This window comes from Caulobacter sp. GW822-FHT07D08 (genome assembly GCF_058798735.1).
Genome location: NZ_JBXAKU010000012.1, coordinates 55169 through 111162, shown reverse-complemented (window position 1 = coordinate 111162; position 55994 = coordinate 55169). Strand labels below are relative to the sequence as shown.

Here is a 55994-nt window from a genome sequence, read left to right as displayed (position 1 = left end):
CCCACAGCCAGGCGGCGGCGTCGGCGCGGATCAGCGCCGAGGCTCCGCCTTGCTCCATCCACACCCCGGCCCCGGCGATCAGCAGGAACAGCCACAGCGGCGAGGTGGCGTAGGACAGGACGCCGCGCAGCAGGTGCAGGCGGCTGATCCAGTGCAGGCCCCTGGCCCCGATCACGCCCAGATGCTGCAGGTTGCCCTGGCACCAGCGGCGGTCGCGAATGGCCATGTCGAGGATGGTCGGCGGGGTCTCCTCGTAGCTGCCGGTCAGGTCGGTCGCCAGGCCGATCTTCCAGCCGCCCCGGCGCATCAGGGCCGCCTCGACGAAGTCGTGGCTCATGATGTGGCCGCCGAATGGGCGCGGCCCCGGCAGGTGCGGCAGACCGGCCTGCTCGGCGAAGGCCCGCGTGCGGATCATGGCGTTGTGGCCCCAGTAGTTCCCCTCCGCCCCCGACCACCAGTCCTGGCCGGCCGACAGCATCGCCCCGTAGGCGCGCGAGGCGAACTGCTGCAGCCGCGCGAACGGCGTCTCGCCATTGATGATCGAGGGCGAGGTCTGGAGCAGGCCCAGCTTCGGGTCGCGCTCCATGCGGTGGGTCAGGCGGATGAGGGTGTCGCCGGTCATCAGGCTGTCGGCGTCCAGGATCAGGAACTGCGCATAGGCCCCGCCGAAGCGCTCGACCCACTCGGCGATGTTGCCGGCCTTGCGGTCGGTGTTCTTGACCCGGCGGCGATAGAAGATCCGCGCCTTGGGACCGAGCCGCGCGCGCAGCCGCAGCACGCCGACGGCCTCCTCGCGGGCCACGCTCTCGACCCGCGTGTCGCTGAGCACGAAGATGTCGTAGAGCTCGGCCACCTCACGCTGGTTCAGGTCTTCGTACATCGCCTGGATCGCGGCCAGGACGCGGCCGGGATCCTCGTTATAGGTCGGGGCCAGCAGGGCGGTGCGGGTCAGGATCACCGGCTGCGGCTGCTCGCGGCCGTCGCGCGCGCGCCAGCAGGTCCAGAAGCCGCCCACCGCGCTCATGAAGGCGAAGGCCACCCAGGCGAACAGCAGCACGAACAGGCCGAAGGCGACGCCGTCCACCAGGCTGAAACCGCCGGGCGAGAACAGCAGCGCGGTGATCACCGCCGTGACGGCGGTCAGCACGCCCGAGCCCGCCAGCAGCACCCAGCGGCGTCCGGAGACGTCCGGGCCGGCCAGCGGCGTCAGCCGGCCCGCGCGCAGGCTCTGGGCGGGCATGGCCAGCGGCTTCTCCGCCGGCAGCCACGCGGCGAACGAGGCGGGCGCGGGCCTGGCCGGCGGCGGGGCCAGCTTCAGGGCGGGGAGGGGACGGGCGCTCGCGCGTCGTTCGGAGGACAACAAAGCCACTACACTCTGGGTTCGGGGAGGCGGGAGCCGTCGGCAAGCCAAGTTCGCGACGGCGCGGTTGGTTTCACGGCGCGGGCGGAAAAATCAGCGCCGTCCAGGTTTCGCTCAACGCGCGCCCCTTCTGCCTGAGGACGACGCGCACATCGGCTGGTTCCGCGCCATCGCAGACCACGTCGAATGTGACCCGCCAGAGGGCGTCGGTCTCGGCCTCGTGGCGGGCGCCGGGATAGTGCGACAACAGGCGGATCTGGCCGTTGCGGGCGGTGACGTCGGCCTCGATGTCGATCGCCGTGCGCAGCGCCAGCAGGTTGGCCCCCCGGAACTCGACGGCGACCTTGCGGCCTTGCGCGGCGGTGTCGCGCCCCGGCTCGCCTGGCCGGCCCGAGCGGCTGGCCACGACCTTGGCGAGGTCGGTCTCCGGCGCGTCGGCCGTCCAGTGCAGGCGATAGGTCAGCTCGACCTTGCTCCCGGCCTTGACCGGCGCGTCCGGCGTCCAGAAGGCGACGATATTGTCGTTGGTCTCGCTGTCGGTGGGGATCTCGACCAGACGCACCGAGCCCTTGCCCCAGTCGCCGATCGGCTCGACCCAGACGCTGGGCCGGCGCTCGGCCCTGGCCTGGTCGTCGTGATAGTGCTCGAAGTCGCGGTCGCGCTGGATCAGGCCGAAACCCTTGGGGGTCTCGTCGCTGAACACGCTGGTCACCACGCGCCGGGGGTTTGAGAGCGGCCGCCACAGGCGCTCGCCCGCGCCGGTCCAGATCGCCAGGCCGTCGGAATCGTGGATCTCGGGTCGCCAGTCGACCGCCGGGACCGCGCGGTCCTCGCCGTACCAGAACATGCTGGTCAGGGGCGCGAAGCCCATCTGGTCGAACGCCCGCCGGAAGAACACGCTGGCCTGCACGGTCTGGGTCAGGGCCAGGCCGTCGCGGTCGTTGACGAACCTGTAGGCCCCGACGATCCCCGGACTCTCCATCAGGGCGTGGATGACGAGACGCCCCTGCGCGTCGCGCTCCAGCCAGACCTCGCGCCAGTCGGGAAACTCCTCGGGCTGGACGGCGTAGGTGTCGGCGGCGATCGCGCGGGCCGACAGGCCGTACTGGCCGAACGGCGCGGGCGAGCGGAAGTAGGACGCGCCGTGGAACACCAGCCACTCGCCGCGATCGTCGCGGCTGATGGCGCGGAAGCCCGAGAAGCCGGCCTTGGCGGGCAGGGCGCGGACCGGGCTGTCGGCGGGCGACGAGAACAGGGTCGGGTCGTAGGCCAGCGGCCGGGCGCGGCCGTCCTCGACCAGGTGGATGGTCATGGCCTTGGACACGCCCTGGCTCAGCGGGAACAGCTCGATCCCCCAGTCGCCGCCCCACAGCGGGATCTTCTCGCGATAGAACCCGACCGCCTGGGCGGCGTCATAGTCCATGGCCGCGACCTCGGCGGGCGGCGGGGGCGGGGCGACGTAGGGACGACCGGCCAGGGCGCGGGCGCGCGCCTGCACGACGTCGAACGAGAAAGGCGCCGGGCGCGCATCGGCCTGTCCGGGCGACAGGCTGGCGGCGACGGCGCCGCCGGCCAGGAGCGTCAGGGCGGCGCGGCGATCAAGCAAAGACAATAGGAAACCTCGGGCGATTACCGACTGGGTGCGCGGATTACTGGGCGCGCGGATAAAGGAGACTTGCGGCCGAAATGGTTCAATCGTGTCGGGCCGGAAACCAGGCTTCCGGTCAGAAATGTCATCCGGCGGTCAGGCTGCCGACCGTGCGGGGACGGCAGTATGCCTTGTCCTCGCCTCGCCGCCGGACCCGGTCCCCCACCCCCAGCGATGGCGGCGGACGCGAGGGCGCCTTATCTTGTCGGCCCGGAACGCCCCCCGGCGTTCCGGGCCGCTGGTCGTGAGACGCCTCACTCTGATGAAGATCCTGATCGTCGAGGACGAGCCCAAGACCGTCGCCTACCTGCGCAAGGGGCTGACCGAGCAGGGCTATGCCGTCGACTTCGCCGCCAATGGCGAGGACGGCCTGCACCTGGCCCAGACCCTGGACTATGACGCGGTGGTGCTGGACGGCATGTTGCCGGGGCTGGACGGGGTCGAGGTGCTGGAGCGCCTGCGCCAGACCCGTCAGACGCCGGTGATCATGCTGACCGCCCGCGACAGCGTCGAGGACCGTCTCAAGGGCCTGGGCGCCGGGGCCGACGACTATCTGGTCAAGCCGTTCTCGTTCCTGGAGCTCTTGGCCCGGCTGCAGGCCATCACCCGTCGCGGGCGCAGCGAGTCCACGACCATCACGGTCGGCGACCTGCACCTGGACCTGATGGCCCGCCGCGCCACGCGGGCGGGCAGGCGGCTGAACCTGACGGCCAAGGAGTTCGCCCTGCTGGTCGTGCTGGGCCGCCGCCAGTCGCAGATCGTCTCCAAGACCATCATCACCGAGCTGGTCTGGGACATCAATTTCGACACCAACACCAACGTCGTCGAGGTCGCCATCAAGCGGCTGCGGGCCAAGATCGACGGGATGTTCGAGACCAAGCTGCTGCATACGGTGCGGGGCATGGGCTACGTCCTGGAGCATCGCCCCGAGGGGACCGCGCCGTGACGCCCCGTTCGCTTGCCCCCCGTTCGCTTGCCCCCCGTTCCCTGGCCCCCCGTTCCCTGGCCCCCAAATCCATCGCCGGCCGCCTGGCCCTGATGTTCGCCATCGCCACCAGCCTGGTCTCGATGCTGGCCGGCGTCGCCCTGTTCAGCTTCCAGAGCCTGGAACTGAAGCGCCACCAGGCCGAGGAGCTCAGCGCCCGCTCGCAGATCATCGAGGCGATGATCCGCAAGCTGGAGGATCCCGGCCGCTGGCCGCTGATAACCGACAAGCTGAAGTCGTTCACGCCGGCCGACGGCGGCATCCGCTACCGGATCGAGTCCGCCGATCCGCGTTTCCGGTTCACGCCGGGCGCGGCGCTGGAGCCGGCCCGCGATGGCCTCGGCGTCATCCATGCCGACGGCAAGCGGTTCATGACCCTGGCCCGGCGCGTGCCGGCCTATGGCCGCCGCCCCGACGTGCGGCTGGTCATCGCCGCCGACACCGCGCCGTTCGACGCCTCGCGCTACGTGCTGGGCGTCGCGGCCCTGGCCATGTCGGTGCTGACGACGGGGCTGGTCAGCCTGCTGGGCTGGTGGATCGCCCGGCGCGGCCTGGCCCCGGTCGACCGCCTGTCGCACCGCGCCGGCGCCCTGAACCCGGCCGACCTCAGCCTGCGGATGCCGACCCGCGACCTGCCGGCCGAACTGGTCGGGCTGATGAGCGCCTTCAACGGCGCGCTGGACCGGCTGCAGGCGGCCTATGAGCGGCTGGCCGCCTTCAACGCCGACGTCGCCCACGAGCTGCGCACGCCGCTGGGCAACCTGATCGGCCAGACCCAGGTCGCCCTCTCGCGCCCCCGCGACGCCGACGAGCTGGAGGAGACGCTGCACTCCAACCTCGAGGAGCTGGAGCGCCTGCGCACGATCATCAACGACATGCTGTTCATGGCCCGGGCCGACCAGGGGGCGCTGGCGGCCAACCTGGCCCCGCTGTCGCTGGCGGCCCTGACCCACAAGACCGCCGACTTCCTGGACGTGCTGTTCGAGGACGCCGAGGTGAAGCTGGAGGTGCGGGGCGACGCGACGGTCAACGCCGACGCCGCGCTGCTGGGACGGGCGGTGACCAACCTTTTGGACAACGCCATCCGCCACGGCGTCGACTGCAAGACCGTGCGGGTGATGATCGAGCCGCAGGGCAAGGCCGTCTGCCTGTCGGTCCGCAACCGCGGCGGCCCGATCCCCGAGGCGCACCTGTCCCGCCTGTTCGACCGCTTCTACCGCCTCGACCGCGCCCGCGAGCACAGCGGCGAGATCCACGGCCTGGGCCTGGCGGTGGTCAAGGCGATCGTGTTGATGCACGGCGGCTCGGTGTTCGCGCGCTGCGAAGGCGGCGAGGTGCTGATCGGGTTTTTGCTGCCGGGGAGCGAGGTGGTGGTGTCGCCTGAGCGGGAGGCGGCGGGGGTTTAGAATCCCTCTCTCTAAGAGAGAGGGAATTAGAGCGCCCCCCAGCCCCCGCCCAGCGCCCGGATCAGATCCACGCTGGCCGACAGCCGCCTTGTCCGCAGGTCCTGCGCCTCGCGCCGCGCCTGCAGCTCCGCCGTCTGGGCCGTGACCACGTCGAGATAGCTCGCCGCCCCTTCGCGGTAGCGGGTGGTGGCCAGCGCGGTGGTGCGGACGGCGGCGGCGACGGCTTCGTCCTGGCGGCCCTGGGCGGCGGCCAGGCGGTTGGCCAGGACCATCTGGTCCTCGACCTCGCGGAAGGCGTCCAGCACCGTCTGGCGGTAGCCGGCGGCGGTCTCGTCGAACACCGCCCGGCTGCGGGCGACCTCGGCCTTGCGGGCGCCGCCGTCGAACAGCGGCAGGGCGGCGGCCAGCGGGCCCAGGGCCCAGACGTGGTTGGCGGCGGTCAGCAGCTCGCCGCCACTGGACTGGTAGCCGCCGGCCGCGGCCAGGGTCACGCTCGGGAACCAGGCGGCGCGGGCCACGCCGACGCGGGCGTTGGCGGCGGCCATCCGGCGCTCGGCCGCGGCGATGTCGGGCCGGCGCTGCAACAGGGTCGAGGGCGCGCCGACCGGGGTGACCGGGGCCTCGGTCAGTTCCGGCGCGGCGGCCAGGGTGAAGCTGGAGGCCGGCTCGCCGACCAGCACGGCGATGGCGTGTTCCAGCAGGGCGCGGTCGGCGACCGCCTGCTCGTACTGGGCCTGCGTCGCCGCCAGCTGGGTCTGGGCCCGGCCGGTGTCGAGCCCGCTGGCCGCGCCGCCACGCTGGCGGCGGTTGGTCAGGTCGAGCGCCTGACGATAGGCCTCGACCGTCGAGCCCAGCACCGCGATCTGGGCGTCGGCCCCGCGCAGGCCGAAATAGGTATCGGCCAACTGGGCCTGCAGGCTGAGGCGCACCCCGGCCAGGTCGGCGGCGCTGGCTTCCGCGTCCGCTTGGCCGGCGGCGACCAGGTTGCGCACCCGGCCCCACAGGTCCAGCTCATAGGCGGCGCTGGCCGCCAGGGTGGTGGTGTCGTAGCGGCCGTTGGCCGGGGTGCGCTGGCGCTCGACGCTGGCCGAGGCCCCGACGCTGGGGAGGAGAGCGCTGGAGGCCTGGCGCGACAGGGCGCGGGCCTGGTCGTAGCGGGCCAGGGCGGCGGCGAGGTCGGCGCTGCCGGACTCCAGTCGGCGCTCCAGGCCATCCAGGGTTGGGTCCTTGAACACCGCCCACCAGGCGGCGTCGCGAACCGTTTCCATCGGCGCGGCGGGAGTCCACGGACCGGTGTCGCGGAAGGCGGCGGGCGCGGCGGGCGTCGGCGGCGCATAGGCCGGGGCCATCGAGCAGCCGGCGAGGCTCAGGCCAGAAAGCCCGAGACCCGCCAGGATCAGGAGACTAGCCCTTCGCACCGGCGGCTCCCTTCTTGGCCTTCACCACGTTGACGTGGTCGCCGGTGGCGATGGCGTCCGGCGGGCTGGTCACGACCCAGTCGTTGGCCGCGACGCCGCTGGCCAGTTCCAGCTCGGCGCCGTCGTCGCGGGCGATGCGGACCGGACGGATCGAGACGGTGTTGTCGCCGCCGACCACGGCCACGGCCGTGCCTTCCTTGCGGAACAGCAGGGCGTTGGAGGGGATCCGCACCGATGCGGTCGAGGTCGTGCTAGCGGCCTTCAGGTCCAGGCTGACCTGGGCGTAGGCGCCGGGCTTGAGGGCGCCGGCGGCGTTGTCGACCTCCAGCTGGATCAGCATCGACCCCGACTGGGCGTCGACCGCGTCGGCCGTGCGCACCAGGCGGGCGTTGAAGGTCTGGCCGGGCAGGTCGGGCGAGGCGAAGGTGGCGCTCATGCCCGGACGGATCTGGCCGGCCAGGCTTTGCGGCACGCTGACATAGAGGCGCAGGCGGCGGGTGTCGGAGACCGTGAACAGCGGCGAGGGACGGGCGCCGCCGGCGCTGATCAGGGCGCCCTGGTCGGTGTCGCGGCTGGTCACCACCCCGTCGAACGGGGCGACGATGCGCTTGAAGGCGGTCAGGCTCTCCAGCCGGCGGACATTGGCCAGCGCTTCGTTGCGCATGGCCTCGCGGGCGGCCAGGTCGCCGGCGCGCTCGTCGGCCTCCTGCTGCGAGACGGCGTTCTCGCCGACCAGGCGCTTCCAGCGGGCGGCGGTGGTGGCGGCCAGATCGCGCTGGGCCTGGGCCGTGGCGAGGGCGGCGCGGGCGGCGACCAGCTGCTGGTCGACTTCCGGGGCGTCGATCTCGGCCAGCACCTGCCCCGCCTTCACCGGCTGGCCGATGTCGACATACCAGCGGCGCAGATAGCCGTCGGTGCGGGCGTAGACCGGGGCCTCGGCCCAGGCCTGCAGGCGGCCCGGCAAGACGAGGTCGGCGCTTTCGCCTCCGCCCGGCTGGATGACGTGGACCGTGGTCAGGGCGCTGGCCTGGCTGGTCTTCTTCAGGTCCTGGCTGGCCATCAGCCGCGAGGCCGTCCCGGCGGCCAGGATCAGGACGAAGCCGGCCGCGCCGATCAGGGCCAGGCGGCGCAGGCTTCGGGGGCTGGTCTTGGGCAGGGCGTCAGAGGGGGGCAGGGGGGACTCAGACATGGGCGACGCCTTCGGGGGAGGCGGCTTCCGCGCGGGGGCGGCGGCCGTGAACGATGGAGAAGATGGTGGGGACGAACAGCAGGGAGGCGCAGGTGGCGAAGATCAGGCCGCCGATCACCGCCCGGCCCAGGGGGGCGTTCTGCTCGGCGCCTTCGCCCAGGGCCAGGGCCATCGGCGCCATGCCGATGATCATGGCCAGGGCCGTCATCACCACCGGGCGGAAGCGGGTGAACCCGGCCTCGAACGCGGCCTGGACCGCGTCGCCGGTGGCCGCCAGCCGCTCGCGGGCGAAGCTGACCACCAGGATCGAGTTGGCCGTCGCCACGCCCATGCACATGATCGCCCCGGTCAGGGCCGGCACCGACAGCGGCGTCCCTGTGGCGAACAGCATCCAGGCGATGCCGGCCAGGGCGGCGGGCAGGGCCGAGATGATCACGAACGGGTCCAGCCAGGACTGGAAGTTGATGACGATCAGCAGATAGATCATCACCACCGCGCCCAACAGGCCCCAGCCCATGCCGGAGAAGGCGGTGTTCATGGTCTGGAACTGGCCGCGCAGGTTCACCTTGACCTTGGCGGGCTTGTCCTTCTCCAGTTTCTTGAGGGCCTTCTGAACGTCGGTCGCCACGCCGCCCAGGTCGCGCCCTTGGGTGGCGGCGAAGACGTTGACCATCGGCTGGATGTTGTACTGCGAGACGACGGCGGCGGTGGAGCCCCGGCTGAGCGTCCCCAGTCCGCCCAGCACCTGCGGCGCCGGGTCGGCGGCGCGGGCCCCGGTGACCGGGATCGACCGCAGCTTGTCGAAGCTGTCCAGCATGTATTCCGGCGTCTGGGCCACGACGGGGTAGGAGACGCCGTTCTTCGGGTTCAGCCAGAACACCGGGGCGGTCTGCTGGCTGCCGGCCACGGCCCCGGCCAGGCTGGCGGTGACGTCGCGCTCGTCCAGGCCCAGGGCGTGGATGCGGGTGCGGTCGACGTCGAAGCGCAGCTCCGGCGCGGCGGCCGGCTGCTGGATGCGGACGTCGGCTATGCCCCTGATGCGCCGGATCTCGCGCAGGATCTTCTGGGCGTAGGCCTGGTTGGTCGCCGCGTCGCCGCCGGTGACCTGGATGTCGATCGGGGCCGGGCTGCCGAAGTTGAGGATCTGGCTGGTCACGTCGGCCGGCAGGAACGAGAAGGTCGCGCTGGGGAAGGCCTTGGGCAGTTCCTCGCGCAGCGCCTTGATGTAGCCGTCGGTCGGGCGATGGCCCTTCTTCAGGCTGATCAGGATGTCGCCGTCCTGCGGGCCGATGGTGCCCGAGGCGTTGTAGGCGGTGTTGATGCCGCTGGAGGACAGGCCGATGTTGTCGACGATGGTCTCGACCTCGTCGGCCGGGATCACGGTGCGGACGTGGCGCTGGATGCGGTCGAACAGGGCCGCCGACTCCTCGATCCGCGTGCCGACCGGGGCGCGGACGTGCAGGGCGATCGAGCCGGAGTCCACGGCCGGGAAGAAGTTGCGGCCCAGGAACGGGACCAGGGCCAGGCTCAGCAGGGCGAACGCCAAAAAGCCGATGACGAACACGCCGCGCGCGTCCAGAGCAAAGCCCAGCAGGCCGGCATAGGCGTCGCGCACCGTGGAGAAGCTCCGCTCGAAACCGCGCTGGAAGCGGACCACGCGGCTCTTCGAGGGGGCCTCCTCGTCGTGCGGGACGTGCGGCTTGAGCAGATAGGCCGCCATGGTCGGCACCAGGGTCCGCGACAGCAGGAACGAGGCGATCATCGCGAACACGACGGAGAGGGCCATCGGCACGAACAGGAAGCCCGACACGCCCGGCAGGAAGAACATCGGCACGAAGACGATGCAGATGCACAGCAGGGACACGAAGGCCGGGGTGACGATCTGGGCCGCCCCGTCCAGGATCGCCGTCCTGACGTCCTTGCCGTGCTCCAGGTGCCAGTTGATGTTCTCGATGGTGACGGTGGCGTCGTCGACCAGGATGCCGACGGCCAGGGCCAGGCCGCCCAGGGTCATGACGTTCAGGGTCTGGCCGAACGCCGCCAGGGCCGCGATCGCCGCCAGCACGGCCAGCGGAATCGAGACGGCGATGATCACCGTCGAGCGCCACGAGCCCAGGAACAGCAGGATCATCAGCGAGGTCAGCACGGCGGCCAGGGCGCCTTCGTGGACCACGCCCTCGACGGCGGCCTTCACGAAGGTCGACTGATCGTTCAACGGGGTGATGGTCAGCTCGGGCGGCAGCTGGGCCTTCAGGTCGGGCAGGGCGGCCCGGACCCCGTCGACGATGGCGATGGTCGAGGTGGCGCCCGATTTCAGCACCGTCATCAGCACCGAGCGCTGGCCGTCGACGTGGACGATGTTCTGCTGCGGGGCCGAGCCGTCGCGCACGTGGGCGACGTCGCCGACGCGGATGGTCGCGCCGTTGATGGTCTTGACGGGAAGGGCGTTCAGCTCCTCGACCGTGCCGGGGGCGTTGTTCAGGCGCAGGCTGTACTGGAACTCGCCGATCTTGACGAAGCCGGCCGGGGTGATCTGGGTCTGGGCCGCGATCGCCGCCCCGACGTCGGACGCCGACAGGCCCTTGGACAGCAGGGCCTGCGGGTCGATGTCGACCTGGATCTGACGGGTCCGGCCGCCGAACGGCAGGGGCACGGCCGCGCCGGGCACGGTGACCAGGCGCGTGCGGATGACGTTGACGCCGAAGTCGGACAGCTGCTGCTCGGACAGGCCCTGGCCGGCCAGGGCCAGCTGCAGGATCGGCACGGTCGAGGCGTTGTAGTTGAGGATCAGCGGCGGGGTCACGCCCGGCGGCAGCTGGCGCAGCAGGGTCTGCGAGATGGCGGTGATCTGGGCGTTGGCCAGGCGCACGTCGGCTCCCGGCTGGAAGTAGATCTTCACCACCCCGACGCCCTGCAGCGAGGTCGCCTCGATATGGTCGATGTCGTTGACCGTGGTGGTCAGGGTCCGCTGGTAGGGGGTCAGGATCCGCCCCGACATGTCGGCCGGCGACAGGCCGCCATAGGTCCAGGCCACCGCCACGACGGGCACGCGGATATTGGGGAAGATGTCCGTGGGCGTACGCAGGATCGCCAGGACGCCGACGATCAGGATCATCGCGGCCATCACGACGAAGGTATAGGGACGCGCCAAGGCCGTCCGCACGAGCGATATCATACTGAATTCCGTCGTTGCGGAGGGGAAGCTTGGGCCGGGTCTAGCAAGGCCAAGGGGTCCGCAGCCTGACGGCCAACTGACAAGATGGTCAGGGAGGGTCAAGGGGCCTCTCGCGACCGCCGAGCCGTTTTGCTATGGCTGCCTCAATGAGCACCATCACCACCGTCGGCGTCGACGCCGACGACACCCTCTGGCACTGCGAGAGCAAGTTCCGGCTGTCCCACGCGCGGTTCCTGGACCTGCTGTCCGATCACGGCGATCCCGAGAAGATCGAGCACCAGCTGCTGGCCGTCGAGAAGCGCAACCTGCGGGTCTATGGCTACGGGGCCAAGGGCTTCACCCTGTCGATGATCGAGACGGCGCTGGAGGTCACCGACGGCCGCGTCGACACCCGTGTGATCCGCGAGATCCTGGCCGTCGGCCGCGAGATGCTGACCGAGCCGATCGAGCCGCTGTCGGGCGTCGACAAGGCCCTGGCCGAGCTGTCGGACCGCTACCGCCTGATCCTGATCACCAAGGGCGATTTGCTGCACCAGGAGCAGAAGCTGGCCTCGTCGGGGCTGGGGGACTACTTCGTGGCCGTCGAGATCGTGTCCGAGAAGGACGCCGGCACCTATCGCCGGGTCTTCGACCGCTACGGCACGGGCGCCGAGCAGGCGGTGATGGCCGGCAACTCGATGCGCTCGGACATCCTGCCGGCGCTGGAGGCGGGCTGCTGGGGCGCGCTGATCCCCTATCCGCTGGTCTGGTCGCACGAGGCGGCCGAGGCGCCGGTGGGGCACGAACGCTACGCGGAGCTGGGCAGCATCAGCGAGTTGCCGGGGTGGGTGGATCGGATCGCGCAGGGCTGAGCCAAGCATTTTGAACCCCTCTCTCATGGAGAGAGGGAGGGGCCCGCCGCGCAGCGGTGGGAGGGTGAGTGGGTACGCCGGTCGACGGCGTGCCGGCACTCCGTCAGGCGCCGTAACCACTCACCCCAACCCTCTCTCTAAGAGAGAGGGAGCGCGTTCAGCGTTTCCCGAGTTTGGCCAACGCATCCCGCGCCGGCCGCTCGAACCCGATCAGCGACAGATACGCCGCCGGGATCAACAGCACGACCCACAGCAGGCACCACAGCCGCATGGCGTCGCCGTTCAGCCCCCACATCCCCAGCCCCACCCAGTTCAGCGCGATCTTCAGCGCGATCGGGTGCAGCAGGTAGAGGCTGAAGCTGAGCTGCGCCCACGGGGCCAGCCGCGCGCTCACCCCGCCCTGCACGCCCGCCGCGTCGGCGGCGACGCCGGCCAGGCCGACGGCGTAGATCAGGAACAGCAAGGTGGTCCGCGACGCCCCCGCCCAGGACGCGACGAAGAACGCCGCCAGCAGGGCCCACATCACGAACCGGGCGAACGGCAGTTTCGCCAGCACGTCCTTCAGCTGGAACGCCAGCATGCCCAGCATGAAGCCGGGCACGGCGCGGGCGACGCCGAAATCGTAGGTCCATTGCGAGAAGGTCTCGCCGGTGCGCGAGATCCACAGCAGCAGGGCCAGGCTGCCGAAGGCGACAGCCGCCGTGGCCTGCCAGCCTCGGGCGGTGATCCAGAAGAGCAGCGGCAGGGCGACGTACATCCCCATCTCGGCGCTGATCGCCCAGCTGACGAAGTTCCAGGTCTGGGCGTGGCACGTGCCCCAGGCGTGGATGAAGAGGACGTTCTGGGCGATGCAGGAGACGTCGTAGCGCGACGGATCCCGCTCGTTCAGCACCCCGGCCCAGCCGAGGGCGGCGATGGCCACGAACACCAGCATCGTCGCCCAGTGCAGCGGACCCAGCCGCGCGACGCGCTTCTGCAGGAAGTCGCGGTACCTGGCGACGGTGGTCAGGCGACCGGTATAGATCGCGGCCATCACGTAGCCCGAGATCAGGAAGAACAGGTCGACGATCAGGCTGAAGCTCTTGATCGTGTCGTCGGCCGCCTGCCAGCGACCGTCCAGATTGATGAAGCGGTTGAAGTGGAAGACCACGATCATCAGCGCCCCGACGATGCGCAGGGCGTCCAGGTGCAGCATCTGGTCGGAATCGGGTTTCAGGGCGGGGAGGCGCATGGCCTAGCTGTGCCACGGAGCGGCGAGCGCGTCATGGGGTTCGTCTCTCCTCCCCCTCTTGGGGGAGGGGGACCGCCGAACGGCGGTGGAGGGGGTTAGCCGCGGCGCTATTGGGGCCTGCGCCGTCCCCTCCGTCTCGCCGCGTATCCGCGTCGATCCACCTCCCCCAAAAGGGGGAGGATCGGGAAGGCTCCTAGATCGCCACCCTTTTGGCGATCGCGTTGCGTCGGGCCTTGGTCTCCTGCTGGGCCTTCTGCACGGCTTCGGTCTCGGTCGCGTGCAGCAGGTGGTCGATCACCCGTTCCAGGTGGTCGCGCATCGCCTGGCGGGCGGCGGCCGGATCGCGCGCCTTCAGGGCGTCGACCACCCGGCGGTGCTCGACGATCCGGGGTTCCAGCCCCATGCCGCGCGCGCGCGTCAGGATGTTGCGGGCCAGGGACGAGCGGTTGCGCCAATCCCAGAGGTTCTCGATCGTGGCGATGATCGCGCCGTTGCCGGTGGCGCGGGCGATGGTGAGGTGGAAGTCGCGGTCGGCGTCCTCGCCCCGGATCTCCTCCTCGACGCGCATGCGCTCCAGCAAGCCTTCCAACTCGCCGATCTGTTCGTCGGTGATCGAGGTGGCGGCCAGGGCGGCGGCCTCGCCCTCGAACAGGCGGCGGGCCTCGATCAGCTCGAAGGCGCCGATCTCGAAGTCGATCTCGGCCGAGGGGGCCTGGGGGCGGACATTGCCGGTGACATAGATGCCCAGGCCGTGGCGGGCCTCGATCATGCCCAGCATCTCAAGGGCGATCATCGCCTCGCGCAGGGTCGGGCGCGAGACCCCGAACTGCTCGGCCAGTTCCCGCTCGGTCGGCAGGCGGTCGCCCAGCTTGTACTGTCCGGCCTCGATGGCGTCGGCCACGGAGTCGGCGATCCTGCGGTAGAGCTTGACGTTGTCTGACATGTCGGGGCGGAGGCTCGGAAGGACGCGTTTGCCCAAATGGGGCGTTGTCGGGACCCCAATTCCCTACCACGGGGACCGGCGCGAATTGTTCTGTTTTTTCACCTCTCTCCGCCGGGAGGTCAGGTTTTCCCGCTCCCGAGGCCTGACCAAGGTCTCACCAGTCGTGCATCGAGCCGTCCAGGCGGCGGGCGACCGGCAGATAGGCGCGCTGGTAGGGGTATTTGGCCGCCAGATCCTCGTCGATGTCGACGCCCAGGCCCGGCGCCTCGCCGGGGTGCAACATGCCGTCGCTGAAGCTGTAGGCGTGGGGGAACACCGCGTCCGTCTCGGGCGTGTGGCGCATATATTCCTGGATGCCGAAATTGGGGATCGACAGGTCGAAGTGCAGGGCCGCGCCCATGCAGACCGGCGACAGGTCGGTGGCCCCGTGGCAGCCGGTGCGCACGTGGTGCAGGTCGGCGAAGCTGGCCAGCTTCTTCAGATGCGTGATGCCGCCGGCATGGACCACCGTGGCGCGGATGTAGTCGATCAACTGCTCCTCGATCAGCTGCTTGCAGTCCCAGACCGAGTTGAAGATCTCGCCGACGGCCAGCGGCGTGGTGGTGTGCTGGCGGATGATCCGGAAGCTGCCCTGGTTCTCGGCCGGGACGGCGTCCTCCATCCAGAACAGCCGGTAGGGCTCCAGATCCTTGCCCAGGCGCGCGGCCTCGATCGGGGTCAGGCGGTGGTGGACGTCGTGCAGCAGGTGCAGGTCCCAGCCCAATCGCTCGCGCGCCGCGGCGAACAGGTCCGGCGCGGTGCGCAGATAGCGCTCGGTCGACCAGATGGTCTCCTTGGGCAGGTCGCTGTCGGCCGGCTCGTAGAAGAAGCGGTCCTTGGAGACGCCATAGGCTCCCGGCATGCCCGGCACGCCGGTCTGCAGGCGGATGGCCTTGTAGCCCAGGGCCGCGTAGTGGGCGGCGTTGTCGAGGGTCTCGTCGATCGTCTCGCCATTGGCGTGGCCATAGACCATCACGCCCGTGCGGCAGGCGCCGCCCAGGAGTTGATACACGGGCAGGCCGGCGATCTTGCCCTTGATGTCCCACAGCGCCATGTCGACCGCGGCGATGGCGGCCATGGTCACCGGTCCCCGACGCCAGTAGGCGCCCTTGTAGAGGTACTGCCAGATGTCCTCGATCTGGTGGGCGTCGCGGCCGATCAGGCAGGGGATGACGTGCTGGGAGAGATAGGCCTCGACGGCCAGTTCGCGGCCGTTCAGGGTCGCGTCGCCGATGCCGTACACACCTTCGTCGGTCACGATCTTCAGGGTCACGAAATTGCGCCCCGGGCACGTGACGATGGTCTTGGCGGCGATGATCTTGGGCATGGTGGCCTTGGGGGACGCTTTGTCTGCAATCGTTTGTCGGGACCGAAAGACCGGAGGCCCGCCCGAAACCAGGCGCGCGGCGTCCATCTTCCTCCCCGCCTATCGGTTTACCGGTACCATAAGGGTTGTCAACCCAGTGGTCTGACCACTATGACTTTGGTGACCCGACCTTTTTGGCGTGGTTCAAGTTTCAAATGAGCCGATCTTCCCGGCGAAGGCCGGGACCCAGATCGTAAGGCTGAGCGGCGCCAGGAATGGCTCAGGCTCCAGCCGTATCTGGGCCCCGGCCTTCGCCGGGGAAATCGGGAGAAAGTGGGAGTGAAACGGATGCGGCTTCTGGCCTTGGCGCTGGGTCTCATGCTCGTGGCGACAACCGCCCGGGCGGAGGACGGCTACGACCTCTGGCTCCGCTATCGGCCCGTCGAGGCCAGCGCCCGGCCGGCCTATGCCGCCCGCGCCGCCGCCATCGCGCCCCCAAGTTCCCTGGCCCCCGACACCCCGACCCTGAAGGTCGCCCGGGCCGAGCTGGAGCGCGGTCTGGCCGGCCTGGTCGGCAAGCCCGCCAGCGCCGCCGCGGGCGTCCGCGACGGGGTCATCCAACTGACCGTCGAGCCTGCGAAGGGCCTGGGCGACGAGGGCTACCGGATCCGCACCCAGGCGGTGAACGGCCGGAAGACCACGGTGATCTCGGCCAACAAGGACGTCGGCGTCCTCTACGGCGTCTTCCGCTATCTGGAACTGATCCAGACCCGGCGGCCTGTGGATAACCTCGACATCACCTCGGTTCCCAAGGTCAAGCTGCGCATGCTGAACCACTGGGACAACCTCAATCGCCACGTCGAGCGCGGCTATTCCGGCCAGTCGATCTTCGACTGGTGGCGGCTGCCCGGCCACGTCGACCCGCGCATGGTCGACTACGCCCGCGCCAACGCCTCGATCGGCATCAACGGCACGGTGCTGAACAACGTCAACGCCAAGGCCGACAGCCTGACCCCGGCCTATATCGCCAAGGCCGCCGCCCTGGCCGACACGTTCCGGCCCTATGGCGTCAAGGTCTATCTGTCGGCCCGCTGGTCGGCGCCGGTCGAGCTGGGCGGCCTGAAGACCGCCGACCCGCTGGACCCGGCCGTCGCCGCCTTCTGGAAGGCCAAGGCCGACGAGATCTACAAGGCCATTCCCGACTTCGGCGGTTTCCTGGTCAAGGCCAATTCGGAGGGCCAGCCGGGGCCGCAGGACTATGGCCGCACCCATGTCGACGGGGCCAACATGCTGGCCGACGCGGTGGGACCGCACGGCGGCGTCGTGATCTGGCGCGCCTTCGTCTATTCGCACGAGCAGCCCGACGACCGCGCCAAGCAGGGCTATTCGGAGTTCAAGCCCTTCGACGGCCAGTTCCGCGACAACGTCGTCATCCAGGTCAAGAACGGCGCCATCGACTTCCAGCCGCGCGAGCCGTTCCACCCGCTGTTCGGGGCCATGCCGAAGTCGAACCTCGGCATGGAGTTCCAGATCACCAAGGAATATCTCGGCTTCTCGACCCACCTCGTCTATCTGGGCCCGCTGTTCGAGGAGACCCTGCGCGCCGACACCATGGCCCACGGCAAGGGCTCGACCGTGGCCAAGGTGGTCGACGGGACGCTGGACGACCGCAAGCTGACGGTGATGGCCGGGGTGGCCAATATCGGCAGCGACCGCAACTGGAGCGGCTCGCAGTTCGACCAGGCCAACTGGTACGCCTTCGGGCGTCTGGCCTGGGATCCGGAAGCTTCGGCCAAGGACATCGCCACCGACTGGACGAAGATGACCTTCGGCGATGACCCGCGCCTGGTGAAGCCGGTCGTTGACATGATGATGGGCTCGCGCGAGGCGGCGGTGGACTACATGACCCCGCTGGGTTTGCACCACCAGATGGGCGAGGGGCACCACTATGGCCCCGGTCCCTGGGTCAGCGGCGGTCCGCGCGCCGACTGGACCAGCGTCTACTACGCCAAGGCCGGCCCGGACGGGATCGGCTTCGACCGCACCCCCTCGGGCAGCAACGCCACGGCCCAGTACGCGCCGGCCGTGGGGGCCTGCTTCGCCGACCTCAAATGCGTCGACGAGAAGGACCTGCTGTGGTTCCACCACCTGCCCTGGGACTACCGCCTGAAGTCCGGCGACACCCTGTGGGACGGCATGGTCAAACACTACGGCCGGGGCGTCGCGTATGTCGACGGCATGGAGAAGACCTGGGCGGGCCTGACGCCGTATGTCGACGCCGAGCGCCACAAGGAGGTCGCCGACTACCTGAAGATCCAGCGCGACGAGGCCCAGTGGTGGCGCGATGCCTCGGTGGCGTGGTTCGGAAGCTTCTCGAAGCGTCCGCTGCCGCCGGGGGAAAAGGCTCCGGCCAAGTCGCTGCAGTACTACGAGAGCCTGGAGTTTCCCTGGGCGCCAGGCAACGGGCAGTAGCAACCCCCAGAACTGGGGGTGTCTTCGTAACGCCGTTCCGTGAAGGTTGCGGTCGCGCTGGTCCTGTCCCAAGGTCTGCGTCCCAATCGTTTTCAGCAAGACCGGATGCGCGCCTCGTCCCCCACGACCCTGCTGCTCGGCGTCGTCCTGCTGTGCGTGGCGACGGCGCTGATCGGCGTCTGGATGGCGATGAGCCCGCCGTGGCTGGGCGCGGACTTCACCGTCCGGCCCGACGGGGCCGTGGTGATCACCCGCCTCACGCCCGGCGGGCCGCTGGACCGCGTCGGGGCCAAGATTGGCGATCGCATGGCCGGGGTCGGCGGCGACCGCGCCGCGCCCGCCCTGCGGGCCGCCGAGATCGGCGGCCTCGAGACGCCCGCCACCCAGACCCAGGCGCGCGAACAGGCCCGCCGCGAGGACGCCTTCGCCCAAGCCCTGAGCGCCGAGCCTCGGGTGCTGCGCCTGGCCGGTCAAGACGGCGCCCAGCGGGTCGTCACCCTGGACGGCCGCGCCCGGCCGCTGTCGGCCCTGGGCGCGGAGTTCTGGGCCAATCTGGCGTTTGGCCTGATCGCGGCCCTGATCGTCGGCTGGGTCTGGGCCCTGCGGCCGCGCGAGCTGTCCACCCAGCTGTTCGCCCTGACGGGCCTGTCGATGCTGGCCTTCACCTTCGGCTGGGCGGTCAATTCCAGTGTCGAGCTGGTCATGGACGGGACGCTGGCGACCATCGCCGCGCGCCTGAACATGACCGGCGCCGTGGCCTATGGCGGGGCGATGATCGCCTTCTTCCTGGCCTATCCCAAGCGGGTCACCAAGCTGCCGGTCATGCTGCTGGCGCCGCTGTGGGTGCTGGCCTGGGCGCTGACGCCGCTGCTGCCCGGCAATCCGTCAGTCGAGAGCATGGGCCAGGCGGTCACCTCGATCGAGATGGCCCTGATCATCGTGGCCATCGCCCTCCAGGCTTTCGCCAGCCGCAAGGACCCCGCCGCCATGGCCGCCACCCGCTGGCTGGGCCTGTCGGTGATCGTCGGGGCGGGGGCCTTCATCGGCAATGTCGCCGTGCCGATCGCCCTGGGGATGCGGCCGTTCCTGGACCCGCGCTTCTCGCTGGGCTTCTTCGTGATCATCTATGTCGGCATGGCCGTGGGCCTGCGCCGCCACCGCCTGTTCGAGCTGGACCAGTGGGCGTTCCGGATCCTGTTCTACCTCAGCGCCGGCGCGGCCATGCTGGCCCTGGACGGTCTGCTGATCACCGCCCTTGGCGCGGCTCCCGGCACGGCGCTGGGCGTGTCGCTGCTGGTCGTGGCTTTCGCCTACCTGCCGTTCCGCGACGTGCTGTGGCGGCGGACCATCGGCCGCAAGACCTTGAAGGATCACGAGATGTTCGCCGCCGTGGCCCAGGTCGCCCTGATCCACGGGGCCGAGGCGCGGGCGGACGCCTGGAAGGCGCTGCTGTCCAAGGTCTATGAGCCGCTGGAGATCGCCCCCGCCCTGGCGACCAACACCAAGGCCGAGATCCTCGAGGAGGGCGTGGCCTTGGGCCTGCCCGCCGCCGCCGGGACCACGGCGCTGACCCTGCGCTTCCCGTTCCGGGGGCGGGGCCTGTTCGGCACGGCGCAGGTCCAGCTGGCCGACCAGCTGGTGAGCCTTCTGAGCCAGATCGAGGAAGGCCGCGACGCCTATGCCCGGGGCGTGGTCGAGGAACGCCTGCGCATCGCCCGCGACCTGCACGACGACGTCGGCGCGCGCCTGCTGTCGGGCCTGCACCGCCAGGACCTGTCCCAGACGCGCGAGGCCGTGCGCGGGGCGATCGGCGACCTGCGGGCCATCGTCTCGGGCCTGTCGGGCCAGGACCTGCCGCTGGAGGCGGCGCTGGCCGACCTGCGCCACGAGACCGCCGAGCGGCTGGAGGCGGCCGGCATCGCCCTGGACTGGCCGCCGGTCGAGCTGGCCGATCCCGGCGTGACCGCGCCCTATCGCGTCTACAAGAACCTGACCTCGGCCGTGCGCGAGGTGATCTCCAACGCCATCCGCCACGCCGGCGCGACCACCGTGGCCGTCACGGTTCACGAAGACGCCGGCCGGCTGGAGCTGACCCTCAGCGACGACGGCGTCGGCTTGCCGCGCGAAGCGGGGGGCCGCCGCAGCGGCCTGGCCAACCTGGAGCGGCGGCTGGGCGAGATCGGCGGGACGGTGGCGTTTCCCGAAACCACGAAGGGGACGGTGGTCCGGCTGTCTACGCCCGTCGATGCGAGCGCCCCGGCATGACCCTTGCTCCCAACGCCCCCGGCACGGCCCTCGTCCTGGAAGACCAGTCCGAGACCCGCGAGCACCTGCTGGCGGCCCTGTCCGAGGCGTTTCCCGGCGTGGTCGCGCGCGGCGCGGCGGATCTGGCCGAGGCCCGCTCGTTTCTGTGCGACGGGGCGCCGGACCTGGCCTTGGTCGACCTGGCCCTGCCGGACGGACGCGGCGTCGACTTCCTGCGCGATCTGGCCGAGCGCTCGGGCGGGGCGACGCGGTCGGTGGTGGTGACCATCTACGCCGACGACCACCACCTGTTCGACGCCATCGCGGCGGGGGCGGGGGGCTACCTGCTCAAGGACATGGGCCGCGACGAACTGGTGCGCTACCTGCGCCGCCTGGAGGCCGGCGAGACTCCGCTGTCGCCAGCGGTGGCGCGGCGGATGCTGGACTACTTCCGCGCCCGGCCGGTTCTGATCCAGACGGTCGAGCCCGAGGCGGCCCTGACCCCGCGCGAGACCGAGGTGCTGCGCCTGATCGGCCGGGGCCTGCGCTCGGGCGAGGCGGCCAAGGTCATGGGCGTCACCGAGCTGACCGTGGCGGGGTACGTCAAGGCGATCTACCGCAAGCTCAACATCTGCTCCCGGGCCGAGGCGGCGCTGGAGGCGCAGAAGCGGGGGCTGGTCTAGGGCTACCAATCCTTGTCATCCCGGGCGAAGCGTAGCGAAGACCCGGGACCGCGACAGGCGCAGCGCTTCCGGCGGTCCCGGCTCGGCGCGCTACGCGCTTGGCCGGGATGACAGTTTTCAAAGCCCAAAATTTCGCCGCGAAGTTCCGCTCAAGGATCGCTACGGTGTCGCTCACTGACACCAGCGTTCGAAAGACCCTTGATGCGCCTTCTCGCCACCTTGGCCGCCCCAATGGCTGCAATGACCTTCCTCGCCGCCGGCGCGGCCCACGCCCAGACGCCCCAGCCGTCGGCCCCGCCGCAGCTGAACGCCGGCCCCTCGGCCAACGCCCTGGCCGGCAAGGCCTTCCTGGCGACGAACGCCAAGGCCCCGGGCGTGGTCACCCTGCCGTCGGGCCTGCAGTACAAGGTCGTGACCTCGGGCCCGAAGACCGGCCCGTCGCCCAAGCTCGGCGACATCGTCAAGGTCCACTACGAGGGCAAGCTGCTGGACGGCACGGTGTTTGACTCGAGCTTCGCGCGCGGCAAGGCGGCGATCATGCCAGCCGACGGCCTGATCCAGGGCTGGCTGGAAGCCCTGCCGAAGATGAAGGTCGGCGACGAGTGGACCCTCTACATTCCCTCGGAGCTGGGCTACGGCCCCCGCGACATGGGCGAGATCCCGCCGGACAGCGTGCTGGTGTTCCGCCTGCAGCTGATCGGGATGCTGGCGGTGGACTAATTTTATCTCCCTTCCCCCTTGATGGGGGAAGGGCAGGGGATGGGGGTGATACGGCGGTCCCGCCTGCACGGCCGTGCTCACCCCCACCCAACCCTCCCCCATCAAGGGGGAGGGCTTATTTTTGCCGGCTCTTCATCAGCGGCTGGATCCGCTCCCCAAAATCCTCGACGCCCTTCACGAAGTCGTCGAAGGTCAGCAGCACCCCGGCCGTGCCGGGCACGGCGGCGATCTCGTCCATCATCCGGGCGATGCTCTCATAGCTGCCGACCAGCGTGCCCATGTTGAGGTTCACCGCCGATTCCGGCGCGGCCAACTGGGTGGTGTTGGTCGTGGCGCCGGCCTTGGCGTTCGGGGCCGCCTGCTGGGTCAGCCAGGCCAGCGCCTCCTGGTCCGCGCCGTCGCGGTAGGACTGCCACTTGGCCATGGCCTTCTCGTCGGTCTCGTCGGCGATGATCATGAACAGGATGAACGACTGCACGTCGCGGCCGGTCTTCTCGGCGGCCGCTTCCAGCCGCTTGTTGACGCTGGCGAAGGCGGTGGGCGTGTTGGTCCCCTTGCCCAGGGCGAAGCTGTAGTCGGCGTATTGCGCGGTGAAGGCCAGGCCCTCGTCGGACGAGCCGGCGCAGATCAGCTTGGTCTCCTTCGGGTGCGGGCTGACCCGGCAGTCGTCCATGGTGAAGTACTTGCCCTTGAAGTCGGACACCCCCGTCTCCAGCAGGTCCTTCAGCACGGTCGTGTATTCGGCCAGGTAGTTGTAGCGGTCGGTATAGTGCGCCTCGCCCGGCCACAGGCCCATCTGGCTGTACTCGGCCTTCTGCCAGCCGGTCACCAGGTTGATGCCGAAGCGGCCCGGGGCGATCGAGTCGATGGTCGAGGCCATGCGCGCCACGATGGCCGGCGGGATGGTCAGGGTGGCCACGGTGGCGAAGATCTTGATCTTAGAGGTCACGGCCGCCAGGCCCGACATCAGGGTGAAGCTCTCGAGATTGTGCTCCCAGAACTGCGTCTTGCCGCCGAACCCGCGCAGCTTGATCATCGAGAGCGCGAAGTCGAAGCCGTACTTCTCGGCCTTCTGGGTGATCTCCTTGTTCAGCGCGAAGCTGGGCATGTACTGCGGAGCATTCTCCGAGATCAGCCAGCCATTGTTGCCGATGGGGATGAAGACGCCGACCTGCATGGAAGTACCCCTCTCTTACTTTGTCATCCCGGCGAAAGCCGGGACCGCCGGAAGCCCCGGCGTTTGTTGCGGTCCCGGCTCTTCGCGCTGCGCGCTACGGCCGGGATGACAGGGAAGAGGGCGGCGCACGCTCACGCCCCCTCCAGAAACTTGATCAGACCTTCGTTGAAGGTCTCGGGATCGGTGACGGTGAAGCCGTGGCCGCCCCAGGCGGCGACCTGGTAGTCGGCGTTGGGCAGGCGACCGGCCAGGCGCTGAGAGCAACTGGGCGGCACCAGCATGTCGTCGGCGCTGGCGCTGATCAGCACCCGGTGGGTGATCTCCTCCAGCCGCGCGTCGACGTCGAAGGCCAGCAGGGCGTTGATCCGGGCCAGCATCACGTCGCGCGGCGGGAAGCTGGCCACGTGGTGGGGCTCCTCGGCCTGCAGGCGGGCGTCATTCCGCGAGATCCAGTCGGCCGGATAGAGGAAGATCGGCTGGGCGTGGACATAGGCTTCCGGTCCGCTGTCGTTCAGCAGATGGATTCGGGTGTCGAAACAGCGCCTGATGTGCGGATCGGGCCGCGACCAGCCGTTGACCACCACCAGCTTGCCCAGGCGATCGGGCTGGTCCAGCGCGAGCTGCAGGCCCGCGTTGCCGCCGGCCGCGTGGCCGACCACGTGGGCTTTCGCCAGGCCCAGGGCGTCCATCACCTTGACCATGTCGTCGGCCATATGGGCGACGGTATAGTCGTCTGGCAGCTCGCGGACGCTGCGGCCCGTGCCGCGATGGTCGTACAGCACGACCGGCCAACGCTCGGTCAGGGCCGCCATCTGCGGGGCCCAGAACGCGCCCGAGCCGCCCAGACCCGACGACAGCAGCACGACCTCGCGGCCGGCGACCGGTCCGCCGTGCAGTTCATAATGGAGGCCGTCGACCGTGCCGGAGGTCATCGCGCTCAGCGCTTCCCGATGTGCGCGACCGAGGCGATCTCGACCACGAAACCGGGCTTCACCAGGCCGCACTGGATGCAGTAGCGGGCGGGTTTGTCGCCGGGGAAGTACTCGGCATAGACCTTGTTGATCGTCTGGTAGAAGCTCCAGTCGGTCAGGAAGATGTGGTTCATGGTCACGTCCTCCATCGTGCCGCCGGCGGTCTCGATCACCGACTTGATGGTCTCCAGCACCTGCCGGGTCTGGGCCTCGGCGTCGTCGGGGAAGGCGACGTTGTTGTCCTTGTCGAAGGCCAGGGTGCCCGAGACGTAGACGATCCCGTCGGCCAGGGTCCCGGGCGAGAACGGGGCGATGGGCGTGCCTGTGCCCGGCGGGGTGATGACGGTCTTGGGCATGGTATTCTCCTCTGTGCTGCCCCCTCAGTCGGCTTCGCCGACAGCTCCCCCATGAAGGGGAGCAGGGCCTAGGTTCTCCTCCCCCTTTATGGGGGAGGTGGCGCGGAGCGCCGGAGGGGGCTGCGCTACTCCGGCGCCAGCTGCCCAAACGCTCCCTTGAAATCCGCCGTCGTCGAGACCCAGCCGAAGAAGCTCTCGATGTTGAACAGCGCCGCCTTCTGCACGAAGTCGGGGCCCGCCTGGTGGGTCGCGTCTTCCAGCACGGTCCCGAAATATTCGAGGAAGAAGCCGTCGCGCAGGGTCGACTCGACGCAGACATTGGTGGCGATGCCGACGAACACTAGGTGGCGGATGCCGCGCGCCCGCAGCACGCTGTCCAGCTGGCTGTTGAAGAAGCCGCTGTAGCGGGTCTTGTGCAGCTGGATGTCGCCCGGCTCGGGCTTGAGGTCGTCGACCAGCTCGTAGTCCCACTGGCCGCGCGCCAGCAGCTTGCCCCGCAGTTCGGGCCGGGCGCGCATGGTCTTCAGGGCGTTGGACTTCCACCAGTTGGGCGAGCCGGGACCGCCAGCTTCCACATATTGGTCGTCCCAGCCGTTCTGGAAATAGATGACCTGCATCCCGGCGGCGCGGGCCACGGGCAGGATGGCCTTGATCTCCTGGATCACCTTCGCGGCCCCCGAGATGTCGAAGCCGGCCAGATCGAGATAGCCGCCCTTGGAGGCGTAGGCGTTCTGCATGTCGATGACGATCACCGCCGTCGTCTTCGGGTCGACCGGGATCGGCTCGGGCCGCGCGGGCAGCATGATCGCGCCGGGCGAAAGCGGGGTGATCGGAGAGCTCATCGACGCGGCGCCTTGTGATGTCCGAGGGGCATGGAATACCATCCCGCGTAACGTTGCAATCCGAACCGTTCGGTCCATGTTTGACCAAATGGTCCAAGTTCGAGCTGGCATGACCGACGCCGCCGCCAAGACCGTCAAGCCGTCGCGCAAGGCCGCTGGCAAACCGGCGTCCAAGCGCGCGTCCGGCGCCCGCGAGCTGGTCAAGGCCGCTCAAAGCGTGGGCGACAGCGAGGCGGCCGAAACGCCAAGGGGCGGCCGCAGCCCCGGTCCTCGCCAAAGGGCCGGCGAGGCCCGCAAGGCCGCCATCCTGAAGGCCGCGCTGGGCGTCTTCGCGCGCCTCGGCCTGGACGGCGCCAGCGTCGAGGCCATCGCCCAGGCGGCCGGGATCTCCAAGGCCAACCTCCTCTACTACCACCCGACCAAGGAGGCCCTGTACGTGGCGGTGCTGGAGCAGGGGCTGTCCCTGTGGCTGGCGCCCCTGAGCCGCTTCAGCGAGGGCGACGACCCCGCCGAGGCCATCGCCGCCCTGATCGACGCCAAGCTGGCGCTCAGCCGCGACCATCCGGAGGTCTCGCGGCTGTTCGCCCTGGAGATGCTGCGCGGCGCGCCGCTGCTGAGGCCGGTGCTCGCGGGGCCCCTGAAGGCAGTGTTCGACGCCAAGGTCACGGTGATCGCGGCGTGGGCGGCGGCGGGCAGGCTTGCCCCGGTGGACCCGCCGCACCTGATCTTCGCCCTATGGGCCCTGACCCAGCACTATGCCGACTTCGCCGTCCAGGTGCGCGCCCTGACCGGTAAGTCATTGTCCGACAAGAATTTCATGGAAGAAACCCGGGCGGCGGTGACGGCGCTGGTCCTGGAGGGCTTAAGGCCGCGCTAGGCCTGAGCTGCGTCCACACGTCACCTTCCGGCGAACGCGGTTGTTCATCATGGTGACGGTCAATGACGCCACCGCACCAACCTTTCCGGACCGCCGAAGCGCGGCCCATGCGACTGATCCACGGGATCGTCGGCGCGGCCGCCGTGCTGGTCGTCGTCTCGATCCTGGGCGGACTGGCTCTGATGATCCTGGCCGCGCGGCAGCTGGATCGCATGGAAGCGGTTGATGAGATCGAGATCACCCAGCGCACCATCGTCCGCACCCTGGAGCGGACAGAGCGCGAGGTGACGTCGGCCACGGTCTGGGACCAGGCCTACAAGGCCATGGGCTGGACGATCAACGCGACCTGGGCCGACACCGATTTCGCCACCTATTATCACGAGCAGTTCAAGCACGACCTGACCTTCGTCATCCGCTCGGGGCAGGTGGCCTACGCCTCGGCGGGCGGCAAGCGGGTTTCGGCCAGCGCCCTCGGGAGCTTCCCCGCCGAAGCCGCCCCGATCGCCGCCGATGTGGCCGCCAAGGCCCGCGCGGCGCGCCGCGCCGGCAAGCTCAGCACCGCCGGCGAGGTGACGCGCACGGGTCTGATGCGGATCGACGACGAGGTCTATCTGGTCGCCCTCGCCGCCGTGACGCCGGAGAGCCGGGCCGCCGCCGAGCTCTATGACGGCCCCCCCGCGATCGTCGTCAGCGCCCGCCGGATGGACGCCGCCTTTGTTCATCAGCTGTCGGACGACCTGGGGCTGGACGACTTGGTCCTGATGCGCCGCCCGGGCGGCGATCCGCCCAAGGTCGCCTTGCGCGACATCCACGGCCACGTGTTCGGGGCCCTGGCCTGGAAGGCCAGGAACCCGGGCCTGAAGCTGCTGAAGAGCGTCGCGCCGTGGCTGTTGATCGGCTTCCTGGTGCTGGCCGCCGCCGGCGCCGTGCTGACCCAGCGCGTCGCCGAGGCCCTGCGCAAGCTGGAGGCCGGGCGCCTGGAGCTGCTGGCCGCCAAGGAGGAGGCCGAGGCCGCCAACGCCGCCAAGACCCGCTTCCTGGCCAATATGAGCCACGAGGTCCGCACCCCGCTGAACGGCGTGCTGGGCATGGCCCAGGTGATGGCCGCCGACACGCTCAGCGAGACGCAGGGCCGCCGCCTGAAGATCCTGCAGGAGTCTGGCCAGGCGCTGCTGGCCCTGCTGAACAGCATCCTCGACATCGCCAGGCTCGAGACCGGCGCGGTGCGGCTGCGGTCCGAGACCTTCGACCTGGCCGCCCTGGTCGAGGCCTCTTGCGCGGCCTTCTCCGGCGCGGCCGCGGCCAAGGGCCTGGACCTGACGGCGGACATCGCGCCCGAGCTGCGTGGCCGCTGGGGCGGCGACCCGATGCGTCTGCGTCAGGTGCTGGGCAACCTGGTGGCCAACGCCGTCAAGTTCACCGACCACGGCGGCGTCACCGTCCGCGTCCGTCCCACCGCCAAGGGTCTGCGCTTCGAGGTCGAGGACACCGGCCTGGGCATCGCCGCCGAGGACCTGTCCGAGCTGTTCAAGACCTTCTCCCAAGTCGACAGCTCCCTGACCCGCGCCCACGACGGCGCCGGCCTTGGCCTGTCGATCTGCCGCGAACTGGTCGAACTGATGGGCGGCGCGATCGGCGTCCACTCGACGCCGGGGCAGGGGTCCAGCTTCCACTTCGTGGTCCCGCTGACCCAGGCCGCGGCCGATCGGCCGACGCTGCGGGTGGTGGGCTAAGGGGGCGGGCCGCCCTGCACAGTTCCCGCGCAACCACGTCGTCGGGGCGCCGATAAATCGGAGTGTCGGCCACGACCTATCGTCCTTGGCCACCTCAACCCCTCGCCCAAACGCTCACCCCTGCTAGCCCTTGTCCACACCGTCGGCTTCGACGGTTCTGTCGGGGACGGGCTTTCAATGGGATCGGGTGTAACGGCGCCAACCAGGCGCCAGCTTCTTTCGGCCATCGCCAAGGTCGGCGGCACGGCCGCGCTGTATCAGGCCATGACCACGCTGGGCCACGCGGCCGAGACCCAGTTCCATGGCCCGCCGAACCTGCAGGGCGCGCGGCCCGGCGCTTCGGTGATCGTGCTGGGCGCGGGCCTGGCGGGGATGCTGGCGGCGTTCGAGCTGACCAAGGCCGGCTACAAGGTCAAGATCCTGGAGTTCCAGAACCGCGCCGGCGGCCGCAACTGGTCGCTGCGCGGCGGCGATACCTATACCGAGCTGGGCGGCGCGACCCAGAAGGTGGCCTTCTCGCCGGGCAACTACCTGAACCCCGGCCCCTGGCGAATCCCGCACCACCACCGGACCCTGCTGCACTACTGCAAGTCGTTCGGCGTGGCCCTGGAGCCGTTCATCCAGTTCAACCACTCCGGCTGGGTCCACTCGTCCCAGGCCTTCGACGGCAAGCCGGTGCGCTTCAACGCCGCCGCCGCCGACTTCGAGGGCAATATCGCCGAGCTCTTGGCCAAGTCGGTCAACGCCAAGGCGCTGGACGACACCGTCACCCAGGAGGACCGCGACAAGCTGCTGGAGGCCCTGAAGGGCTGGGGCATGCTGGACAACAACTACCAATACACGGCCGGCCTGAAGGCCTCCAACCACCGGGGCTTCGAGCGGCCGGGCGGCGGCGGGGTCAATGGCGCGCCGATCCCGTCCAAGGACCTCTACAAGCTGCACGACGTGCTGGACCCGCAGGTCTGGACCTCGATGGCCTTCTTCATGGGGCACGAGATGCAGACCACCATGTTCCAGCCGGTGGGCGGCATGGACATGATCGGCAAGGCCTTCGCCAGGCAGGTCGAGGGCCTGATCACCTACAACGCCAAGGTCAGCAAGATCGCCCAGGACGACAAGGGCGTGGTGGTGACCTACGCCGACACCGCCACGGGCAAGGTGACCGACGCCAAGGCCGACTGGTGCGTCTGCACGATCCCTCTGGGCATCCTCGGCCAGATGGACTTGGCGGTGACCGACGAGATGATGGCCGCGATCAAGGCCGTGCCGTACTCCGGCCAGGTCAAGATCGGCCTGGAGATGAAGCGCCGCTTCTGGGAGGAGGACGACTACATCTACGGCGGTCACAGCTTCACCGACCAGGAGATCGCCCTGATCTCCTATCCGAACAACAACATGTTCAAGGACGGGCCGGCCGTGCTGCTGGGGGCCTTCGCCCGCGAGATGGGGGCCTATCGCCTGGCCGGCATGACGCCCGAGCAGCGGATCGAGGTGGCCCTGGCGCAGGGCTCGGTGCTGCACCCCAAGAGCTACCGCCAGGAGTTCGCCAGCGGGGCCTCGGTGGCCTGGAGCCGCGTGCCCTGGACCCTGGGCTGCTGCGCCCGCTGGAACGAGGACACCCGCAAGGAACACTACCAGACCCTGGTCGGCATGGACCGCCGGATCGTGCTGGCCGGCGAGCACGCGTCTTACGTCGGCTGCTGGATGGAGGGGGCGCTGCTCTCGTCCATCGACGCCATCACCCGTCTGCACAAGCGCGCGCTGGAGGCCTGAGGATCATGCGGAAGATCATCTTAGTGACGGCGGCCTTGATCGCCTTTCCGGCCATGGCCCAGACTTCCGGCGGCGGCGACACCGGCGGCGGCATCGTCCGGGCGCAGAAGCCCGTGACGGGGGAGCAGGTCTATGGCGCGGTCTGCCAGGCCTGCCACATGGCCGACGCCAAGGGCGCGACCGGAGCGGGGACCATCCCGGCCCTGGCGAACAATCCGAGACTGGCGGGGGCGGCCTATCCGATCATGATCGTGACGGGCGGCAAGGGCGCGATGCCAGGGTTCGTCGGCACGCTGAGCAACGCCCAGATGGCCGAGGCGGTGACCTATGTCCGCACGCACTTTGGCAACAGCTACGCCAAGCCGGTGACCGAGGCGGATGTGGCGAAGATGGCGAAGCCGCCCAGCGCTGGGGGGCACTGAGGCGAGGCCGGTAGCGTCTCTCCTCCCCTGGGGGAGGGGGGCCGCCGAACGGCGGTGGAGGGGGCCAGCCGCGGCGCCATTGGGCCCGCGCCGTCCCCCTCCGTCACGGCGCGTATTCGCGCCGCGCCACCTCCCCCAAGAGGGGAGGAGAGAGGTGTGCTCCGGCGTCTAGGGCGTCGTCCCCTCCACGAGCGGCGCGATCTGTTCCATCAGTTGCCGGGTCCCGTCCTCGCGGCCCTCGGGCGAGTAGTAGCCGTCCAGGAACACCCCGACCTCGGTGATCACCAGGCGCGTCTTGGGGCCCTCGGGGCGGAACTCCAGCGTGGCGACCGACACCGAGGCCAGATCCTCGCCGTGGTGCATCCAGTAGGTGTAGACGATCCGCTCATCCGGCACGATGTCATGGTAGCGGCTGCGGAAGTGGTGCGGCGGCTCGCCCGGCGGGCGGCTGACGGCGTAGTCCTCGCCGTCGACGCGGAAGTCCATGCCGCTTTCCGGCGGGCCCCATTCCTCGGGACCGTGGAACCACTTGGCCTTCTTCTCCGGATCGGCGAAGGCGGAAAACACCCGGGCGGGCGAGGCGGCATAGACCCGCTCGACGACGAAGGTGGCGTGGATGGCGCTGCGGTCTGTCTTTGGGCGGTCGATCATTTGGTTTCCCCGTCTTCCTCGGCGGCCAGAAAGGCGCCGAGCCGGTCGAGGCGTTGTTCCCACTGGGTGCGCCTCTGGTTGATCCACTGTTCGGCCAGGCTCAGGACATCGGGATTGATCCGGCAGGTGCGCACCCGGCCGACCTTCTCCGACGCCACGATCCCGCCCGCCTCCAGCGTGGCCAGGTGCTGCATGACCGCCGGCAGCGACATGTGCAGCGGCCGGGCCAGCTCGCTCACCGAGGCGGGGCCCCGGGAAAGCCGCTCGACCATGCTCCGCCGCGCGGGATCCGCGAGGGCCTGGAACATCAGGTCGAGCGAGGGTTGATGGTTAGGCATTAGGTTAAGTATCGGGGTGTGGGTGAATAGTCAAGTGGTTGCTTAAGTGTCGTGAGGGCTGATCTGGAGTTCTCCTCCCCTTTTTGGGGGAGGTGGCGCGGCGCGAATACGCGCCGTGACGGAGGGGGACGGCGCGGGCCTAGATTGGCGCGGCGCTGACCCCCTCCACCGCCGTTCGGCGGTCCCCCTCCCCCAGAAGGGGGAGGAGAGAAGATACGCGGCCTAAGCCAGCTTCACCTTGCCATCGACTCGCCGGGCGATGCCCAGGGGGTTTTCCGTCCGCAGCTCGGCCGGCAGCAGCGCTTCCGGCAGGTTCTGGTAGCTGACCGGGCGCAGGAAGCGCGCGATCGCCAGCGTGCCGACCGAGGTCGCCCGGGCGTCGCTGGTCGCCGGGAACGGGCCGCCGTGGACCATGGCGTTGGCCACCTCGACGCCGGTGCCGAAGCCGTTGACCAGGATGCGGCCGGCCTTCAGTTCCAGCGCCGGCAGCAGGGCGCCGGCGAGGGCGTGGTCGGCCTCTTCCAGGTGGATGGCGATGGTCAGCTGGCCTTCCAGGGCGTCGATGACCTTGGCCAGCTCGGCTTCGTCGGTCGCGCGGACGACCACCGAGGCGGCGCCGAACACCTCCTCGTGCAGGTGCGGATTGGCCAGGAAGTCGGCGGCCTTGACGCTGAACAGGGCCGCGCGGCCGGTGTGGCTGCCGTCCGCGCCGGGCAGGCCGCGCGCCACGGTGGTGACCGCCTTGTCCTGCGAGAGGGCGTCGACGCCGTGGGCGAAGGCCTGGCAGATGCCCGGGGTCAGCATGACGGCGGCCGGGGCGGCCTCCACCACCTTGCCGGCGGTCTCGACGAAGGCGTCCAGCTCGGGGCCGTCGATGGCCAGGATCAGGCCGGGATTGGTGCAGAACTGACCCGCGCCCAGGGTCAGGGCGGCCACGAAGTCCGGGGCGATCTTCTCGCCGCGCGCCTTGAGAGCGGCTGGCAGCAGGATGACCGGATTGATGCTGCTCATCTCGGCGTAGAACGGGATGGGCTCGGGCCGGCTCTGGGCGACGGCGGCCAGGGCCAGGCCGCCCCGACGCGAACCGGTGAAGCCGGCGGCCTTGACGCGCGGATCGGCGACCAGGGCCACGCCCATCTCGTAGCCGCTGTCGTGGATCATCGAGAACACGCCCGGATGCAGGCCGACCGAGGCGACGGCGGCCTGGATGGCGCGGCCGATCAGCTCCGAGGTCCCGGGATGGGCCGGGTGGGCCTTGACGATGACCGGGCAGCCGGCCGCCAGGGCCGAGGCGGTGTCGCCGCCGGCCACCGAGAAGGCCAACGGGAAGTTCGACGCGCCGAACACGGCCACCGGGCCCAGCGGCACGTTGCGCAGGCGCAGGTCGGGACGCGGCAGCGGCTTGCGGTCCGGCATCGCCGGGTCGATGCGGGCCTCCAGGAAGCCGCCGTCGCGCAGCACGCTGGCGAACAGGCGCAGCTGGCCGGTCGTGCGGCCCCGCTCGCCTTCGAGGCGGGTGCGGGGCAGGCCGGTCTCGGCCATCACCCGGACGATCAGGTCGTCGCCGATCGCCTCGATGTGCTCGGCGATGGCCTCCAGGAAGGTGGCGCGGGTCTCGTAGGGCAGGGACCGGTAGGGCCCGAACGCCTCGGCCGCCAGGGCCGCGGCCTGTTCGACATCGGCCTTGGTCGCGCCGCCGAACGCGGGCTCCAGGGTCTCGCCGGTGGCGGGATTGACGCCCTTGATCTCGCCGTTGGTTCCCTTGCGGCTTTCGCCGCCGATCAGAAGCTCGCCCGTCAGATGCACGTTCGTCGTCCCGCAATGAGTGGTTTCGGTCGGTATAGATGGGAGCGCTAACATGACAAGTCCATGCGCGCGACGGCGGGTTCAGGCGTTAGAAAGGGCTGAACCGTGCCGGAGGCGCCCTTGAAAGCCCGTTTCGCCGACGCCGCCAAGGCCTTGTTCGAGATTCGCGGCGGTCCGCGCGTGGATTTTACCGCTCCGGCGGGCGAGCCGGCCCTGGCCGCGCCGGATTCAGTGTCGTGGCGGGTGTTCAAGAACCCGGTCGCCCTGTTCGTCGGCGGGGTGACGGCGGTGATCCTGGAGCTGGCCGAGCCGCGCGTGCGCACCGGCGTCTGGGAACATTCCAGCTTCCGGACCGACCCGATGACCCGGCTGAAGCGCACCGGCCTCGCCGCGATGGTCACGGTCTATGGCGCGCGCTCGGTCGCCGAGACGATGATCGCCGGGGTCGGCCGACAGCACGCGCGGGTCGGCGGCGTGACGCCCGGCGGCGAGGGCTACCGGGCCTCCGACGTCGTGTTGCTGGACTGGGTGCAGGCCACGGCCAGCTTCGGATTCCTGGCCGCCTATCACACGCTGGTCGCGCCGCTGTCTCTGGAGGATCGCGACCGGTTCTACGCCGAGGCCGCCCCGGCCGCGCGGCTCTATGGGGCCTTGGGCGCGCCGGCGTCGGAGGCCGCCTGGGAGGCGCAGCTGGCGGCCATGCTGCCGCGGCTGGAGCGCTCGGCGATCGTGCTGGAGTTCCTGGACCTGATGCGCGGGGTCAGGATCGCCGGACCGCTGAGCCGGCTGCAGCACCCGCTGATCCGGGCGGCCGTGGGGCTGGTTCCGAGCGAGGCGCGCGCGGTGCTGGGCCTGGGCCGTGAATGGCTGCCGAGGCCTTTGGAGCTGCCGATCATCCGGGCGGCGGCGCGGCTGGCGGACCGGACGCCGATCCCCGGCGCGCCGCCCTACGAGGCCTGCGTGCGGATGGGATTGCCGGGGAGCTGGCTGTACCGGCGCTGACCTTCGCCCCCTGGCGAGGTCCTGGCCTGGCGTATGGGGATCGAGGCCGCTGGATCCCCGGCGTTGGCGAGATGGAGGCAAGCGAAATCAAAGGCTTGTCACTTTTATGGTCGCCTGAATGATCCGCGCCCGCTTGTGCCGTACCTTTGTGTCATGGCCGGAAGAAGCGACGAGGCGCAGGGCTGGAGCGAGACGCTGCAGACCCGCCTCCGGGCGAAGATGGACACGCTCATCAACGCCTTCGAGACCAGCACGGACCCCGCCGAGAAAGCCCAGATCGAGAAGGACGCCCGCACCTGCGGGGTCTTCGCCCGCTCGGCCAAGGCGATCGAGACGATGGTCCCTGAGCCCCCCGCCGAGAAGATCAAGCCCGCCGCCCCCACCTCCGGAGAGGCGGCGAATGACGACGAGGCCTCCATGCATGACGGTATCCCCGACGACCCCGAAGAGATTCAGGCCGCTCTTGCCGCCCGGTTTGATCGCTTCGCTGAGCTCCTCGAGCTCAAGCGTCGAACGGAACTGGCTGACGGCGGCGACGCGGACGCTGGACAGGGAGGACCAGCAGCGCCTGCTTAGCGCGCTCCTGGGCGATCCGCTGATCCACCAGATGACGCCGCGCGACGACGCCTGGTCGACCTGGCTGATGCTGGGCGGACGTGGCGCGGGCAAGACCTTCGCCGGCGCGCGCTGGGTCACCTTGAACGCCCTGGCCTATTCGAACCTGGCCCTGGTCGGCCCCACGCTGCACGACGTGCGTGAGGTGATGATCGAGGGCCCGTCCGGGCTGAAGGCGATGGGCGGGCCCCTGTTCCGCCCCCGCTGGGAAGCCTCCCGCCGACGCCTCGTTTGGCCCAACGGGGCGACCGCCTACGCCTTCTCGGCGGAAGACCCCGACAGCCTGCGCGGGCCGCAGTTTCACGCCGCCTGGGCCGACGAGTTCTGCGCCTGGCCCAAGCCCGCCGAGACCCTGGCCATGCTGCGCTTCGGCCTGCGGCTGGGCGCGGATCCCAGACTGGTGGTGACCTCCACGCCCCGGCCGATCCGGGCGCTGAAGGCGCTGATCGCCGAACCCGGCGTGTCGGTCACGCGCGCTGGAACCTCGGCCAACGCCGGCAATCTGGCGCCGGCGTTTCTGCGGACGCTGGAAACCCTCTACGGCGGCACCCGCCTGGCCGCCCAGGAGCTGGACGGGATCATCGTCGAGACCGACGGCGGCCTGTTCCGAGCCGAGGACCTGGCGCGTTGCCGGGCGGCGAAGCCCGCGCGCTTCGACCGCGTGGTGGTGGCGGTGGATCCGCCGGCCACCGCGACCGGCGACGCCTGCGGGATCGTGGTGGTCGGACGTCGGGACGATCGCGCCTTCGTGCTGGCCGACGAGACCGCGCGGGGCCTGTCCCCCGCCGGCTGGGCCGCGAAGGCGGTGGCCGCCGCGCGGGCCTGGAACGCCGACGCCCTGGTGGCCGAGGCCAACCAGGGCGGCGACATGGTGCGCTCGGTCCTGGCCCAGGCCGATCCGCCGTGCCGGGTGAAGCTGGTCCGCGCCAGCATCGGCAAACGCGCGCGAGCCGAGCCCGTGGCGGCGCTTTATGAGCAGGGCCGGGTGCTCCACTGCGGCGCGTTCGTGGCGCTGGAGGAGGAGCTGATGGCCCTGGGCTCGGGGGATCTGGAGCACAGTCCGGACCGCGCGGACGCACTGGTCTGGGCGGTGAGCGAGTTGATGCTGGGTGGGCGGCAGACGCCGCGGTTGAGGTCGCTCTGACTCAGCACAGGCCCCCACCTGACCTGCTGACGCAGGTCTGTCCGCCCCCAAGCGGGGCGGAGAGGAGGGCGCACCGCTCATTGGCAGAGGGTTCTTTCCTCCCCCTTTGGGGGAGGGGGACCGCCGAACGGCGGTGGAGGGGGTCAGCGCCGCCCCTCCGCGACGAACGCCCTGATCGCGTTGAGCGCGCTGTCCACGGAGTCCATCACCTCGTGCGCCGGAATCCGCAACGTTCTGACGCCCTGAACACGCAGCCATCGATCCCGCGCCACGTCGCGCTCCGGTCGGCTGTCGAGCGTGTGGTCGGAGCCATCCACCTCGACCGCCAGGCGTAGCGACGCGCAGTAGAAATCCAGCACGCAGCGCCCGAAGGGATGCTGCCGGCGGAACTTCAGGCCTTCGAGGCCGCCGCGTCTGAGGGCGGTCCAGAGCCGGGCTTCCGGTGGCGACATCTGGCGTCGCAGGCAGCGGGCGTGGGTCACGGTCTCGGGCTTGGTTTGCTCCATTCCTTGGATCTCCCGTGCTGTCCCCCTCCACCGGCGTTCGCCGGTCCCCCTCCCCCAAAGGGGGAGGAGAGGTTGTCCTGGCCGCCGAGAGTCACCCCACATTGTTCTCCATTTGTTCTCAACCTTTCGGGAGCGTCCATGGCCCTCTTCAAACCCCGCCCGCCTCGGGAGACCAAAGACTCCCGCGCCGCGCGCCTGATCGCCCTCACCACGGGCGGGCGGCCGCAGTGGACGCCGCGCGACTATGGCGCGCTCGCCAGCGAGGGCTTCGCCAAGAACCCTGTCGCCTATCGCTGTGTCCGGCTGATCGCCGAGGCCGCCGCGTCGACGCCGCTGGCGGTGTTCGCGGGCGGCCGGCGGGCCGACGATCATCCGCTGAAGCGGCTGCTGGACCGGCCCAATCCCGAGCAGGGCGGGCCCGACCTGATGGAGGCGTTCTTCGGCGGCCTGCAGGTGGCCGGCAACGCCTATCTGGAAGCGGCCGGCGACGCCGCTCCCACCGAGCTCTACGCCCTGCGGCCCGACCGGATGACCCTGGTCCCCGGACCGCGCGGCTGGCCGCTGGCCTATGACTACCAGGCCGCCGGCCGCACGGCGCGGATCGCCCGCGACGCCGACGGCTGGTTGCCGGTGCTGCACCTGAAGCTGTTCAACCCGACCAACGACCACTACGGCTTCTCGCCGCTGGAGGCCGCGGCCTTCGCGATCGACGTCCACAACGCCTCCAGCGCCTGGAACAAGGCCCTGCTGGACAACTCGGCCCGGCCGTCCGGGGCTCTGGTCTATTCGTCGAAGGACGCCGGCGACCGCCTGTCGGACGAGCAGTTCGACCGGCTGAAGACCGAGCTGGCCGCCGCCCATTCGGGCCAGGCCAACGCCGGCCGGCCGCTGCTGCTGGAAGGCGGCCTCGACTGGCGGGCCATGTCGCTGACCCCGGCCGAGATGGACTTCACCGAGGGCAAGCACGCCGCCGCCCGCGAGATCGCCCTGGCCTTCGGCGTGCCGCCGCAGCTCTTGGGCATCCCCGGCGACAACACCTACGCCAACTATCGCGAGGCCAACGCCGCCTTCTGGCGCGGCACGGTGGTCCCGCTGGCCGAGCGGGCGGCGCGGGCCCTGACCGGCTGGCTGGCCGCCAAGTTTCCGGGCGCCAGGATCGCGCCGGACCTCGACGCCGTCCCGGCCCTTTCGGCCGAGCGCGACGCCTTGTGGAGCCGGCTGCAGGCGGCCAGCTTCCTCACCGACGCCGAGCGCCGGCGGCTTGCTGGTCTAGGATTGGCGGGGCTGGAGCATTGAGCCCCGCCGAAGAAAACCCCATTGGCCGCTGGCGGCTGGACCGCCAGGTCTCGGCCGCCGTCCTGGTGGCCGTGGCGCTGCAGGCCGCCGCCGCCCTGCTGTGGGCCGGCAAGGCCTCGGCGCGGATCGACGACATGCAGCGCCGGCTGGAGGCGCAGGCCCCGGTCGCCGAACGCCTGGCTCGGCTGGAGGAACAGGCGACCGCGACCCGCCAGAGCCTCGCCCGCATCGAAGCCCGACTGGAGCGCGCTCCATGATCAAGAACCTGGACACTGAGCTGAAGATCGAAGGCCATGCCTCGCTGTTCTGGACCCGCGACCTCAACGACGACGTCACCGCCGCCGGGGCCTTCGCCGAGAGCCTGGCCGCCGGCGCGCCCGTGGCGATGCTGCACCAGCACGACGAGGCCGAGCCGGTCGGGGTCTGGGATGAGGTCGTGGAGGACGCCAGGGGCCTGTTCGTGCGGGGGCGGATCCTGCGGTCCACGCCCCGTGGCCGGCTCGTCGCCGCGCTGGTCGAGGCCGGGGCCCTGGACGGCCTCTCCATCGGCTTCCGGCAGGTCAAGGCCCGCACCCAGGGCCGCCTGCGCGTGCTGTCCCGCGTCGAGCTGTGGGAGGTGTCGATCGTGACCTTCCCGATGCTGCCCCAGGCGCGGCTGAGTTTGGCGCGGCTGCGAACGGTCTGAACCCTTCCCCCTCGATGGGGGAAGGGCAGGGATGGGGGTGATGCGGCGGGTCCGCTCGCGCTTCGCTCTCCATCCATCTCATCGGGCTGAACCGTCGGTTCACCCCCACCCCAACCCCTCCCCCATCGAGGGGGAGGGGCTTCTTTGGAGATCCCCATGAAGGAAACCAAACACGCGGCCTCGCCCGAGGCCCGCGCGGCGCTGGCTGACGTGCTCTCGGCGTTCGAGAGCTTCAAGGCCGCCAACGACCAGCGGCTGGCGGCCATCGAGACCAAGCGGGCCGATGTCCTGCTGGAGGAGAAGGTCGGCCGCATCGACGACGCCGTCGCCCGCGCCCAGGACCGTCTCGACCGGCTGATGAGCGACCTGCGCAGGCCTTCTCTTTCGGGTGATGCGCCGCTGGCGCATGTCGACGAACGCAAGGCCGCCTTCGACCGCTACGTGAAGACCGGCGAAACGCCCGCCGCGCTGCTCGAAGCCAAGGGGCTGTCGGAAGGAACCGCCACCGCCGGCGGCTATGTCGCCCCGCCGGAGCTGGAGCGGCTGATCCTGCGTCGCCTGGCGGCCACCTCGCCGATGCGCGAGATCTGCCAGGTCCGCACCATCGGCTCGGGCACGTTCCGCAAGCCGGTCAGCCCGACCGGCCTGGCCGCCGCCTGGGTGGCCGAGACCGCCGCGCGGCCCGAGACCACGGCCCCGACCTTGGACGTCATCGACTTCCCGGCCGGCGAGCTCTACGCCAGCCCGGCCGCCACCCAGGCCCTGCTGGACGACGCCTATGTCAGCATCGACGAGTGGCTGGCGGAAGAAGTGCAGGACGCCTTCGCCGCCCAGGAGACCACGGCCTTCGTGACCGGCGACGGCGTCAACAAGCCCAAGGGCCTGCTGGCCTACACCGCCGCGCCGGACGCCAGCTACACCTGGGGTCAGGTCGGTTACCTGGCCACCGGCGTCGCCGGCGCCTGGCCGGCCAGCAACCCGACCGACAAGCTGATCGACCTGATCTACGCGGCCAAGACCCAGTACCGCCAGAACGGCCGCTTCGTGATGAACCGCCGCACGGTCAGCGCCGTGCGCAAGTTCAAGGACGCGCAAGGCAACTACATCTGGAACGCGGCTCTGCAGCCGGGCCAGTCGGCGTCCCTGCTGGGCTTCCCGGTCACCGAGATCGAGGCCATGCCCGACGCGGCGGCCAACACCTGCCCGATCGCGTTCGGCGACTTCGAGAAGGGCTACCTGATCGTCGATCGCGCCGGCGTGCGGGTGCTGCGCGACCCGTACTCGGCCAAGCCGCACGTGCTGTTCTACACCACCAAGCGCGTCGGCGGCGGCGTGCAGAACTTCGACGCCGTGAAGCTGCTGAAGTTCGCGGCGAGCTAATCAAACTTCGGCGCTTGCCCCCTCCACCGCCATTCGGCGGTCCCCCTCCCCCAGACGGGGGAGGAGAGATCCTCTCCGCCCCCGTCTGGGGGCGGACAGACCTGCGCAGCAGGTCAGGTGGGGGCAAGTGCTGACTCTCAAGGAACCGCCCCCATGCCCCAATCCCTCACCCTGGCCGAGGCCAGGGCGTTCCTGCGCGTGCCCGACGCGTCGGAGGACGCCGTCCTCACCCTGTTGATCGACGCCGCCGAGGCCCATGTCGCGGCCGCCGCGGGCGTCACGCTGACCCCGGCCAGCCCGGCGCCGCTGCGGCTGTCGGTGCTGACCCTGGTCGCCCACGCCTACGAGCATCGCGCGTCCCCGGGCGACACCGGCGAGCCGTCGCTGGCCCTCGCCCAGCCGTGGCTGACCCCTTACCGAAAGGCCCGACTGTGAGCGACAAGCCCCTGATCGACGCCGTCGTCGCCAGCCTGAAGGCCGCGCCCGCCGTCACCGCCGTGGCCGGCCAGCGGATCCACGCCAGCCCGCCGCGCCTGCCGACCTATCCGTGCGTCGTCGTCACCCGCGCCGAGGGGCGTCCGGTCGGCGAGAACGACGCGATCGAGCACCTGCTGACCCTGACCTGCGCCAGCCGCTTCGGCGGGCCGGAAGAGGCGCGGGCCCTGGTCGCGGCCGTGCGCCTGGCGCTGCACGACGCCCGGCCGACGCTCAGCGGCCGGCGGCTGGTCAATCTGCGCGTCCCCTATGCCGACGTCTTCGCTGGCGCCGACCGCGAAACCACTCTCGGGATCGTCCGCGTGCGGGCGGTGACCGAGCTTCTTTAAGACAAGGAGACGATCATGGCCGCCCAAGCCGGCAAGGACATCCTGCTGAAGATCAGCGACGGGGCGTCCAGCTTCGTCACCGTCGCGGGCCTGCGCGCCCGCACCATCAGTCTCAACGCCAAGACGATCGACGCGACGGACAGCGACAGCGCTGGCCGCTGGCGCGAGCTGCTGGCCGGGGCCGGCGTGCGCTCGGTGGCCGTCTCGGGCTCGGGCGTGTTCCGCGACGCCGCCTCCGACGCCCAGGTGCGGACGAGCTTTTTCGACCAGTCGGCGCGCGTGTGGCGCCTGGTGGTGCCGGACTTCGGCCAGCTGGAGGGGCCGTTCATCGTCGCGGCCCTGGAATACGCTGGCGAGCACGACGGCGAGGCGGCGTTCGCGCTCAGCCTGGCCAGCGCGGGCGCGGTGACGTTCACGGCGATCTGACTCGGCACAGGCCCCCACCTGACCTGCTGGCGCAGGTCTGTCCGCCCCCAAGCGGGGCGGAGAGCAGCGGCGCCGCTCCTGTTCTCTCCTCCCCCTCTTGGGGGAGGGGGACCGCCGAACGGCGGTGGAGGGGGACAGCACAGGAAGAAAAATGGAAATGCTCCCTCCCAACACCGCCCGCGGCGAGGTCGTGGTGACCCTGGCCGGCGCGCCGCGACGCCTGTGCCTGACGCTCGGCGCGCTGGCCCGCATCGAGGCGGCGCTCGGTCTCTCCGACTGGTCGCAGCTGCCGGACCGCATCGCCACGCTGAGCGCGGGCGACCTGGCCGCCGTGCTGGCGGCGCTGCTGGACGGCGGCGGCGAGCCCGCCGAGGTCGCCGCCCGCGCCACGGTCCCCGAAGCCGCCAGCGCCCTGGCCGCCGCCCTGGCCGCGTCCGCGTGAGCTGGGCGCAGCCGCTGCGACTGGCCGTCCGGCTGGGCGTCGCGCCCGAGGCGTTCTGGCGGCTGTCGCTGGTCGAGTGGCGGGCGCTGACAGAAGCACCGGCCTCGCCCGTCCTGACCCGTTCGGGCCTCACCGACCTGATCGCCCGCTATCCCGACGAGGAGACCCCATGAGCTTCGAATCCGATGGCCTCACCGCCGTTCCCGCCCGCGCCGCCGAGGCCGCCGCGTCGCTTGAAGCCCTGAAGGCGCCGGCCGAACGCGCGGCCCGCTCGATCGACGAGTCCTTCGCGCGGGCGGGGACGTCCCTGGCCCGGTCGCTGGCCCGCGCGGCGTCCGATGGTCAGGTGTCGCTGGCGGAACTGGCCCGCGCCGTGCTGGGCGCGGCCGGCGCGGCGTTGAAAGGCGGTGGGCTCGGCGAGGCGCTGACCAAGAGCTTCTCCGGAGCGCGCGCCGACGGCGGGCCGGTGCTGCCCGGCGGCAGCTATCTGGTTGGCGAGCGTGGGCCGGAGGTGTTCCGTCCGGCCTCCGCCGGGAGCATCGAACCGGCCGGCGGCGGCGGGATCTCGGTGACGGTCAATGTCCAGGGCGGGGAGGCGTCGGGGCTGATCCGCTCCGACGCCCAGATCGCCCAGGCCTTGGCCCGGGCGGTTAGTCTGGGGGCGAGGCGGCTTTAGATCGCCACCGCCGCGGCGTTGGTCGGGGCCGGGCCGTACTGGTTCTCGCGCGGCTGGCCGCTGCTGCAGCCGACCCACAGGGTGAAGGCCAGCCACACCGCGAAGGCGATGAAGCACGAGATGAAGAAGCCGCCCAGGGCCGTCAGGGCCGACAGTTCCGGCTCGCCGTTGGTGATGGCCGCGATGGCCGGCAGGACGCCGATCGACAGGGCCGAGCCCATGATCAGCACCGGGCCGAACACCCAGGGCAGGACCTGCCACCAGCCGGTCTGACCCATGTCGTGCAGGCGCTTGGTGTGGATGCAGACGCTGGAATAGATCGTGCCCAGCGCGATGATGTGGCCCACCAGCGGCAGCCAGCCCACGGCGATGTTCACGCCCAGCAGGACGAGCCAGCCGATCCAGAACGACTGCCGGCCGATGCGGCCCTCAGGCGACAGGAACAGGGTCTTCCAATCCATTTCAGTCTCCAATCTCGGACCCATACGTAGGGCTCGACGACCCGTCCTTGAAGTGAAAACCGGGTCATGACGCAGACTTAATCGCCCAGCGCCCGCGAACGAGGTCAGCCGGCGAGGCCGCCTGACCTCGTTCCAAAGCCAGAAAGAAGGGCTTTTCCGAAACGGAAAAACCCGAACGGCTCCGCTTGGCGCCGATTTTCCGCAAACCTTCTCACGAATTGAGGGATCGCCATGAGCGAGTTCCACGAGGCGCGCCTGCCCGCGCGCCTGGCGTTCGGTTGCACCGGCGGGATCGAGCGGCGCACCGAGGTCGTCGCCCTGGCGTCCGGCTTCGAGCGCCGGACCAGTCCGTGGGCGCGGGGCCGCCGCCGCTACCTGATCGCCACCGCCGCCCGGCCGCTGGACGAGATCGCCGAGCTGACCGCCTTCTTCGAGGCGCGGGGCGGGCGGCTGGCGGGCTTCCGCTTCCGCGACCCGGCCGACTTCAAGTCGTGCGCGCCCTCAGCCCAGCCGGCGGCGGGCGACCAGCCGATCGGCGTCGGCGACGGGACGCGCAAGGCGTTCCAGCTGACCAAGGCCTACGGGACGGCGTCGCGGACGATCGCCAAGCCGGTGGCCGGGACCGTCAAGGTCGCGGTGGCGGGCGTGGCCGCGCCCTTCACCGTCGACACGACGACAGGCCTGGTGACCCTGGCCACGGCCGCGGCCGTCGGGGCGGCGGTGACGGCCGGTTTCGAGTTCGACACGCCGGTGCGCTTCGATCTCGACCGGCTGGACGTGACCCTGGAGGGGTTCGCCGCCGGCCGGGTCACCGCCTGCGCCCTGGTCGAGGTGCGGGTCTGATGCGCGCCCTGCCCGAGGGCCTGGACGAGGCCCGCCTGTGCCGCGCTTGGATCGTCATCCGTCGCGACGGCGTGAGACTGGGCTTCACCGACCACGACCGCGACCTGGTGGTCGACGGCGTTCCCTGCCGGGCCAGCGGCGGCTGGAGCCCCGGGGCGCGCGACGCGGCCGCCGGCTATGCAGCCGGCCAGGGCGCGGCGCTGGGCGTGCTGGACGACGCCGGGATCACCGAGGCCGACCTGGCGGCGGGGCTCTATGACGGCGCGCGGGTCGCCGAACTGCGCGTCGACTGGAGCGCGCCCCACCGCGTCGTGCGCCTGTGGACGGCGACGATCACGGCGGTCAGCCGCGAGGGCGAGGCGTTCAAGGCGACCCTGGCCGGTCCGCTGGCCGAACTGGACCGGGTGGCGGGGCGGACCTTCACCCGGCTCTGCGACGCCCGGCTGGGCGATGCGCGCTGCGGGATCACCGCGCCGACGGGCGCGACCTGCGACAAGCGCTGGGCGACCTGTGTCGGGACGTTCGCCAACGGCGTCAATTTCCGAGGTTTCCCGACGGCGCCGGGCGAGGACTTCCTGACGCTGTACCCCGTCGAGGGCGAGCGGAACGATGGGGGACGGCGGTGAGTCAGCACTTCCCCCCACCTGACCTGCCGCGCAGGTCTGTCCGCCCCCAGGAGGGTGGCGGAGAGAGAACCACCGCCTCGGATTGTTCTCTCCTCCCCCGCTTGGGGGAGGGGGACCGCCGAACGGCGGTGGAGGGGGGCAGCGCCATCCTCGATCAAGCCCGCCTCTGGCTCGGCACCCCCTACCGCCACCAGGCCTCGACCCTGCACGCGGGCTGCGACTGCCTGGGCCTGGTCCGTGGCGTCTGGCGCGCGCTCCACGGCGCCGAGCCCGAACCGCCGCCGCCCTACCGCCCCGACTGGGCCGAGACCGGTGGCCGAGAACTGCTGCTCGAGGCCTTCGCCCGCTGGCTCATCCCCATCCACGCCCCGCAGCCCGGCGACGTCCTGGTCTTCCGAATGGCCCCCGGCGCGGTCGCCAAGCACTGCGCGATCCAGTCCGGTCCCGGCCGCATGATCCACGCCTACTGGGGCCGGGCCTGCGTCGAGAGCGCGCTTGGCCGCTGGTGGCGCGAGCGCCTGGCGGCCGCGTTCAGATTTCCCAACCCATAACACCAACCCGATCTCCCCGGCGAAGGCCGGGGCCCAGATTCAGCCTGAGCCTCGGATGTGGTCGCGCCGAACGACGGTGCGGAATCCCGAGCGTTCGTGGGTTCGATCTGGGTCCCGGCTTTCGTCGGGAAGAGCGGAAGAGGGGTAAGCTCAATGGCCCAAGTCATCCTCTCCAGCGTCGGCGCGGCGATCGGCGGGCCGATCGGAGCCGTGGCCGGCGCGGCGCTGGGCGCGATGGTCGACCAGGCGGCGATCAACGCGCTGAGCCCCACGCGTCAGGTCGGGCCGCGCATCCCCGAGCTGCGCCTGACCGGCGCGGCCGAGGGCGCGGCGCTGCCGTGCGTGTTCGGCCGCGCGCGGGTGGGCGGGCAGGTGATCTGGGCCGCCCGCTTCCGCGAGAAGCGGGTCGAGGGTCGAGTCGGCGGCTCCAAGGGGCAGAAGACGGCCAGTTACGCCTACAGCCTGTCCTTCGCTGTCGCCGTGGCCGAGGGGCCGATCGACGGCCTGGGCCGCGTCTGGGCCGACGGCAAGGTCATGGACATGACCGGCGTGACCATGCGCCTGCATCGCGGGACCGAGGATCAGGTACAAGACCCGCTGATCGCCGCCATCGAGAGTGCCGCGCCGGCCTATCGCGGTGTCGCCTATGTCGTGTTCGAGGACCTGCCGCTGGAGTCCTTCGGCAACCGTCCGCCGCAGCTGTCGTTCGAGGTGTTCCGCCGGCCGCGCGCCCCCGGAACTCTCGGGCTGGAAGAGCGGCTGAAGGGCGTCTGCCTGATCCCGGGCGCGGGCGAGTTCGTCTACGCCACCGAGGCTGTCTTGCGCCGCGAGGGCCTGACCCGCACGGCGTCCGAGAGCGTCCACAACGCCGAGGGGCGGCCGGATCTGATCGTGGCGCTGGATCAGCTGCAGGCCCAGCTGCCGGCCGTCGATCACGTGACCCTGGTCGTGGCCTGGTTCGGGACCGACCCGCGCTGCGGCCAGTGCGAGATCCGTCCCGGCGTCGAGCAGGCGGCCAAGGACACCCTGCCGATCACCTGGAGCGTGGCGGGCGTCGACCGCTCGGGCGCGCACCTGATCTCGCTGAAGGACGGCGCCCCGGCCTATGGCGGCACGCCGGCCGACGCGGTGGTGCTGCAGGCCATCGCCGAGCTGAAGCGGCGCGGGCTGAAGGTGACCCTCTATCCGTTCATCCTGATGGACACGCCGACCTATCCCTGGCGCGGCCGGATCACCTGTGAGGCGGGCGCGGACGGGACGGCGGCGGCGACCAGCCAGGTGAACGCCTTCTTCGATGGTGAGTGGGGCTTCCGGCGGATGGTGCTGCACCAGGCTTCGCTGGCCGCGCAAGCCGGCGGCGTCGACGGCTTCGTCCTCGGCTCGGAGCTGCGCGGCCTGACCACGGTGCGCGGCGCGGGCGGGACCTATCCGGCGGTCACGAAACTGAAGAGCCTGGCCGCCGAGGTCCGCGCCGTGGTCGGTCCCTCCACCAAGCTGGGCTACGCGGCCGACTGGAGCGAGTATTTCGGTCACCAGCCGGGCGGCGGTCACGCCGTCTTCCACCTCGATCCGTTGTGGGCCGATCCGAACATCGATTTCGTCGGCGTCGACTGGTACCCGCCGGTCACCGACTGGCGCGAGGGCGACACCCATCTCGACGCGGACGCCGGCTTCCTGGGCTCGCGCGACCCGGCCTATCTGCGGGCTGGGCTGACCGGCGGCGAGAGCTTCGACTGGTACTATGCCAGCCCGGCCGATCGCGACGCCCAGGTCCGCGCGCCGATCACCGACGGCGCCCATGGCGAGCCGTGGATCTGGCGCGCCAAGGACCTCAAGTCGTGGTGGAGCAACCCGCATCACGACCGACCGGGCGGCGTGCGCTCGGCCACGCCCACGGCCTGGGTCCCGATGTCCAAGCCGATCCGCCTGACCGAGTTCGGCTGTCCGGCCGTCGACAAGGGCGCCAACGCCCCGAACCTGTTCGTCGATCCCAAGAGCGCCGAGAGCGGCCTGCCGCCGTACTCGACCGGCGAGCGCGACGACTTTGGCCAGCGGCGCTATCTGGAAACGGTGTTGGCCTGGCTGGAGGAGCCGGCCGCCAATCCGGTCTCGCCGCTCTATGGCGGGCCGATGATCGAGAGCGCCAGCGCCTGGTGCTGGGACGCGCGGCCGTTCCCCGACTTCCCCGCGCGCACGGACGTCTGGAGCGACGGCGACAACTGGACCCTGGGCCACTGGCTGACCGGCCGGGCGGGCATCGCGCCGCTGCCCGAACTGATCGAGGCCCTGGGCGCGCGGGCCGGCGTGGCGATCGATCCGGGCGAGGCGGGCGGGAGCGTCGGCGGCTATGTCGTCGACCGGCCGATGCGGCTGCGCGACGCGCTGACGCCCCTGACCGAGGCCTTCGCCCTGGATCCGGTCGAGCGCGGCGATCACGTGAAGATGCTGGCCCGCGCGGGCCGCGCCGTCGGGGTGTTGGCGGAGGACGATCTGGCTCTGCCCGACGACGCGCCGCGCGAGACGCAGACCCGCGCGCTCGACCCGGCCGCCGAGGCCCTGCGCCTGCGGTTCCTGGACGCCGCCCGCGACTACCAGGTCGGAGCGCTGATCGTCCGCCGCGAGGCCGGGCAGGGGACCCGCGACGCCGACGCCCCGATCGTGCTGGCGGCTTCCGAGGCCGAGGCCGTCGCCCACCGGATGCTGGCGGCCGACGCGGCGGCGCGGCGTTCGCGGATCGTGCATCTGTCACCCTCGGCGGGCCTGCGCTTCGAGGCTGGCGACCGTCTCGCCTTGGAGGGCGCGACCTGGCGCATCCAGCGGCTGGATCTCGACGAGCGGCCGCGCGCCACCCTGGTTCCTACCGTGGCCGAGATCGGGGTGGGCGGCGGCGTCGACTGGACGCCGGCCCCGCCGCGCGATCCGCCGTCGCCGCCGGTGCTCCACGTGCTGGACCTGCCGGCCGACGGTGCTCTGACCGACGATCCGAGGCCGCTGGTCGCCGCCGCGAGCGAGCCGTGGCGGCCGCTGGAGGTCCATGCCGGCGCCGGGGTCGAGACCTTGAAGCTCCGCGCCCGCATCGCCAGCCCGGCCACCCTGGGCCAGACGCAGTCCGACCTGCCGCCGGCCTCGCCGCATCGCCTCGACCGCGCGGGCCGCCTGACCGTGCGGCTGGAAGGTCGGAGCCTGGCCTCCGCGTCGCTGGCCGCCGTGCTGGCCGGCGACAACGCCCTGGCCGTCCGCGCCCCGTCCGGCGACTGGGAGGTGATCGCCTTCCAGGCCGCAGAACTGGTCGCGCCGGACGTCTGGCGGCTCTCGGGCCTGCTGCGCGGCCAGCGCGACGGCGCGGCGAGCGAGGTCGTGATCCCCACGGGCGCCCCGGCCGTGCTGCTGGACGCGGCGGTGGTCCGGCTGGACGTCGCCGCCTTCGAGCGCGGGGCGCCGTTGGTCGTGCGCGCCGCGCCGGCGGGCGGCCCGCCCTCGGGGCCGGCGATGACGGAAGTGTCGACGACCTGGGGCGGTCGCGCCCTGCGTCCGCCGGCGCCGGCGCACCTGCGCAAGCGCTGGGTCGGCGGTGACCTGCAACTGGCCTGGATCCGCCGCGCCCGGCTCGGCGGCGACGTCTGGGAGGGCGAAGTCCCGTTGAGCGAGGGTGTCGAGCGCTATCGGGTGCGGGTGCTGGACGGCGCGGTCGTGCTGCGCGAGGCCGAGGTTCTGGCGCCGGCCTTCATCTACACCGCCGCCATGCGGACGGCCGACGGGCCCTCGGCGGACGGGCGGATCGAGGTCGCCCAAGGCTCGTCGCTTTACGGCTGGGGCGTCCCGGTGACGACACTTATGTGATAAATTAGCCACATGGGGCCTTGCGCGGCGCGCTGGACGTTCTAGATGGAGGGCGGTAACCCAACCTCCCCCGTTTCTTGGGCCCCCTTCTGCAGAGGACACTCCTTGGCGCGCGACCCCTATCAGGAACTCGGCGTTTCCCGCACCGCGACCGCGGACGAGATCCGCAAGGCGTTCCGCAAGCTCGCCAAGGCCCACCATCCGGACGCCAATCCGGGGGACAAGAAGGCTGAAGAGAAGTTCAAGACGGTGAGCGCCGCCTTCGACATCATCGGCGACGCCGAGAAGCGCAAGAAGTTCGACCTGGGCCAGATCGACGCCGACGGTCGCGAAACCGCGCGCGGCTTCGGCGGCCAGCCTGGCAACGGCCCCTTCAACGCCGGCGGCTTCGGTCGCGGCGGGTTCCACCGTGACGAGGGACCGGAGATCGATCTCTCGGACCTGTTCGGCGGCATGTTCGGTCAAGGCGGCGCCCAGGCCGGCGGACGCGGCCCGTTCGGCGGCGGAGCCAGCGGCGGCTTCTCGTCCAAGGGCGCGGACATCAAGGCGCGCCTCGACATCGACCTGGAAGACGCCATCAAGGGCGGCAAGAAGCGCGTGGCCTTCTCGGACGGCCGCACGATCGACGTCACCATCCCGACCGGCGCCCAGGAAGGCCAGACCCTGCGTCTGAAGGGCCAGGGCAGCCTCGGCCGCGGCGGCCAGGGCGACGCGCTGATCGAGCTCTCGATCAAGCCGCACCCGATCTTTCGCCGCGAGGGCGACGCCCTGGTCATGGACCTGCCGATCTCGATCCCCGACGCGGTGCTGGGCGGCAAGGTCGAGGCCCCGACTCCGGACGGCAATGTGATGCTGAACGTGCCCAAGGGCAGCAACAGCGGCCAGACGCTCCGCTTGAAGGGCAGGGGCATGCCCGACGCCAAGGGCAAGCGCGGCGACCTGCTGGCCAAGCTGGTGGTGACCCTGCCGGAGACGGTCGACCAGGACCTGGAGAAGTTCGCGGAGGCCTGGCGGGATCAGAAGCCCTACACGCCGAAACGCAAGTAACCCGGCCTCTGACGACCCGACGGCGGATCGTCCTGAGCGCCCGTCGATCGAGTTCTTGTTGAATCGAGCGAAGCTTCTCGCGATCCGTGTTAGAGTGACGCTTATTGATCGGCGGCTTCCCTGTTCCTGGCCGCCTGACCTCACCGACACTCTGCCCGGGTATGATTCTCGTTTCGCGAGTCTCCGGTTCTCAGAACGGCGAACCATGGTTGCGGCGATCCCGGACCTTCCCGACGTCACGCTGAGCCTGGCCTTGGCGCTCGTGAGCTCTTCCAGCACGCCTTTGCTGCTGCTGGACGGGGACCTTTCGGTGATCGCGGCCAGCCTGTCGTTCTGCGAGGCCTTCGAGATCGATCCTTCGAGCGTGGCCGGTCGCCCGCTGTTCGCGCTTGGCGACGGCGCGTGGGATGTGCCGCAACTGCGCGTCCTGCTCGGCGCCACGGCGCGGGGCGACGCCGACATCCAGGCCTATGAAATGGACCTCAAGAGCGCTGGCCGCGAAACGCGGCGCCTGGTCCTGAACGTCAAGAAGCTCGACTACGGGGACAGCGGCCACGTCCGGCTGGTCGTGGCGGCGCTCGATCTCACGGAGGCGCGGGCGGCCGAGAAGTTGCGGGATGACCTGCTGTACGAAAAGGATAGCCTGCTGCGCGAGAAGGGCATCCTCCTGCAGGAGGTCCAGCATCGCGTCGCCAACAGCCTTCAGATCATCGCCAGCGTGCTGCTGCAAAGCGCCCGCAAGGTGCAGTCGGAGGAAACCCGCGTCCATCTGGAGGACGCCCACAACCGGGTGATGTCCATCGCCTCGGTGCAGCAGCAACTGGCGGTCTCGAGGCTCGGCGACGTCGCGCTTCGCCCCTATCTCGAACAGCTCTGCCAAAGCCTGGGCGCGTCGATGATCCGCGACCGCGACCAGCTCTCGATCGAGGTGGACGCCGATGACAGCGCGACCAGCGCCGACATCTCGGTGAGTCTGGGCCTGATCGTCACCGAACTGGTGATCAATGCGCTCAAGCACGCCTTTCCGGGGCATCGCGAGGGCAAGATCGTGGTCGCCTATCGCGGCGCGCCGTCGAGCTGGTCTCTGACGGTCAGCGATAACGGCGTCGGGATGCCCAAGGACGCCGAGAGCGCCAAGGCCGGCCTCGGCACGAGCATCGTCCAGGCGCTGGCGGCGCAGTTGCAGGCCGAGTTGAAAGTCTCCGACGTCGGCCCGGGGACGAAGGTCGCGGTCGTTCACACCCGCTCCTCCGGCATCGCCGCCGCCGCCGCGTGACCGAGAGGGCCGGCCGCCTGTTCGCGACGTGACCGTTCGCGCCGGAACCTGGCCGTCCTGTTCGTTCCGGGCGTGTCCGGTCGTGACAGAACGTCGCGGCCCGTTCATAACCCGGACGTTCAGTCTCCATTCAGCCGCGATCCCTTAGACCGGAGAGCATGAAAACGATCCGCGCCATCATCGTCGCCGCCGCGCTGGCCGCCGCCCTTCCGGGCGCGGCGTGGGCGCAGCGTCATGACCGAGGCCCCGACTCGCTGGGCGCCGACTGGCGCGCGCAGTCGGACCAGGCCCGAGGCGGCGTGCAGTCGGGCCAGCTGGTGCCGCTGTCGCGGGTGATCGACATGATCGGCCGCCGCGTGCCCGGCCGTGTGCTGGACGCCGGCCTGGAAGGCTCGAACTATCGCGTGCGCTGGGCCGCCGCCGACGGCCGCCGCATCGACTTCATCGTCGACGCGCGGACCGGGCAGATCATCAGCGGCGGCTAAGGAGTCTTCCATGCGTATCCTGCTCGTCGAGGACGATCCCGACCTGTCGCGTCAGCTGAAGCTGACCCTGGGCGACGCCGGCTATGCCGTCGACCACGCCCCGGACGGCGAGGAAGCCCAGTTCCTGGGCGAGACCGAGCCCTATGACGCGGTGATCCTCGACCTGGGCCTGCCCAAGGTGGACGGCGTGTCGGTGCTGGAGCGCTGGCGCCGCGGCAATGTCGCCACGCCGGTGCTGATCCTGACCGCGCGCGGCGCCTGGAGCGACAAGGTCGCCGGCTTCGACGCCGGGGCCGACGACTACCTGGCCAAGCCGTTCCATACCGAGGAACTGCTGGCCCGCCTGCGCGCCCTGCTGCGCCGTTCGGCCGGCCATGCCGCGCCCTCTCTCTCCTGCGGAGCGTTGCGCCTGGACCCCCGCGCCGCCCGCGCCAGCGTCAACGGCGAGCCGCTGCGCCTGACCTCGCTGGAATACCGCCTGCTGCACTACATGATGATGCACCAGGGCCGGGTGATCGGCCGCACAGAGCTGGTCGAGCACCTGTACGACCAGGACTTCGACCGCGACAGCAACACCATCGAGGTGTTCATCGGCCGTCTGCGCAAGAAGCTGGGCGCCGACCGGATCGAGACCGTCCGCGGCCTGGGCTATCGCCTGACGCCGCTGGAAGGCGAGACGGCGTGACAGCCTGCGGGTCCGCCCTCGTCCTTCGACAAGCTCAGGATGAGGGCTACTGCTGCGCTGTATTTGAAATCCTCATCCTGAGCCTGTCGAAGGACGAGGATTTCAGCTTCCAGAGCGCCTGATGCTGGACCTGCGCCGCCGTTCGCTGGTCCGCCGCCTGGTCCTGATCGCCGGGATCTGGACCTTGCTGGTCGTGCTGATCGCCGGGGTGTTCCTGACGGCTCAGTTCCGCAGCGCCGCCATCCGGCGTTTCGACCAGTCGCTGGCCGTGCTGACCGACGACCTCTATGCCGGCTCGACGGTGGAGGACGGGCAGCTACGCGCGCCGTTCCTGACCGACATCCGCGCCACGCGCGCCTATTCCGGCCGCTACTGGGTGATCCTGGACAAGCGGCCCGACGGATCGATGGGGCCGGTCGCGCGCTCTCGCTCGCTGTTCGACAGCGACCTGATGCTGTCGTCCAAGCAGATCGACCGGCTGGACGCCGCCCCGGGCCAGACCCAGTACTTCAACATGCGCGGCCCGCAGGACAAGCCGCTGCGCGCCGCCGCCATCCTGGCCCGCCTGCCGGGCTATGCCGATCCGGTGGTGTTCCTGGCCGCCGAGGACCGCACGCCGATCGACGCCGACGCCGACCGCTTCGCCGGCGTCACGGCCATCGCCCTGGCGATCCTGGCCGGCGGCCTGGTGCTGGCGACGGTGGTGCAGGTGCGTTTCGGCCTCACGCCGCTGTTCCGTCTGCGCCGCGAGGTGGCGGCCGTGCGCCGGGGCAAGGCCGAGCGGGTCGACGGGGTCTATCCGGAGGAGCTGGAGCCGCTGGCCGTCGAGCTGAACGCCCTGCTGGCCCACAACCAGGAGGTCGTCGAGCGCCAGCGCACCCACGTCGGCAACCTGGCCCACGCCCTGAAGACGCCGCTGTCGGTGATGCTGACCGAGGCCTCCCAGCAGCCGGGCCAGCTGGCCGAGGTGGTCGAGCGTCAGGCCCAGACCATGCGCGAGCAGGTCGACCACCATCTGCGCCGGGCCCGGGCCGCCGCCCGCTCGCAGACCTCGGGCGAGCGCACGCCGGTCGAGCCGATCCTGGACGAGCTGGCCGTGACCCTGGAGCGGATCTTCCAGGACAAGGGCGTCGAGATCGACTGGCGCTGCCCCGAGGACCTCTGCTTCCAGGGCGAGAAGCAGGACTTCATGGAACTGGCCGGCAACGTGATGGAGAACGCCGGCAAGTGGTGCCGGGGCCGGATCCGCGCCGAGGCCGCGCCATCGGGCGAGGCGCGAATGCTGCTGACCGTCGACGACGACGGTCCCGGCCTGCCGCCCGAGGAACGCGCCCAGGCCCTGAAGCGAGGGCAGCGGCTCGACGAAAACGCGCCCGGATCGGGCTTGGGCCTGTCGATCGTCGACGAATTGACCCGCGCCTATGGCGGATCGGTGCATCTTGGTGAATCGCCGATGGGCGGATTGCGCGTGACCCTGGATCTGCCGCGGGCTCAAGCCTAACTTCGGCTTGCGTTCAATTGTTACGGGGCGGGCCTGCCATGCACGTGATGCCCGTGGCCTAAACTTCTGGTGGATAAAGGCTTTCAAACCGGGACACGCGGTCGCGGCCCGGGTGAATTTTTCACGATTTCGGAAATCCTTAACCTCGTTCCGAACATGGTTGACGCCTGTCGGAATCGGTTTCTCCGACACGGGGGACCATGGCCGCCATCGCCGCGCATAAATTGCAGATCATCCGGACGCTGGTGGAAACCGCTCCGGACGCGGCGCTGCGCAGCCTGGAGCTGGCCCTGTCGAGCGCCGGCGCGACGGGCTCCCTGGCCGCCGTGCGCGGCCTGGTCGAGGACGAGACCGCCCACCGTTTCATCCGCAACAACATCCTGGGCCCCATCGTTCCGCTGTGCGCCACGCGCCGCGAGGGTCAGGTTCAGTTCCCTTCGGTGGTGCTGCCGCGCCTGTGGCGGGCCCTGAGGTCCGTGGCCCCCTCGCGGGTCGAGGAGGCCGCCGCCAAGTGCAATCCCTGGGATCTCGAACAGGGCGTGCCCGACGTGTTCGACGAACTCTGCAAGACCGCCGCCGCCGGCCTGCGCGATCCCGAGAACGCCGCCTTCGACAGCGTGCGCTCGATCTGCGACCCCGAGCAGCTGGCCATGTGCCTGCAGCTGTCGGCCATCACCCGCTCGTGCCTGCCCAAGCTGTCGGAGTGGGTCAGCCGCATGTCGGACGAGCGGGCCGCCGCCGCGCGCCTGGCCTATCGCGACGCCTGCCGGATCAGCGATGACGCCGGTCCCCTGATGCTGGACATCCTGTCGGCGCACCTGCCGGACGACTGGCGCATCCTGCGGGTGATCTCGGCGGTCATGGACCGGCCCAGCGATCGCTACCTGGCCTCGTCGGAGGTCAAGGCGTTCGGCGAGCGCGTCCTGACCGAGATCGACGCCGCCATCGTTCAGGTCGAGACCTTCAACTTCTCTGACGGCGAGCGGGCGGGCCGCGCGGCCGCCCAGGCCGCTCACAGGGTCCAGCTGCAGATCGCCGAGTTCCAGCAGTCGGTCGACGTCGCCAAGGACGGCCCGTGGGGCAAGCGTCTGGCCCGGCACAAGCAGGCGATGGCCAAGGCGTGCGAGCAGCGCATGGACCAGGCCGACAAGACGCTGGAAGCGGCCCTGCCGCTGCGGTCGCTGTCGATGATGTCCAAGAAGGGCAGCAAGGGCGCGGCCAAGCTGACCGACGAACCGGACGAGGCGATGATCCGCCGCGCCCAGTCGGCGCTGGCCTTCATCGCCGAACTGCGCGCGTGCGCCGACAAGGCCGGCTACGGCAGCTCGCGCAACAAGGTCCTGGAAAAGCTGAACAGCCGCCTCGATCCCTATATCGAGGACGTCCTGCACGTCGCCCGCACGGGCGACGGCGGCGACGCGGGGCTGGCCGTGAAGTACCTGGACGTCGCCGCCGGCTTCGTCGCCTACACCCGCGACGATAAGACCGCCGAGATCGTGCGACGCCGCGCCGCGGCGGCGATCGCGGCCTGACAAACCTGGTCTTTCGGCCGCCCTTACGCACTTTTCCTACTAACGGCGGACGCGGGAACACGCTACCACGCGGCCATGATCGCTTTCTGGATCGCCGCGGCGGGGCTGTCGGCCGCGACGGCGGGGCTGGTGCTGCGCGGCGCGGCGCGCGCCCGGCCCGTCGACGACGCCCAGGCCAGGCTTGAACCGCATCGCCGCCGTCTGGCCGAGGTCGAGCGCCTGGCTATCGACGGCCTGCTGGCCGAATCCGAACTCAAGGCCGCCCGCGCCGAGGCGGGACGCGGCCTGCTGGCCGCCGCCGACCAGGCCGAGACCTGGGCGCGCGACGGCGCTGGTCCCCGCAAGGCGGTGGTGATCGCCGTCGGCGCGGCCTGCGTCGCCGCCGTCGGCCTCTATGTGACCGTGGGCAAGCCGGAAATGGCCGACCAGCCCTACGCCAAGCGCGTGGCCGAGTGGAAGGCCGCCGACCCGGCCACGCTGGAACCCGCCAAGATCGCCGCCGTGCTGGAAGGCGTCGCCGCCGAGCGGCCGAGCGATCCCGAGCCGCTGGTGTTCCTGGCCAAGGCCCGCGCCGCCGCCGGCGACCTGCCCGGCGCCGAGGCCGCCCTGCGCAGGGCCGTCCGCCTGGCGCCCAAGCGCGGCGATCTCTGGAGCCTCCTGGGCGAGACCTTCGTCATGGAGTCCAAGGGCCAGGTCGGGGCCGACGCCAAGCTGGCCTTCGGCGAGGCGCTGAAGGTCGCCCCGAATGACCTCCGCGCCCGCTATTACCTCGGCCGTGGCAAGGTCGCCGACGGCGACGTGGCCGGCGGTCTCGCCGACTGGCGCGCCCTGGCGGCCAGCATGCCGGCCAACGACCCGGGCCGCACGGCGCTGGGCCGGGAAATCGCCCAGGTCGAGGCCCAGGGCCGCCTGCCCAGCGACCAGCCGGCCGCCGACGCCAATCCGCAGGTCCAGGGCATGATCGTCGGCATGGTCGAGGGCCTGGCCGCGCGTCTGGCCCAATCGCCCGACGATCCGGACGGCTGGGTCCGCCTGGTCCGCGCCTATGCCGTGCTGGGCGAGAGCGCCAAGCGCGACGCGGCGCTGGCCTCGGCCACGGCCCGCTTCAAGGATCAGCCCAAGGTGCTGTCGGCCCTGCGCCAGGCCGCCGACACGCCCGCTCAGAAGATTACCCAGCCATGAGTTTCTGGCCCAAATCGCGGAAGGCGCGCCGTCGCCTGACCATCCTGCTGGCCATCGCGCCGGTGCTGGCCCTGGCCGTGGGCCTGGCCCTCTACGGCCTGCGCGACAGCATCTCGCTGTTCTACACGCCGGCCCAGGCCAAGGAGGCCCACGTCGCCCCCGGCCGCAAGGTCCAGCTGGGCGGCCTGGTTCAGCACGGCAGCGTGGTCAAGCATCCCGGCGGCGATGTCGATTTCGTGGTGGCCGACCACAAGGCCACGGCGAAGGTGACCTATCACGGCGACCTGCCGGACCTGTTCCGCGAGGGGCAGGGGATCGTCGCCGACGGCGCGTTCAATGAAAGCGGCGTCTTC

51 protein-coding genes and 3 pseudogenes (2 of these 54 running past the window's edge) are annotated in these 55994 nt (G+C 70.6%); 37 read left to right on the top strand and 17 right to left on the bottom strand.

Features of this window, described 5'->3' with window-relative positions; genetic code table 11:
• Positions 1 to 1360 carry the 5' portion of a glucans biosynthesis glucosyltransferase MdoH gene (mdoH, locus tag AC1RJ9_RS20450; RefSeq protein ID WP_492839793.1) on the bottom strand. It extends 620 nt beyond the left edge of the window, so the window shows 1360 of its 1980 coding nt (coding positions 1-1360); the start codon lies at positions 1358 to 1360; its stop codon lies beyond the left edge, outside the window.
• Between the two features lie 73 nt (positions 1361 to 1433).
• Entirely contained in the window at positions 1434 to 2972 is a 1539-nt protein-coding gene (locus AC1RJ9_RS20445; protein ID WP_492839792.1) for an OpgD/OpgG family glucan biosynthesis protein, read from the bottom strand.
• 298 nt (positions 2973 to 3270) lie between these two features.
• Between AC1RJ9_RS20445 and AC1RJ9_RS20440 the strand changes: the two genes are divergently transcribed.
• Positions 3271 to 3954 carry a heavy metal response regulator transcription factor gene (locus AC1RJ9_RS20440; protein ID WP_492839791.1) on the top strand — a complete coding sequence of 228 codons (684 nt, stop codon included), beginning with the start codon at positions 3271 to 3273 and terminating at the stop codon, positions 3952 to 3954.
• Complete coding sequence (locus AC1RJ9_RS20435) at positions 3951 to 5399, top strand: heavy metal sensor histidine kinase (RefSeq protein WP_492839790.1); 1449 nt, start codon at positions 3951 to 3953, stop codon at positions 5397 to 5399. Before AC1RJ9_RS20440 ends, AC1RJ9_RS20435 begins: the two co-directional genes overlap by 4 nt.
• Before the next feature lie 26 nt (positions 5400 to 5425).
• On the opposite strand, the gene AC1RJ9_RS20430 is transcribed toward AC1RJ9_RS20435, so the two are convergent.
• The 3 genes from AC1RJ9_RS20430 to AC1RJ9_RS20420 are packed head-to-tail and all read right to left on the bottom strand — an operon-like array spanning position 5426 to position 11181.
• On the bottom strand, positions 5426 to 6817 hold the full coding sequence (locus tag AC1RJ9_RS20430; protein ID WP_492839789.1) for an efflux transporter outer membrane subunit: 1392 nt from the start codon (positions 6815 to 6817) through the stop codon (positions 5426 to 5428).
• Positions 6804 to 8006, bottom strand: a complete 1203-nt coding sequence (locus tag AC1RJ9_RS20425) for an efflux RND transporter periplasmic adaptor subunit (protein WP_492839788.1) — start codon at positions 8004 to 8006, stop codon at positions 6804 to 6806. Before AC1RJ9_RS20425 ends, AC1RJ9_RS20430 begins: the two co-directional genes overlap by 14 nt.
• Positions 7999 to 11181, bottom strand: coding sequence for an efflux RND transporter permease subunit (locus AC1RJ9_RS20420; RefSeq protein ID WP_492839787.1), 3183 nt, complete (start codon positions 11179 to 11181; stop codon positions 7999 to 8001). Before AC1RJ9_RS20420 ends, AC1RJ9_RS20425 begins: the two co-directional genes overlap by 8 nt.
• 146 nt (positions 11182 to 11327) lie before the next feature.
• Here AC1RJ9_RS20420 and AC1RJ9_RS20415 point away from each other — a divergent pair, with 146 nt between their 5' ends.
• Complete coding sequence (locus tag AC1RJ9_RS20415) at positions 11328 to 12032, top strand: HAD family hydrolase (protein WP_492839786.1); 705 nt, start codon at positions 11328 to 11330, stop codon at positions 12030 to 12032.
• A 157-nt stretch (positions 12033 to 12189) separates the two neighbouring features.
• Here AC1RJ9_RS20415 and AC1RJ9_RS20410 read toward each other — a convergent pair whose 3' ends face one another.
• The 3 genes from AC1RJ9_RS20410 to manD all read right to left on the bottom strand — a co-directional run bounded on the left by AC1RJ9_RS20410 (position 12190) and on the right by manD (position 15572).
• On the bottom strand, positions 12190 to 13263 hold the full coding sequence (locus AC1RJ9_RS20410) for an acyltransferase family protein (RefSeq protein WP_492839785.1): 1074 nt from the start codon (positions 13261 to 13263) through the stop codon (positions 12190 to 12192).
• Between the two features lie 193 nt (positions 13264 to 13456).
• The gene (locus AC1RJ9_RS20405) at positions 13457 to 14206 is read right to left on the bottom strand and encodes a FadR/GntR family transcriptional regulator (RefSeq protein WP_492839784.1); all 750 of its coding nucleotides are present in this window, start codon (positions 14204 to 14206) and stop codon (positions 13457 to 13459) included.
• 154 nt (positions 14207 to 14360) lie between these two features.
• Positions 14361 to 15572 (bottom strand): D-mannonate dehydratase ManD, encoded by a 1212-nt coding sequence (gene manD, locus AC1RJ9_RS20400; RefSeq protein ID WP_492839783.1) that lies wholly within the window; start codon positions 15570 to 15572, stop codon positions 14361 to 14363.
• 327 nt (positions 15573 to 15899) lie between these two features.
• On the opposite strand from manD, the gene AC1RJ9_RS20395 reads away from it, so the two are divergent.
• From AC1RJ9_RS20395 to bamJ, 4 genes are all read left to right on the top strand, one after another.
• Positions 15900 to 18023, top strand: coding sequence for an alpha-glucuronidase family glycosyl hydrolase (locus AC1RJ9_RS20395; protein WP_492839782.1), 2124 nt, complete (start codon positions 15900 to 15902; stop codon positions 18021 to 18023).
• Positions 18024 to 18128: 105 nt separating this feature from the next.
• Positions 18129 to 20288: a sensor histidine kinase gene (locus tag AC1RJ9_RS20390; RefSeq protein ID WP_492839781.1), complete on the top strand. Its 2160-nt coding sequence runs from the start codon at positions 18129 to 18131 to the stop codon at positions 20286 to 20288.
• Entirely contained in the window at positions 20285 to 20950 is a 666-nt protein-coding gene (locus tag AC1RJ9_RS20385) for a response regulator (RefSeq protein ID WP_492839780.1), read from the top strand. The genes AC1RJ9_RS20390 and AC1RJ9_RS20385 overlap by 4 nt, the downstream gene beginning before the upstream one ends.
• 201 nt (positions 20951 to 21151) lie before the next feature.
• Positions 21152 to 21670, top strand: coding sequence for a BamJ family beta-barrel-assembly machinery protein (bamJ, locus tag AC1RJ9_RS20380; protein ID WP_492839779.1), 519 nt, complete (start codon positions 21152 to 21154; stop codon positions 21668 to 21670).
• Positions 21671 to 21785: 115 nt separating this feature from the next.
• On the opposite strand, the gene rutA is transcribed toward bamJ, so the two are convergent.
• The 4 genes from rutA to rutB form a co-directional block, all read right to left on the bottom strand.
• Complete coding sequence (rutA, locus tag AC1RJ9_RS20375) at positions 21786 to 22847, bottom strand: pyrimidine utilization protein A (RefSeq protein WP_492839778.1); 1062 nt, start codon at positions 22845 to 22847, stop codon at positions 21786 to 21788.
• A 131-nt stretch (positions 22848 to 22978) separates the two neighbouring features.
• The gene (gene rutD / locus AC1RJ9_RS20370) at positions 22979 to 23788 is read right to left on the bottom strand and encodes a pyrimidine utilization protein D (protein WP_492839824.1); all 810 of its coding nucleotides are present in this window, start codon (positions 23786 to 23788) and stop codon (positions 22979 to 22981) included.
• Positions 23785 to 24174, bottom strand: a complete 390-nt coding sequence (rutC, locus tag AC1RJ9_RS20365) for a pyrimidine utilization protein C (RefSeq protein ID WP_492839777.1) — start codon at positions 24172 to 24174, stop codon at positions 23785 to 23787. The genes rutD and rutC overlap by 4 nt, the downstream gene beginning before the upstream one ends.
• Positions 24175 to 24299: 125 nt before the next feature.
• The gene (gene rutB / locus AC1RJ9_RS20360; RefSeq protein ID WP_492839776.1) at positions 24300 to 25016 is read right to left on the bottom strand and encodes a pyrimidine utilization protein B; all 717 of its coding nucleotides are present in this window, start codon (positions 25014 to 25016) and stop codon (positions 24300 to 24302) included.
• 109 nt (positions 25017 to 25125) lie between these two features.
• Between rutB and rutR the strand changes: the two genes are divergently transcribed.
• From rutR to AC1RJ9_RS20340, 4 genes are all read left to right on the top strand, one after another.
• A complete protein-coding gene (rutR, locus tag AC1RJ9_RS20355) occupies positions 25126 to 25893 on the top strand; it encodes an HTH-type transcriptional regulator RutR (RefSeq protein ID WP_492839775.1) in 768 nt (255 codons plus the stop codon).
• Between the two features lie 107 nt (positions 25894 to 26000).
• Positions 26001 to 27626, top strand: coding sequence for a sensor histidine kinase (locus AC1RJ9_RS20350; protein ID WP_492839774.1), 1626 nt, complete (start codon positions 26001 to 26003; stop codon positions 27624 to 27626).
• A 177-nt stretch (positions 27627 to 27803) separates the two neighbouring features.
• Positions 27804 to 29399 carry a flavin monoamine oxidase family protein gene (locus AC1RJ9_RS20345; RefSeq protein ID WP_492839773.1) on the top strand — a complete coding sequence of 532 codons (1596 nt, stop codon included), beginning with the start codon at positions 27804 to 27806 and terminating at the stop codon, positions 29397 to 29399.
• A gap of 5 nt (positions 29400 to 29404) precedes the next feature.
• A complete protein-coding gene (locus AC1RJ9_RS20340; protein ID WP_492839772.1) occupies positions 29405 to 29821 on the top strand; it encodes a c-type cytochrome in 417 nt (138 codons plus the stop codon).
• A 168-nt stretch (positions 29822 to 29989) separates the two neighbouring features.
• Here the strand turns inward: AC1RJ9_RS20340 and AC1RJ9_RS20335 are convergent, their stop codons facing one another.
• The 3 genes from AC1RJ9_RS20335 to AC1RJ9_RS20325 all read right to left on the bottom strand — a co-directional run bounded on the left by AC1RJ9_RS20335 (position 29990) and on the right by AC1RJ9_RS20325 (position 32670).
• A complete protein-coding gene (locus tag AC1RJ9_RS20335; RefSeq protein WP_492839771.1) occupies positions 29990 to 30472 on the bottom strand; it encodes an SRPBCC family protein in 483 nt (160 codons plus the stop codon).
• Positions 30469 to 30810 carry an ArsR/SmtB family transcription factor gene (locus AC1RJ9_RS20330; RefSeq protein WP_492839770.1) on the bottom strand — a complete coding sequence of 114 codons (342 nt, stop codon included), beginning with the start codon at positions 30808 to 30810 and terminating at the stop codon, positions 30469 to 30471. The genes AC1RJ9_RS20335 and AC1RJ9_RS20330 overlap by 4 nt, the downstream gene beginning before the upstream one ends.
• A gap of 222 nt (positions 30811 to 31032) precedes the next feature.
• On the bottom strand, positions 31033 to 32670 hold the full coding sequence (locus tag AC1RJ9_RS20325) for an aldehyde dehydrogenase (NADP(+)) (RefSeq protein WP_492839769.1): 1638 nt from the start codon (positions 32668 to 32670) through the stop codon (positions 31033 to 31035).
• A gap of 66 nt (positions 32671 to 32736) precedes the next feature.
• Here AC1RJ9_RS20325 and AC1RJ9_RS20320 point away from each other — a divergent pair, with 66 nt between their 5' ends.
• From AC1RJ9_RS20320 to AC1RJ9_RS20310, 3 genes are all read left to right on the top strand, one after another.
• Positions 32737 to 33618: an oxygenase MpaB family protein gene (locus AC1RJ9_RS20320; RefSeq protein ID WP_492839768.1), complete on the top strand. Its 882-nt coding sequence runs from the start codon at positions 32737 to 32739 to the stop codon at positions 33616 to 33618.
• 153 nt (positions 33619 to 33771) lie between these two features.
• Positions 33772 to 34194 (top strand): hypothetical protein, encoded by a 423-nt coding sequence (locus AC1RJ9_RS20315; protein WP_492839767.1) that lies wholly within the window; start codon positions 33772 to 33774, stop codon positions 34192 to 34194.
• Positions 34082 to 35377 (top strand): DNA-packaging protein, encoded by a 1296-nt coding sequence (locus AC1RJ9_RS20310; protein ID WP_492839766.1) that lies wholly within the window; start codon positions 34082 to 34084, stop codon positions 35375 to 35377. The genes AC1RJ9_RS20315 and AC1RJ9_RS20310 overlap by 113 nt, the downstream gene beginning before the upstream one ends.
• Before the next feature lie 143 nt (positions 35378 to 35520).
• Here AC1RJ9_RS20310 and AC1RJ9_RS20305 read toward each other — a convergent pair whose 3' ends face one another.
• Entirely contained in the window at positions 35521 to 35883 is a 363-nt protein-coding gene (locus AC1RJ9_RS20305; protein ID WP_492839765.1) for an endonuclease domain-containing protein, read from the bottom strand.
• On the opposite strand from AC1RJ9_RS20305, the pseudogene AC1RJ9_RS20300 reads away from it, so the two are divergent.
• The 10 genes and pseudogenes from AC1RJ9_RS20300 (at position 35828) to AC1RJ9_RS20255 (ending at position 41612) form a co-directional block, all read left to right on the top strand.
• Positions 35828 to 37179: pseudogene (locus tag AC1RJ9_RS20300) on the top strand (phage portal protein). The gene AC1RJ9_RS20305 and the pseudogene AC1RJ9_RS20300 sit on opposite strands and share 56 nt — an antisense overlap.
• Positions 37176 to 37436 carry a hypothetical protein gene (locus tag AC1RJ9_RS20295; protein WP_492839764.1) on the top strand — a complete coding sequence of 87 codons (261 nt, stop codon included), beginning with the start codon at positions 37176 to 37178 and terminating at the stop codon, positions 37434 to 37436. Before AC1RJ9_RS20300 ends, AC1RJ9_RS20295 begins: the two are co-directional and overlap by 4 nt.
• A gap of 8 nt (positions 37437 to 37444) precedes the next feature.
• Positions 37445 to 37864: an HK97 family phage prohead protease gene (locus AC1RJ9_RS20290; RefSeq protein WP_492839823.1), complete on the top strand. Its 420-nt coding sequence runs from the start codon at positions 37445 to 37447 to the stop codon at positions 37862 to 37864.
• 156 nt (positions 37865 to 38020) lie between these two features.
• Positions 38021 to 39244: a phage major capsid protein gene (locus tag AC1RJ9_RS20285; RefSeq protein ID WP_492839763.1), complete on the top strand. Its 1224-nt coding sequence runs from the start codon at positions 38021 to 38023 to the stop codon at positions 39242 to 39244.
• A gap of 153 nt (positions 39245 to 39397) precedes the next feature.
• Entirely contained in the window at positions 39398 to 39679 is a 282-nt protein-coding gene (locus tag AC1RJ9_RS20280; protein WP_492839762.1) for a head-tail connector protein, read from the top strand.
• On the top strand, positions 39676 to 40068 hold the full coding sequence (locus AC1RJ9_RS20275) for a DUF3168 domain-containing protein (RefSeq protein WP_492839761.1): 393 nt from the start codon (positions 39676 to 39678) through the stop codon (positions 40066 to 40068). The genes AC1RJ9_RS20280 and AC1RJ9_RS20275 overlap by 4 nt, the downstream gene beginning before the upstream one ends.
• A gap of 15 nt (positions 40069 to 40083) precedes the next feature.
• Entirely contained in the window at positions 40084 to 40494 is a 411-nt protein-coding gene (locus tag AC1RJ9_RS20270; RefSeq protein WP_492839760.1) for a phage major tail protein, TP901-1 family, read from the top strand.
• A 157-nt stretch (positions 40495 to 40651) separates the two neighbouring features.
• Positions 40652 to 40936 carry a GTA-gp10 family protein gene (locus AC1RJ9_RS20265; protein WP_492839822.1) on the top strand — a complete coding sequence of 95 codons (285 nt, stop codon included), beginning with the start codon at positions 40652 to 40654 and terminating at the stop codon, positions 40934 to 40936.
• The gene (locus AC1RJ9_RS20260; protein ID WP_492839759.1) at positions 40933 to 41109 is read left to right on the top strand and encodes a phage tail assembly chaperone; all 177 of its coding nucleotides are present in this window, start codon (positions 40933 to 40935) and stop codon (positions 41107 to 41109) included. The genes AC1RJ9_RS20265 and AC1RJ9_RS20260 overlap by 4 nt, the downstream gene beginning before the upstream one ends.
• Complete coding sequence (locus AC1RJ9_RS20255) at positions 41106 to 41612, top strand: phage tail tape measure protein (RefSeq protein ID WP_492839758.1); 507 nt, start codon at positions 41106 to 41108, stop codon at positions 41610 to 41612. Before AC1RJ9_RS20260 ends, AC1RJ9_RS20255 begins: the two co-directional genes overlap by 4 nt.
• On the opposite strand, the gene AC1RJ9_RS20250 is transcribed toward AC1RJ9_RS20255, so the two are convergent.
• Positions 41609 to 42073, bottom strand: a complete 465-nt coding sequence (locus AC1RJ9_RS20250; RefSeq protein WP_492839757.1) for a DUF805 domain-containing protein — start codon at positions 42071 to 42073, stop codon at positions 41609 to 41611. The genes AC1RJ9_RS20255 and AC1RJ9_RS20250 overlap by 4 nt on opposite strands.
• A 231-nt stretch (positions 42074 to 42304) precedes the next feature.
• Here AC1RJ9_RS20250 and AC1RJ9_RS20245 point away from each other — a divergent pair, with 231 nt between their 5' ends.
• The 13 genes and pseudogenes from AC1RJ9_RS20245 to ccmE all read left to right on the top strand — a co-directional run.
• The gene (locus tag AC1RJ9_RS20245; RefSeq protein ID WP_492839756.1) at positions 42305 to 42916 is read left to right on the top strand and encodes a phage distal tail protein, Rcc01695 family; all 612 of its coding nucleotides are present in this window, start codon (positions 42305 to 42307) and stop codon (positions 42914 to 42916) included.
• Positions 42916 to 43542, top strand: a complete 627-nt coding sequence (locus AC1RJ9_RS20240; RefSeq protein WP_492839755.1) for a phage/gene transfer agent baseplate hub protein — start codon at positions 42916 to 42918, stop codon at positions 43540 to 43542. The genes AC1RJ9_RS20245 and AC1RJ9_RS20240 overlap by 1 nt, the downstream gene beginning before the upstream one ends.
• Positions 43543 to 43643: 101 nt before the next feature.
• On the top strand, positions 43644 to 44093 hold the full coding sequence (locus tag AC1RJ9_RS20235; protein WP_492839754.1) for an NlpC/P60 family protein: 450 nt from the start codon (positions 43644 to 43646) through the stop codon (positions 44091 to 44093).
• Positions 44094 to 44246: 153 nt separating this feature from the next.
• The gene (locus AC1RJ9_RS20230) at positions 44247 to 47933 is read left to right on the top strand and encodes a baseplate multidomain protein megatron (protein ID WP_492839753.1); all 3687 of its coding nucleotides are present in this window, start codon (positions 44247 to 44249) and stop codon (positions 47931 to 47933) included.
• Between the two features lie 105 nt (positions 47934 to 48038).
• Complete coding sequence (locus AC1RJ9_RS20225; RefSeq protein WP_492839752.1) at positions 48039 to 48980, top strand: DnaJ C-terminal domain-containing protein; 942 nt, start codon at positions 48039 to 48041, stop codon at positions 48978 to 48980.
• Between the two features lie 205 nt (positions 48981 to 49185).
• Positions 49186 to 50256, top strand: coding sequence for a sensor histidine kinase (locus tag AC1RJ9_RS20220; protein WP_492839751.1), 1071 nt, complete (start codon positions 49186 to 49188; stop codon positions 50254 to 50256).
• 158 nt (positions 50257 to 50414) lie between these two features.
• On the top strand, positions 50415 to 50741 hold the full coding sequence (locus tag AC1RJ9_RS20215; RefSeq protein WP_492839750.1) for a PepSY domain-containing protein: 327 nt from the start codon (positions 50415 to 50417) through the stop codon (positions 50739 to 50741).
• Positions 50742 to 50751: 10 nt separating this feature from the next.
• On the top strand, positions 50752 to 51426 hold the full coding sequence (locus tag AC1RJ9_RS20210) for a response regulator transcription factor (protein ID WP_492839749.1): 675 nt from the start codon (positions 50752 to 50754) through the stop codon (positions 51424 to 51426).
• 12 nt (positions 51427 to 51438) lie between these two features.
• Positions 51439 to 51548, top strand: a pseudogene (locus tag AC1RJ9_RS20205) (hypothetical protein); the annotation flags it as partial.
• Positions 51548 to 52927: an ATP-binding protein gene (locus tag AC1RJ9_RS20200; RefSeq protein WP_492839748.1), complete on the top strand. Its 1380-nt coding sequence runs from the start codon at positions 51548 to 51550 to the stop codon at positions 52925 to 52927. The pseudogene AC1RJ9_RS20205 and the gene AC1RJ9_RS20200, both read left to right, overlap by 1 nt.
• A 200-nt stretch (positions 52928 to 53127) precedes the next feature.
• Positions 53128 to 54459, top strand: a complete 1332-nt coding sequence (locus AC1RJ9_RS20195) for a hypothetical protein (RefSeq protein WP_492839747.1) — start codon at positions 53128 to 53130, stop codon at positions 54457 to 54459.
• A gap of 75 nt (positions 54460 to 54534) precedes the next feature.
• A complete protein-coding gene (ccmI, locus tag AC1RJ9_RS20190; protein WP_492839746.1) occupies positions 54535 to 55641 on the top strand; it encodes a c-type cytochrome biogenesis protein CcmI in 1107 nt (368 codons plus the stop codon).
• Positions 55638 to 55994, top strand: a pseudogene (gene ccmE / locus AC1RJ9_RS20185) (cytochrome c maturation protein CcmE) (its annotated part continues 120 nt past the right edge of the window); the annotation flags it as partial. The gene ccmI and the pseudogene ccmE, both read left to right, overlap by 4 nt.

Excerpts from the sequence above, each read along its gene's own strand:
- AC1RJ9_RS20440 (WP_492839791.1), top strand. The coding sequence starts at position 3,271 with ATGAAGATCCTGATCGTCGAGGACGAGCCCAAGACCGTCGCCTACCTG.
- AC1RJ9_RS20425 (WP_492839788.1), bottom strand. The coding sequence starts at position 8,006 with ATGTCTGAGTCCCCCCTGCCCCCCTCTGACGCCCTGCCCAAGACCAGC.
- AC1RJ9_RS20420 (WP_492839787.1), bottom strand. The coding sequence starts at position 11,181 with ATGATATCGCTCGTGCGGACGGCCTTGGCGCGTCCCTATACCTTCGTC.
- AC1RJ9_RS20415 (WP_492839786.1), top strand. The coding sequence starts at position 11,328 with ATGAGCACCATCACCACCGTCGGCGTCGACGCCGACGACACCCTCTGG.
- AC1RJ9_RS20410 (WP_492839785.1), bottom strand. The coding sequence starts at position 13,263 with ATGCGCCTCCCCGCCCTGAAACCCGATTCCGACCAGATGCTGCACCTG.
- AC1RJ9_RS20405 (WP_492839784.1), bottom strand. The coding sequence starts at position 14,206 with ATGTCAGACAACGTCAAGCTCTACCGCAGGATCGCCGACTCCGTGGCC.
- manD (WP_492839783.1), bottom strand. The coding sequence starts at position 15,572 with ATGCCCAAGATCATCGCCGCCAAGACCATCGTCACGTGCCCGGGGCGC.
- AC1RJ9_RS20395 (WP_492839782.1), top strand. The coding sequence starts at position 15,900 with ATGCGGCTTCTGGCCTTGGCGCTGGGTCTCATGCTCGTGGCGACAACC.
- AC1RJ9_RS20390 (WP_492839781.1), top strand. The coding sequence starts at position 18,129 with ATGCGCGCCTCGTCCCCCACGACCCTGCTGCTCGGCGTCGTCCTGCTG.
- AC1RJ9_RS20385 (WP_492839780.1), top strand. The coding sequence starts at position 20,285 with ATGACCCTTGCTCCCAACGCCCCCGGCACGGCCCTCGTCCTGGAAGAC.
- bamJ (WP_492839779.1), top strand. The coding sequence starts at position 21,152 with ATGCGCCTTCTCGCCACCTTGGCCGCCCCAATGGCTGCAATGACCTTC.
- rutA (WP_492839778.1), bottom strand. The coding sequence starts at position 22,847 with ATGCAGGTCGGCGTCTTCATCCCCATCGGCAACAATGGCTGGCTGATC.
- rutC (WP_492839777.1), bottom strand. The coding sequence starts at position 24,174 with ATGCCCAAGACCGTCATCACCCCGCCGGGCACAGGCACGCCCATCGCC.
- rutB (WP_492839776.1), bottom strand. The coding sequence starts at position 25,016 with ATGAGCTCTCCGATCACCCCGCTTTCGCCCGGCGCGATCATGCTGCCC.
- rutR (WP_492839775.1), top strand. The coding sequence starts at position 25,126 with ATGACCGACGCCGCCGCCAAGACCGTCAAGCCGTCGCGCAAGGCCGCT.
- AC1RJ9_RS20350 (WP_492839774.1), top strand. The coding sequence starts at position 26,001 with ATGCGACTGATCCACGGGATCGTCGGCGCGGCCGCCGTGCTGGTCGTC.
- AC1RJ9_RS20345 (WP_492839773.1), top strand. The coding sequence starts at position 27,804 with ATGGGATCGGGTGTAACGGCGCCAACCAGGCGCCAGCTTCTTTCGGCC.
- AC1RJ9_RS20340 (WP_492839772.1), top strand. The coding sequence starts at position 29,405 with ATGCGGAAGATCATCTTAGTGACGGCGGCCTTGATCGCCTTTCCGGCC.
- AC1RJ9_RS20335 (WP_492839771.1), bottom strand. The coding sequence starts at position 30,472 with ATGATCGACCGCCCAAAGACAGACCGCAGCGCCATCCACGCCACCTTC.
- AC1RJ9_RS20330 (WP_492839770.1), bottom strand. The coding sequence starts at position 30,810 with ATGCCTAACCATCAACCCTCGCTCGACCTGATGTTCCAGGCCCTCGCG.
- AC1RJ9_RS20325 (WP_492839769.1), bottom strand. The coding sequence starts at position 32,670 with ATGTTAGCGCTCCCATCTATACCGACCGAAACCACTCATTGCGGGACG.
- AC1RJ9_RS20315 (WP_492839767.1), top strand. The coding sequence starts at position 33,772 with ATGGCCGGAAGAAGCGACGAGGCGCAGGGCTGGAGCGAGACGCTGCAG.
- AC1RJ9_RS20305 (WP_492839765.1), bottom strand. The coding sequence starts at position 35,883 with ATGGAGCAAACCAAGCCCGAGACCGTGACCCACGCCCGCTGCCTGCGA.
- AC1RJ9_RS20285 (WP_492839763.1), top strand. The coding sequence starts at position 38,021 with ATGAAGGAAACCAAACACGCGGCCTCGCCCGAGGCCCGCGCGGCGCTG.
- AC1RJ9_RS20280 (WP_492839762.1), top strand. The coding sequence starts at position 39,398 with ATGCCCCAATCCCTCACCCTGGCCGAGGCCAGGGCGTTCCTGCGCGTG.
- AC1RJ9_RS20270 (WP_492839760.1), top strand. The coding sequence starts at position 40,084 with ATGGCCGCCCAAGCCGGCAAGGACATCCTGCTGAAGATCAGCGACGGG.
- AC1RJ9_RS20265 (WP_492839822.1), top strand. The coding sequence starts at position 40,652 with ATGCTCCCTCCCAACACCGCCCGCGGCGAGGTCGTGGTGACCCTGGCC.
- AC1RJ9_RS20255 (WP_492839758.1), top strand. The coding sequence starts at position 41,106 with ATGAGCTTCGAATCCGATGGCCTCACCGCCGTTCCCGCCCGCGCCGCC.
- AC1RJ9_RS20250 (WP_492839757.1), bottom strand. The coding sequence starts at position 42,073 with ATGGATTGGAAGACCCTGTTCCTGTCGCCTGAGGGCCGCATCGGCCGG.
- AC1RJ9_RS20245 (WP_492839756.1), top strand. The coding sequence starts at position 42,305 with ATGAGCGAGTTCCACGAGGCGCGCCTGCCCGCGCGCCTGGCGTTCGGT.
- AC1RJ9_RS20240 (WP_492839755.1), top strand. The coding sequence starts at position 42,916 with ATGCGCGCCCTGCCCGAGGGCCTGGACGAGGCCCGCCTGTGCCGCGCT.
- AC1RJ9_RS20230 (WP_492839753.1), top strand. The coding sequence starts at position 44,247 with ATGGCCCAAGTCATCCTCTCCAGCGTCGGCGCGGCGATCGGCGGGCCG.
- AC1RJ9_RS20220 (WP_492839751.1), top strand. The coding sequence starts at position 49,186 with ATGGTTGCGGCGATCCCGGACCTTCCCGACGTCACGCTGAGCCTGGCC.
- AC1RJ9_RS20215 (WP_492839750.1), top strand. The coding sequence starts at position 50,415 with ATGAAAACGATCCGCGCCATCATCGTCGCCGCCGCGCTGGCCGCCGCC.
- AC1RJ9_RS20210 (WP_492839749.1), top strand. The coding sequence starts at position 50,752 with ATGCGTATCCTGCTCGTCGAGGACGATCCCGACCTGTCGCGTCAGCTG.
- AC1RJ9_RS20200 (WP_492839748.1), top strand. The coding sequence starts at position 51,548 with ATGCTGGACCTGCGCCGCCGTTCGCTGGTCCGCCGCCTGGTCCTGATC.
- AC1RJ9_RS20195 (WP_492839747.1), top strand. The coding sequence starts at position 53,128 with ATGGCCGCCATCGCCGCGCATAAATTGCAGATCATCCGGACGCTGGTG.
- ccmI (WP_492839746.1), top strand. The coding sequence starts at position 54,535 with ATGATCGCTTTCTGGATCGCCGCGGCGGGGCTGTCGGCCGCGACGGCG.